This is a genomic window from Roseivirga sp. BDSF3-8 (assembly GCF_041449215.1).
In the GTDB taxonomy this organism is placed as follows: domain Bacteria; phylum Bacteroidota; class Bacteroidia; order Cytophagales; family Cyclobacteriaceae; genus JBGNFV01.
This window is the reverse complement of sequence record NZ_JBGNFV010000001.1, coordinates 2115111-2172781: the sequence shown is the minus strand read 5'-3', so window position 1 is coordinate 2172781 and position 57671 is coordinate 2115111. Positions and strand designations below refer to the sequence as shown.

General features: G+C 45.9%; 45 protein-coding genes and 1 tRNA gene (1 of these 46 only partly in view). 28 read left to right on the top strand and 18 right to left on the bottom strand.

The features are described 5' to 3' along the window. Positions 1 to 1582: the 5' portion of an excinuclease ABC subunit UvrB gene (uvrB, locus tag AB9P05_RS08825; RefSeq protein WP_371908460.1), read on the bottom strand. The gene continues 443 nt to the left of window position 1, outside the view; 1582 of the gene's 2025 nt are visible here — the first part of the coding sequence; it begins with the start codon at positions 1580 to 1582; its stop codon lies beyond the left edge, outside the window. A gap of 339 nt (positions 1583 to 1921) precedes the next feature. Between uvrB and AB9P05_RS08820 the strand changes: the two genes are divergently transcribed. Together AB9P05_RS08820 and AB9P05_RS08815 are read left to right on the top strand one after the other, a co-directional pair. Then, positions 1922 to 2323, top strand: coding sequence for a hypothetical protein (locus tag AB9P05_RS08820; RefSeq protein WP_371908459.1), 402 nt, complete (start codon positions 1922 to 1924; stop codon positions 2321 to 2323). An 84-nt stretch (positions 2324 to 2407) separates the two neighbouring features. Further along, positions 2408 to 3547: a monodechloroaminopyrrolnitrin synthase PrnB family protein gene (locus tag AB9P05_RS08815; protein ID WP_371908458.1), complete on the top strand. Its 1140-nt coding sequence runs from the start codon at positions 2408 to 2410 to the stop codon at positions 3545 to 3547. On the opposite strand, the gene AB9P05_RS08810 is transcribed toward AB9P05_RS08815, so the two are convergent. The 8 genes from AB9P05_RS08810 to AB9P05_RS08775 form a co-directional block, all read right to left on the bottom strand. Further along, positions 3544 to 4308: a shikimate dehydrogenase gene (locus tag AB9P05_RS08810; RefSeq protein ID WP_371908457.1), complete on the bottom strand. Its 765-nt coding sequence runs from the start codon at positions 4306 to 4308 to the stop codon at positions 3544 to 3546. The genes AB9P05_RS08815 and AB9P05_RS08810 overlap by 4 nt on opposite strands. A gap of 3 nt (positions 4309 to 4311) precedes the next feature. After that, entirely contained in the window at positions 4312 to 5250 is a 939-nt protein-coding gene (locus AB9P05_RS08805) for a DUF368 domain-containing protein (RefSeq protein WP_371908456.1), read from the bottom strand. Positions 5251 to 5262: 12 nt separating this feature from the next. After that, positions 5263 to 6045 carry a phosphosulfolactate synthase gene (locus AB9P05_RS08800; RefSeq protein WP_371908455.1) on the bottom strand — a complete coding sequence of 261 codons (783 nt, stop codon included), beginning with the start codon at positions 6043 to 6045 and terminating at the stop codon, positions 5263 to 5265. Next, positions 6045 to 7451: a tetratricopeptide repeat protein gene (locus tag AB9P05_RS08795; protein ID WP_371908454.1), complete on the bottom strand. Its 1407-nt coding sequence runs from the start codon at positions 7449 to 7451 to the stop codon at positions 6045 to 6047. Before AB9P05_RS08795 ends, AB9P05_RS08800 begins: the two co-directional genes overlap by 1 nt. A gap of 160 nt (positions 7452 to 7611) precedes the next feature. Continuing rightward, a complete protein-coding gene (locus AB9P05_RS08790; RefSeq protein ID WP_371908453.1) occupies positions 7612 to 8334 on the bottom strand; it encodes a tyrosine-protein phosphatase in 723 nt (240 codons plus the stop codon). Between the two features lie 21 nt (positions 8335 to 8355). Beyond that, a complete protein-coding gene (locus AB9P05_RS08785) occupies positions 8356 to 10764 on the bottom strand; it encodes a GumC family protein (protein ID WP_371908452.1) in 2409 nt (802 codons plus the stop codon). Between the two features lie 9 nt (positions 10765 to 10773). Further along, positions 10774 to 11544, bottom strand: a complete 771-nt coding sequence (locus AB9P05_RS08780; RefSeq protein ID WP_371908451.1) for a polysaccharide biosynthesis/export family protein — start codon at positions 11542 to 11544, stop codon at positions 10774 to 10776. 83 nt (positions 11545 to 11627) lie between these two features. Next, positions 11628 to 12764 carry a glycosyltransferase family 4 protein gene (locus AB9P05_RS08775; protein WP_371908450.1) on the bottom strand — a complete coding sequence of 379 codons (1137 nt, stop codon included), beginning with the start codon at positions 12762 to 12764 and terminating at the stop codon, positions 11628 to 11630. A 319-nt stretch (positions 12765 to 13083) separates the two neighbouring features. Between AB9P05_RS08775 and hflX the strand changes: the two genes are divergently transcribed. Further along, positions 13084 to 14319, top strand: coding sequence for a GTPase HflX (hflX, locus tag AB9P05_RS08770; protein WP_371908449.1), 1236 nt, complete (start codon positions 13084 to 13086; stop codon positions 14317 to 14319). 63 nt (positions 14320 to 14382) lie between these two features. Next, positions 14383 to 14457: transfer RNA gene (locus tag AB9P05_RS08765), tRNA-Arg, on the top strand. Between the two features lie 40 nt (positions 14458 to 14497). On the opposite strand, the gene AB9P05_RS08760 is transcribed toward AB9P05_RS08765, so the two are convergent. Next, positions 14498 to 15604, bottom strand: coding sequence for an alanine racemase (locus AB9P05_RS08760; protein ID WP_371908448.1), 1107 nt, complete (start codon positions 15602 to 15604; stop codon positions 14498 to 14500). 209 nt (positions 15605 to 15813) lie between these two features. Between AB9P05_RS08760 and AB9P05_RS08755 the strand changes: the two genes are divergently transcribed. The 3 genes from AB9P05_RS08755 (at position 15814) to AB9P05_RS08745 (ending at position 19119) form a co-directional block, all read left to right on the top strand. Continuing rightward, positions 15814 to 17346, top strand: a complete 1533-nt coding sequence (locus tag AB9P05_RS08755) for a hypothetical protein (protein ID WP_371908447.1) — start codon at positions 15814 to 15816, stop codon at positions 17344 to 17346. A 49-nt stretch (positions 17347 to 17395) separates the two neighbouring features. Beyond that, on the top strand, positions 17396 to 18058 hold the full coding sequence (locus tag AB9P05_RS08750; protein ID WP_371908446.1) for a hypothetical protein: 663 nt from the start codon (positions 17396 to 17398) through the stop codon (positions 18056 to 18058). 218 nt (positions 18059 to 18276) lie between these two features. Then, positions 18277 to 19119, top strand: coding sequence for a mechanosensitive ion channel family protein (locus tag AB9P05_RS08745; protein WP_371908445.1), 843 nt, complete (start codon positions 18277 to 18279; stop codon positions 19117 to 19119). Positions 19120 to 19174: 55 nt separating this feature from the next. Here the strand turns inward: AB9P05_RS08745 and AB9P05_RS08740 are convergent, their stop codons facing one another. From AB9P05_RS08740 to AB9P05_RS08730, 3 genes are read right to left on the bottom strand one after another with little or no spacing between them, the layout of a single operon-like run. Then, the gene (locus AB9P05_RS08740; protein WP_371908444.1) at positions 19175 to 19903 is read right to left on the bottom strand and encodes a DUF547 domain-containing protein; all 729 of its coding nucleotides are present in this window, start codon (positions 19901 to 19903) and stop codon (positions 19175 to 19177) included. Between the two features lie 40 nt (positions 19904 to 19943). Further along, a complete protein-coding gene (locus AB9P05_RS08735; RefSeq protein WP_371908443.1) occupies positions 19944 to 21251 on the bottom strand; it encodes a cation:proton antiporter in 1308 nt (435 codons plus the stop codon). Next, positions 21252 to 22094, bottom strand: a complete 843-nt coding sequence (locus AB9P05_RS08730) for a universal stress protein (protein WP_371908442.1) — start codon at positions 22092 to 22094, stop codon at positions 21252 to 21254. A 235-nt stretch (positions 22095 to 22329) separates the two neighbouring features. Here AB9P05_RS08730 and AB9P05_RS08725 point away from each other — a divergent pair, with 235 nt between their 5' ends. Further along, the gene (locus AB9P05_RS08725; RefSeq protein WP_371908441.1) at positions 22330 to 23808 is read left to right on the top strand and encodes a glycine--tRNA ligase; all 1479 of its coding nucleotides are present in this window, start codon (positions 22330 to 22332) and stop codon (positions 23806 to 23808) included. Between the two features lie 125 nt (positions 23809 to 23933). On the opposite strand, the gene aspS is transcribed toward AB9P05_RS08725, so the two are convergent. After that, on the bottom strand, positions 23934 to 25700 hold the full coding sequence (aspS, locus tag AB9P05_RS08720; protein WP_371908440.1) for an aspartate--tRNA ligase: 1767 nt from the start codon (positions 25698 to 25700) through the stop codon (positions 23934 to 23936). Between the two features lie 128 nt (positions 25701 to 25828). Between aspS and AB9P05_RS08715 the strand changes: the two genes are divergently transcribed. Genes AB9P05_RS08715 through AB9P05_RS08705 form a run of 3 tightly spaced genes read left to right on the top strand, consistent with a single transcriptional unit; the run spans position 25829 to position 27537 of the window. Beyond that, positions 25829 to 26398 (top strand): hypothetical protein, encoded by a 570-nt coding sequence (locus tag AB9P05_RS08715; protein WP_371908439.1) that lies wholly within the window; start codon positions 25829 to 25831, stop codon positions 26396 to 26398. A 56-nt stretch (positions 26399 to 26454) separates the two neighbouring features. Then, the gene (locus AB9P05_RS08710; protein ID WP_371908438.1) at positions 26455 to 26871 is read left to right on the top strand and encodes a nucleoside deaminase; all 417 of its coding nucleotides are present in this window, start codon (positions 26455 to 26457) and stop codon (positions 26869 to 26871) included. A gap of 51 nt (positions 26872 to 26922) precedes the next feature. Beyond that, on the top strand, positions 26923 to 27537 hold the full coding sequence (locus AB9P05_RS08705) for a superoxide dismutase (protein ID WP_371908437.1): 615 nt from the start codon (positions 26923 to 26925) through the stop codon (positions 27535 to 27537). A gap of 50 nt (positions 27538 to 27587) precedes the next feature. On the opposite strand, the gene AB9P05_RS08700 is transcribed toward AB9P05_RS08705, so the two are convergent. Next, positions 27588 to 28259 carry a TVP38/TMEM64 family protein gene (locus AB9P05_RS08700; RefSeq protein WP_371908436.1) on the bottom strand — a complete coding sequence of 224 codons (672 nt, stop codon included), beginning with the start codon at positions 28257 to 28259 and terminating at the stop codon, positions 27588 to 27590. A gap of 527 nt (positions 28260 to 28786) precedes the next feature. Between AB9P05_RS08700 and AB9P05_RS08695 the strand changes: the two genes are divergently transcribed. The 6 genes from AB9P05_RS08695 (at position 28787) to AB9P05_RS08670 (ending at position 36197) form a co-directional block, all read left to right on the top strand. Continuing rightward, positions 28787 to 28975 carry a bacteriocin gene (locus AB9P05_RS08695; RefSeq protein WP_371908435.1) on the top strand — a complete coding sequence of 63 codons (189 nt, stop codon included), beginning with the start codon at positions 28787 to 28789 and terminating at the stop codon, positions 28973 to 28975. A gap of 405 nt (positions 28976 to 29380) precedes the next feature. Next, positions 29381 to 34105, top strand: a complete 4725-nt coding sequence (locus AB9P05_RS08690; RefSeq protein WP_371908434.1) for a hypothetical protein — start codon at positions 29381 to 29383, stop codon at positions 34103 to 34105. Next, on the top strand, positions 34105 to 34515 hold the full coding sequence (locus tag AB9P05_RS08685; protein ID WP_371908433.1) for a hypothetical protein: 411 nt from the start codon (positions 34105 to 34107) through the stop codon (positions 34513 to 34515). The genes AB9P05_RS08690 and AB9P05_RS08685 overlap by 1 nt, the downstream gene beginning before the upstream one ends. A gap of 60 nt (positions 34516 to 34575) precedes the next feature. Continuing rightward, complete coding sequence (locus AB9P05_RS08680; protein ID WP_371908432.1) at positions 34576 to 34749, top strand: hypothetical protein; 174 nt, start codon at positions 34576 to 34578, stop codon at positions 34747 to 34749. Positions 34750 to 34761: 12 nt separating this feature from the next. Then, entirely contained in the window at positions 34762 to 35184 is a 423-nt protein-coding gene (locus AB9P05_RS08675; protein ID WP_371908431.1) for a hypothetical protein, read from the top strand. Then, entirely contained in the window at positions 35181 to 36197 is a 1017-nt protein-coding gene (locus tag AB9P05_RS08670; protein WP_371908430.1) for a PQQ-binding-like beta-propeller repeat protein, read from the top strand. The genes AB9P05_RS08675 and AB9P05_RS08670 overlap by 4 nt, the downstream gene beginning before the upstream one ends. Positions 36198 to 36215: 18 nt before the next feature. On the opposite strand, the gene AB9P05_RS08665 is transcribed toward AB9P05_RS08670, so the two are convergent. Next, positions 36216 to 36401 carry a transposase domain-containing protein gene (locus tag AB9P05_RS08665; protein ID WP_371908429.1) on the bottom strand — a complete coding sequence of 62 codons (186 nt, stop codon included), beginning with the start codon at positions 36399 to 36401 and terminating at the stop codon, positions 36216 to 36218. A 36-nt stretch (positions 36402 to 36437) separates the two neighbouring features. On the opposite strand from AB9P05_RS08665, the gene AB9P05_RS08660 reads away from it, so the two are divergent. From AB9P05_RS08660 to AB9P05_RS08650, 3 genes are all read left to right on the top strand, one after another. Next, a complete protein-coding gene (locus AB9P05_RS08660; protein WP_371908428.1) occupies positions 36438 to 38507 on the top strand; it encodes a hypothetical protein in 2070 nt (689 codons plus the stop codon). A gap of 2 nt (positions 38508 to 38509) precedes the next feature. After that, a complete protein-coding gene (locus tag AB9P05_RS08655) occupies positions 38510 to 39259 on the top strand; it encodes a hypothetical protein (RefSeq protein WP_371908427.1) in 750 nt (249 codons plus the stop codon). Between the two features lie 174 nt (positions 39260 to 39433). Further along, entirely contained in the window at positions 39434 to 39703 is a 270-nt protein-coding gene (locus tag AB9P05_RS08650) for a hypothetical protein (protein WP_371908426.1), read from the top strand. Between the two features lie 86 nt (positions 39704 to 39789). Here the strand turns inward: AB9P05_RS08650 and AB9P05_RS08645 are convergent, their stop codons facing one another. Continuing rightward, a complete protein-coding gene (locus AB9P05_RS08645; protein ID WP_371908425.1) occupies positions 39790 to 39933 on the bottom strand; it encodes a hypothetical protein in 144 nt (47 codons plus the stop codon). A 511-nt stretch (positions 39934 to 40444) separates the two neighbouring features. Between AB9P05_RS08645 and AB9P05_RS08640 the strand changes: the two genes are divergently transcribed. Further along, complete coding sequence (locus tag AB9P05_RS08640; RefSeq protein WP_371908424.1) at positions 40445 to 41761, top strand: ATP-binding protein; 1317 nt, start codon at positions 40445 to 40447, stop codon at positions 41759 to 41761. A 2-nt stretch (positions 41762 to 41763) separates the two neighbouring features. On the opposite strand, the gene mazG is transcribed toward AB9P05_RS08640, so the two are convergent. Continuing rightward, positions 41764 to 42579, bottom strand: a complete 816-nt coding sequence (gene mazG / locus AB9P05_RS08635) for a nucleoside triphosphate pyrophosphohydrolase (protein WP_371908423.1) — start codon at positions 42577 to 42579, stop codon at positions 41764 to 41766. A gap of 86 nt (positions 42580 to 42665) precedes the next feature. On the opposite strand from mazG, the gene AB9P05_RS08630 reads away from it, so the two are divergent. The 7 genes from AB9P05_RS08630 to AB9P05_RS08600 all read left to right on the top strand — a co-directional run bounded on the left by AB9P05_RS08630 (position 42666) and on the right by AB9P05_RS08600 (position 57526). Further along, on the top strand, positions 42666 to 42908 hold the full coding sequence (locus AB9P05_RS08630) for a hypothetical protein (protein ID WP_371908422.1): 243 nt from the start codon (positions 42666 to 42668) through the stop codon (positions 42906 to 42908). A gap of 67 nt (positions 42909 to 42975) precedes the next feature. Then, on the top strand, positions 42976 to 44367 hold the full coding sequence (gene glmM, locus AB9P05_RS08625; protein WP_371908421.1) for a phosphoglucosamine mutase: 1392 nt from the start codon (positions 42976 to 42978) through the stop codon (positions 44365 to 44367). A gap of 11 nt (positions 44368 to 44378) precedes the next feature. Further along, a complete protein-coding gene (locus tag AB9P05_RS08620) occupies positions 44379 to 45524 on the top strand; it encodes a cysteine desulfurase family protein (RefSeq protein ID WP_371908420.1) in 1146 nt (381 codons plus the stop codon). Between the two features lie 105 nt (positions 45525 to 45629). Next, the gene (gene polA / locus AB9P05_RS08615; RefSeq protein WP_371908419.1) at positions 45630 to 48464 is read left to right on the top strand and encodes a DNA polymerase I; all 2835 of its coding nucleotides are present in this window, start codon (positions 45630 to 45632) and stop codon (positions 48462 to 48464) included. Between the two features lie 462 nt (positions 48465 to 48926). Further along, positions 48927 to 53717, top strand: coding sequence for a hypothetical protein (locus AB9P05_RS08610; protein WP_371908418.1), 4791 nt, complete (start codon positions 48927 to 48929; stop codon positions 53715 to 53717). Between the two features lie 170 nt (positions 53718 to 53887). Further along, positions 53888 to 55276, top strand: a complete 1389-nt coding sequence (locus AB9P05_RS08605; RefSeq protein ID WP_371908417.1) for a dipeptidase — start codon at positions 53888 to 53890, stop codon at positions 55274 to 55276. A 123-nt stretch (positions 55277 to 55399) separates the two neighbouring features. Then, entirely contained in the window at positions 55400 to 57526 is a 2127-nt protein-coding gene (locus AB9P05_RS08600; protein ID WP_371908416.1) for a protein-disulfide reductase DsbD family protein, read from the top strand. The last annotated feature ends 145 nt before the right edge of the window (positions 57527 to 57671 follow it).

Genomic DNA, 57671 nt, shown 5'->3' with positions numbered 1-57671 from the left:
TGAGAAACCCTTCCTTGTCCGCATCCAAAATAGCCACCAGTGACACCTCCGGCAGGTCGAGTCCCTCCCGCAGCAGGTTTACGCCTACAAGTACATCAAACTCACCCAAACGAAGCTGTCGCAGTATCTCTACCCGCTCCAGGGAGTCTACCTCAGAGTGAATATATCGCGCTTTGACACCTGCTCTCTCAAGAAATTTATTAAGCTCTTCAGCCATTCTCTTGGTAAGCGTAGTAACCAGTACACGCTCTTCCTTTTTAATCCGTTCGTCAATTTCCTCCAGCAAATCGTCAATCTGATTAAGGCAGGGGCGCACATCTATCTCTGGATCAAGGAGGCCTGTGGGACGAATGATTTGTTCTACTACCACCCCCTCCGACCTCCTGAGCTCATATTCCGCAGGTGTGGCACTGACAAATATGATCTGGTTGATCATATCCTCAAATTCGTTAAAAGTTAGCGGGCGGTTATCTAATGCACTGGGAAGCCTAAAGCCAAAATCCACAAGGCTCGTTTTTCGGGCACGATCACCACCCCACATAGCCCTGACCTGAGGCACAGTCACATGACTTTCATCTATCACCAGAAGGTAATCATCAGGAAAATAATCAAGCAGGCAGAAAGGCCGCTGCCCAGGCCGCCGCCGGTCAAAATATCGGGAGTAGTTTTCCACGCCCGAACAATACCCCAACTCACGGATCATTTCCAAATCAAATTCAGTACGCTCCTTGAGCCTCTTTGCTTCAAGGTATCTTTGCTCAGTTTCAAAGGAAGTAACTTGGGAAACCAAGTCGTCCTGAATTTCTTTGATGGCTACCTGCATAACATCGCGTCCTGTAACAAAGAGGTTAGCGGGATAGATGGTCACCATCCGTTCATCAGAAATCTTCTTGCCCGTTTGAGGATCTACCCGTTGGATAGCTTCTATCTCGTCACCCCAAAAGATAAACCGATAAGCAAAGTCTGCATAGGCCAGGAAAACATCTACTGTATCCCCCTTAACTCGGAATGTTCCTCGTTTAAACTCTGCTTCCGTCCGGCTGTAGAGAATATCTACAAGGGCAAATAAAAATTGATTTCTGGGAAGCCTGTCACCTTCCTGAAGTTTAATTACATTCTTCCCGAACTCCTCGGGGTTACCTATACCATAAATACATGACACTGAGGCAACTACCACAATATCACGCCGACCAGTTAATAACGAAGAAGTAGCACTTAAGCGTAATTTCTCTATTTCTTCATTGATGCTAAGGTCCTTCTCTATATAAAGATTAGTACTGGATATGTAAGCTTCAGGCTGGTAGTAATCGTAGTACGAAATGAAATATTCTACCGCGTTTTCAGGGAAAAACTGCTTTAGTTCGCCATAAAGCTGTGCAGCCAGTGTTTTATTATGGCTGAGCACCAAAGTTGGTCTTTTTGTCTCAGCTATTACATTAGCCACTGTAAAGGTTTTACCCGACCCGGTTACCCCTAAAAGTACCTGCGACTCTTCACCGTCATCCAGTCCCTGGACAAGCTGACGTATTGCCTCAGGTTGGTCCCCAGTGGGTTCATATTCAGAATTTAGAATAAAATCCATTATTGTAATATCATGGTATGGTGGGCATTTAGCGGAATCAACTAACGTAAAATATCCTGGAATGTTCCTTTAGGATATAGCAAAAATTGTTTTTTTTCATACCAAAACTTACATTGGGGATAAAATAATTAAATTATCCCTGTCTAAGCATTTTGGACTTTTGTCGATAGATATTACCTGTTCAATCTTTGGTTACCCTCATTAAGGCTGGAAAACGGCAGATTAGAGGACATTATCATCTAAATATTGCGGATCAAAAGGATCGTAGCAACAGGTATTGTTTAAGTAAAAATAAATTTTGTCATATCTTAGCAATGATTACGAGATGATTTCTAGCGAATGCGGCCATTAGTTCAAGTATTTAAAGAGTCATTTGTTGAAATTCTTTACGAAGAAGATCATAATATAATTGTGGCTAATTGGATGGGCTACCTCAAGCAGGAAGACATCAGATTAGGATGCATGGCTTTAAATGATTTTATCAGAAAAAGCCGCATAAAAAAGCACCTTAGCAATCAGTCACAACTAAAAGTATTGTCCCGTGATGTACAAAATTACATCATTGATACGTGGTACCCGGAGGCGGAAAAGCTTGGATTGCAGAAAATTGCCATTTTTGCATCCGCAGACATCTTCGCCAGAGATAGCGTAGACCACGTAAACCTAAATATAGGCAGGGGCAACCTGGAAATACGCACCAAACACTCTATGCAGCAATGCATGGACTGGCTTATAAACTAATTCTGCTTACATACTAATAAACTAACCGAAGACCTAACTTAACCAATAACAAAAACACTTTAATAACACCTAAAAAAAACTAAGATGACACCCACCAATCTGGAAAAGGCATTTCCCGACACGAAATCCTTTTTAGATACCATTCATCAGGACGAACAGATCATCGGCCAAACAGACGTACTCGGAGCTGACGAATGGATTAAAAAAATACCTGTTTTTAATAACGAAGGAAATGTTGAAGGGCTAATTAACATCCTTAAGGATGCTCTTCCCACTCCTGAAACTGCAGAAAAATACACATATCACGAAGCTGCAGCAGCCATGCGTGATCTGGGTATACTCTTCGGTTCTATAAAAAGACACGGCGAGGAACCTGAAACACATGTTCCCAATCTGGCTGACACTATGATGGTGTTGTCCAAAACACTGGATCTCCCTCCAAGAGATACACTCATTAGCTACTCCGTATGGAACCCACAAGGCAGCCGCCTTCGGACCTATACTGGTACGGCTGACGAAATGAACCTGATTTATAGTGTTCAAATGAGCATGAACCCTTTGGTTAAAGCGATTCTTCTGCTTGACAAGCTTTACCACATGTCATTTGAAGACCCTGAATTTGCTCCCCTTTGCCGCGAGACTGCTGAAAATTTCCAGGCAATGGTTAAAGGAGTCGTTCATGCGAAAAGGCATGTAGCTCCTGAGGTATTTGCAGGAAGCCTCCGTTTCTATTTTGATCCTATTCAGCTAGATGGTAAGACTTACCTTGGCCCTGGCGCTGTAGAAATGCCCGTATTTGTGTTTGACCACATCCTTTGGAGCTCTGACTGTACAAATGAGGAGTATCTTGGATTTAAGGAAACGTATCACCCTTACGTTTTACCCAAAATGAGGCAGGTATACAATGCTTACAATAATAAGCCAAGTCTGCTAACCCGTTTTAGTCTCTTCCTGGAAAATAGCGATCAGAGCAACCCCGTCGTAAGGGAAAACATCAAGGCGATGGAGTTCCTGTGCACTCAGCTCAAAAGCTTCAGGATGCCTCACAAAAAGGTGGCTGAAAATGCTTATCACAAAACGCCAAAGGCTCAAAGGTCTAAAGGTAGTGGCGGATACGCTCCCACTATGCTTACGCATATAATTAATCTGAACCTTCGTCAGATTGAGAAATTCAAGAAATCAAGCAAAAAGTATACTGAGCAGAAAGCTGCTGTAATGGTTTAAATAGTACCATTCCAGATTTCCCATGACTTATCGGCCTGTAGATGTAACATCTGCAGGCCGTTTTTTATTTGCGCTCCTTGTTTCCTTCCTGCATTTAGAAAAGCCGTTTCAGCAGGATTATAAACCAGGTCATAAAGCCAGTGATTTGAGCTTACAGAGCCATATGGAATGTCAGGCTTTTGCTCAATGTCTGGAAAAGTACCCAGAGGAGTACAGTTTATAATAAGCGGGTACTCGTGAAGCAAGTCGGGACTTGCCTTTAAGCTGTTATAGCTCATTTCGTTCTCTTGCGGATGGCGACTTACATACTGCGGCACAATGTCCAAATCCTCCAAAGCTACCTTTATAGCCCTGGAGGCGCCACCTGTACCCAAGATTAATGCTTTATTCAGGCAGGTGATCTTATCACCTAGCCATTGCTTTAAGCTTTCCTGAAAGCCATAATAGTCAGTATTGAAGCCTTTTAGCCTACCCCCCCTTATTCGGATTGTATTAACAGCTCCTATTTCTTCGGCAGTACTATCCAGTTCATGTAAGAGAGGTATTATGGCTTGCTTGAGTGGGATAGTTACATTAAGGCCTATTAGCCGGGGCTCTTGACTTAATAATTTGCTCAGATCATTGACAGATTGAATTTCAAAATTCCGGTGGGAAAACCCCTCAATACCTTCCTTCTGAAATTTCTCTGTAAAATAACGGTTACTAAAAGAGTGGCCTAAAGGGAACCCAACGAGCCCTATAAGCTTATCAGAGGCAGACATAGGTTAGCTGTTTTTCTTCAGAAAATTAGCTGCAATTTCAATCAGCAGTACAAGAAGTATCCCCAACGCCATAAAGAGTATGGCCTGGAAAAGCATAGGGTCGGACCCTGTTACTTCAGCATATTGGTTAGGAAGTACATTTTCAGTGATCAGGGGCTGTACCTCCCCATGACGATCGGTATAGTACTTTACAACCGACTTCCATGGCCAGATTTTATTCAATGAACCAACCATAAAACCTGACAGAAGGGCGATAGCAATATTTTCATACCGGTCCAGAAGCCAACCTATGACCCGTGAAAAAACGAGTAACCCGGTAACACATCCACTTCCAAAAAGCACCAAAGTGCTTAATTTGAAATTGGACAGGGCGTCAAAAATATACTGATACTTACCTAGAATCAGTAAGATAAAGGAGCCGCTAATGCCAGGCAGGATCATAGCGCAAATAGCTAATGCCCCTGATAGGAAGATAAACCATGGTTCGGTAGGGGTCTCAGCCGGAGAGATGATCGTGATGTAATAGGCAATAGCTATACCTATGGCACCTGCGATAAACACCCCGAGGTACCAGCGTTTAATGCTTCGGGCTACATATATGGATGAAATAATAATAAGCCCGAAGAAAAAGGACCACAACTGTATTGGGTATGTCTCAAGTAAAAAAGTAATAACCTTAGCCAGTGATAGCAGGCTAAATAGTATTCCGGATAAAAGGACAATGAGAAAACTTCCGTTTATCTTATTCCAGAAATCTACAAACCTTCCTTTAAAGAGGAGTTTAAGGGCAGAGACATCCACCTCGCCAATACTATCCAGCAGCTCTTCATAGATACCTGTGATAAAGGCAATAGTACCCCCGGATACGCCGGGAACTGCATCAGCCCCGCCCATGGCTACGCCTTTAAAAAACAAAAGGACGTAATCCTTTACTCTTCTCATGCTGGAGGTATATTAAATCGTGCCGCCTGCTTTTTCTATGTCTAGAAAGTGATTGAAAGTATCACCCCTCAACCCAAGTCTGATAGTTTCCAGAGGAATGACTTCGTGCGGGGCAATATTACCAAGATTCACGTTAGCACCTAGTAGTTTAATAAACCAGACCTGCTGGGCTTTTTGTGGAGCCTCCCATATTATCTTCTCAAAAGGGATCTTGGTGAGGATCTCTTCCACAAGACCGCTTCTTACCTCTCCACTAGAGCGGAACAGACCGACATTACCCCCTTCACGAGCCTCACCGATTACTTTCCACGCCCCGGCATCTAACTCAGCCTGCATCAGGGCAATCCATTTATAGGGAGGTATAATTTTTTCAGCATCTTTACTGCCTACTTCTGATAATACGGTCACCTGTTCAGATAGCTTCCGGATATATTCACACTTGATATCATGATCAAGTTCTATAGACCCATCACTAACCTCTGCGAAAGATAGGTCATACTTGTCGAGCACTCGCCGGTAGTCATCGAACTGTCCTCTAATCGCAAAAGCTTCAAACAGAGTACCCCCAAGATAGGTAGGTATCCCCGCAGCTTTATAGAGGTCTATTTTTTCCTTAAGGTTAGGTGTAACGTACGAAGTGGCCCAGCCGAGTTTAACAATATCCACATAGTCACCACATACGGAAATAAAATCTTCCACCTGGCGTAGGCTCAGACCTTTGTCCATAGCCATCGTGAACCCGGTTTGTCTGGGCTTAACGGTGCGCTCGGGCACACTCTTAAGGGTATAATTCATCAGGGTTTTTCTTTTCTGAACTGCTCAATAACCTTGAACAACGCTTTCTGTGTTTCCAGCTTAGGGAAAAACTCCAAAAGTAGCGTATGCATGTCGAAGTTCAAAATTAAGGCATTTTCAAGAAAATTGAATGCTTCTTTGTATTTACCATTAGCAATCAGGTAGGCAGTGACCCGATAGTATAGTTCAGCTTCTTCAGGAAGCTCTTCTATACCATTCATAACTATGTCAATGGCTTCATCATAGTTACCCTGATCGTATAGTATAAGTGACCAGTCCAGCCACATAGCCGCATGTTCCGGATTGAGAAGGCTGGCCTCGTAGTAAGCTTCAAGGCTGCTTACTACATTACCCACCTGGTATTCAGCATCGGCTACGGCGAGCCAGTATTCAAAGTTCTCTGCATCCAGCTTAAGGGCCTTATTTAAAAAATGTATACCCTCATATGCACGATCCTGCCTGATGAGGCAGCAACCAAGACCAAAGTAGGCCTGATCATAAAGCTGATCCAGCTTTACAGCTTTTTTATAGAAAGTGATAGCTTTCCCATAGTTGTCCAGCTTCTCATGAGCTGAACCGATGTAATTGTATATTTCTGCACTTGCTCCTTCTGCATCAAGTGTCTTCTCATAGCACCTCAGTGCGTCTGCATACTTGTCAAGGTTCATAAAGGAGTTACCCATATTAAACCATGCGGAAGCAAACTCGTCGTCTATTACTGTGGCATAATCATAGGCCTGAATAGCCTCTTCAAACTTCTCCAGCTTATTATAAATGATGCCCAGATTATACCAGGCACTGCTGGAGTAAGGATCAGCATCAATAAATTTCTTGTAAAAGGTGATACTACTTTCAAGCTCCCCAATCATATCGAGGCAATATGCCAGCTCGTAAAGAGCGTTTTCATGATTAAGGTTTATTTCAATAGACTCTCTGTAGCAATCAATCGCCTCTCCATACTTACCCATGCCCTGATAGGCAAGGCCCATGTGGTAATAAACTTCATCGCGATCTTCACATACATGAATGGCGCGATTGAACATTTCTATAGCATCATCATATTTTCCCATTAGGGAATACACTGAGCCGGAATAGAAAAGCACGTCAGGATCATTGGGCTGTAAATTTCCTGCCTCTTCCAGTAGTTCCAGCGATTCATCGAACCGCTGCATATTAGTAAGTATCTGGGCTTTTTCAAGTCTGAGTTCAGTAGAGAAGGGGTATTGCTCAAGGGCAATATCACAGGCTTTAAGGGCCTTTTTAAAGTTTCCTCTTTCGAGGTAGTGATCTATAATTTCTTCATACGCTTCAATATCAAAAAAGCAATAGCTTTTATTTCTCAGGTTTTCCTCGAATTGATTAATCAATTCTTTTCCCTCTTCGCGTCGTTTAAAACTATCTCCCATCCAACTTTTATTTATATCAGCCGGCATCCGTTATGCTCAATTTAACAATTTCACGGATAGATTTATCCCGGCTGTAAGATATTTTGTACCTGTGAGTAAAAGGCAACAGGCTTTCCTTTCTAACGCAGAATGCCATAGAAAGCATTCATGTGCATACGGATTAAATTAGTTCTGTGTTCAAAAGGGGGTTATCTAATGCTTTATCAAATAATTTAGAGTTGATGACCTTCCCGATATTGTCAAGGTGCCTGTCATGGTGACAGTCACTACCCAGGAAGTTAGCCATTTTGTTTTCAATAATCCACGCAGCGATGTTCGAGGCAGGTTTGGCGTAATATCCATTTAAAGAATTAAGGTTTACCTGCAACAACAACCCTCGCTCTTTTAGGCGGCTCAGCTCTTCTTTCTTATTATGAAAATACAGGTACCTCTCAGGGTGGGCCAATACAGGCTTGTACCCTTGCGACTGCAACTCGAATATGGCATGCTCCAGAAATACAGGCTCATTAATAAATGACGTTTCAATGAGCACATAATCATCACCAAAGCTTAGTATCTTTTCACTTTTGTTCGCAAGTTTTTCCATGAAAAACTCATCAAGGTAATACTCAGCCGCAGCTTCAATCCTAATAGGGATACTCTCTTTTTTCACCGCTTCCTGTACTTTTCTCACACCCTCTAAAATAATTTCGGGGGTATTACGATAGGTATCGTGGATAATATGAGGCGTGGTAATGACCTTTTGGTAGCCAAATTCTTCCATACGCCTGAGCATATGAATAGTCTGCTCCATGGTCTCAGAGCCATCATCTATACCGGGAATAAAATGCGAGTGGATATCAACCCGAAAGGGAACAGTTTTTCTCTTCGGGGTAGATTTCATTCCAAAAAGCTTTTTCAGCACCTAGTTTCTGCTAAAAATTTTCTTAAAAAAGGATTTCTTCTCTACCTGGTCTGGCTCTTCGTAATATCCCATTCCGTACCCGTAGCCATAGCCATAACCATATTCGGCATAGGAGCTGGTAGCATTTAGTATCAGGCACAATTTATTGAGCCTGTTTACCTTTACCAAACGATTGACGGATTTAAGAAAAGCTTTTTTAGAATACTCTGCCCGTACGATGTACAATGGCAAATCAGCTTTTTTCATAGCCAGCATCCCATCAGTAACTAATCCTACTGGTGGCGTATCGAGTATGACTACATCATACAGTTGTTTGGCATGCTCTAGCACCTCTTCCATCTCAGTACTCATAATTAGCTCTGAAGGATTGGGAGGGTTGGGGCCTGCGCTAATTATATCGAGGTTTTCCAGCGATGTACGCTGGATACATTCCTCCAATGTACTTCTTCCGATAAGCAGGGTACTTACACCTTTGCTTCCATTAGTTTTTTCGAAGGCCTTATGAACTTTTGGCCTTCGCATGTCCAGGTCCATAATAAGCACTTTTGAGCCGGACATAGCGATAATACCTCCCAGATTAGAGGCCACAAAAGTCTTTCCCTCGCCACTTATGGTAGAGGTAACTGATATTACTTTCGTTTTCTTTTTGGCTGTAAGGAACTCAAGATTAGTACGAATAGCCCTTAAGGCTTCGCTCACTCCGGACTTGGGATGCTTATCAACAATCATCCGGGTTTCTGAGATATTATCCAGGTGATATACAGGCACAGTACCGAGTACGGGAATGGAAGTCACTGCCTCCAGCTCGGACTGGCTGCTGATCTTATTGTGTAAGGCATACCTACCCCCAACGAAGAGGAGGCTAAATATGAAGCCGGCTACAAGTCCTGCACCCATGACAAGGCCCTTTTGAGGGTAAATAGGAGAAGGTGCAACTGAGGCGCTCGAAAGAATGACAAAATCGGTGGTGGTGCCTGCTTCAGCAATCTGAAACTCAGCCTTTTTTTCCATAAGCATGAGGTACCGCTCTTCATCAAGATCATACTTGCGCTTAATCTTTGTGTACTCCATGCTTTTGCCGGGTAATGTCGTAAAGTCATCTTCCATTTCAAGGCGACGGTTATTTACTTCGCCAAGACGAGTAAAGATGTTCTCCCGGATACTATTGAGCCTGTCCAGTATGGAAGACTTGAGTAGCTCCAACTCCTGGTTTTTCTTTTTAACGGTAAATGTATTTGGGTTGTAGCTGGTTAGTAATAGCTCTTTTTCCTGAACCAGTTCGCTGAACTCCTGAACCAGCGTGGTAAGGTCTTGTGGCAGATAGTCATTATCCGCCAATAATTCATTAACAGCTGCGTCATCTACAGATATCTCGTCGTACACCTGGTTTATAAACCGAAGTCTCTTTTGATATGAGAACCGCATGCTGTCCAGTTGCTCCATCATACCAATGACCCGGCCGATATCTCCTTTTAGATCAGTAGTTTTGTACTCGATAGTGAAGTTCTCAAAATAGTCTTCGTACTGACCTAGCTTTTCTTCCGTAAGACTTAATTGCTCATTAAGGAAGTCTATCTTCTGCTTATTGGCTTTGTTTTTTTCTTCACGGGTGTAAAGCAGGTACAGGGTATCTATAGCATTTACAAGATCCTTTGCCTTAAAGGGGTTATGGTCTCGAAAGCTAATACGAATGGTGTTAGCCTTAATATTGTAGGGAACTACCTCCAGGCCATTATCAAGGTAGTTAATCAGGGACGGCTCACTGTTTATTACAAAGTAATATTCACGGTCGGGTAATGATGGAGAATAGTGCTCGGTCCCATATATTTTTATACTGAAGCCCTCGCCGGTAATCTCCTCTCCGAAGCTATGTATGCTGCTGTACTTTTGCCCATTATGCGTATAACTGAACCGAAAGGTATTAGGCCTTAAAAGCTCTACGTCAAAAGGCTTATCGTAATACGAGCGGTCGGTAAGCTCATATACCACTGTAAAGGGACTGTTTTTGTACCTCTCATCATTTAAGAAATTACCATAGGCATGGTAGGTTGTTTCAAGGTTCAGCTCATCAATTATTTTCTTAAAAAACAGTCTTGATCTGATGAGCTCTATTTCACCGCTGATGTTGGTGATTTTATTTTCCTCTACCTCATCGAGATTATTCAGACCCAAAATGCTGGCCTCACTTTTAATGTTAAGCTTCAGGTCAGAGCTGGATTCATACAAGGGCTTCGTATACCTTACAGTTAAGTAAGCTGAAAGTGTAGTAATGGTCACTATCAGAATAATCCATGGCAGACTTTTCCTAATTACCAGCAACAGTTTTCCGAAATCGATTTTCTCAATCAGGCTCTCGGAATCCTCATTGGCTACGCTCCTTACACCTATGTCGTATTTATTCTCTTCCAAAGTCAGGTACTAGTTGTTTCGCAAAAGCACAACCGTGAGGCTGAGTACACTGGTAATTATTGATAGCAGTGGAGCCACGTCGCGAATAGATTCACCAGGACGAGCCATTTGCTCTACGTAAATTATATCTCCAGGCATAACACTAAGAGAGGCAGATTTCATTCCCTCGATGGTGGATAAATCGATAACCTGCACAATCGGATCATCCAGGTCACCTCTGATCAACCGTATATTATGTGCTTTATTATACATCGGTATCCCTCCGGCCATAGCCAGCACCTCTATGACACTGGTATTTTGGTTCACCACCGGAATGACCTGCCCTCCAGATCCGCCTAATACAATAACACGCTTATTTACGTAATTAGAAATGACGAAGGGTTCAACAAAATATTCGCTGTATGCTACCTTAAGCAGACTATCAGCCTGGAAGAGAGTGTAGCCCCCAACCTCGAGTTCGCCCACAACCGGCAACCGCACCATGCCATTCTCCTGTACCGTATATTCAAGAAGCCGGTGCTCACCGTTCTCACCTGTTTCGTACAGTTCAAAATTAGGGTCAATAATTCGCTCTCCGCTATTAGTAAATACTTCAACTGTGAGCCTGTCATAAGGCCTTATGCGGTAGGTACGTTCAGCTTCGGCTACAGCCATGCCTACCTTTCCTGAAGGAAAATCCTCGGCCGTACGAAACATTATGTGTTGCTTATAGGCGCTACATGACAGGAGGTTAAATGCCAATAAAAGCAGCCCTGATATGCGTATTATCCGTTTGTTCAAAATCAGCAGTTAAATGTGCACGGGCAAATATACGGATTCTTTTACGGCTTTAATGAAACAGGTTTCCCAGCAGTAAAAAAGCCTTAATACTCTGAAACAGCCAGGTTACCAGCCACTAAGGCCTGCTTTTCCACAGCTGCCAGGTATTTTTCTATTACGATTCTCTCGTCGAATCTTTCTTCGACAATTCTGCGTCCGTTTTCACCCATTTCAGAGATTTGCTCTGTTTCGGCCTTAAGCATCATTTCCATTTTACTGGCAAGGTCATGGGCATCTTTCGCTTTGCACAGAAAGCCATTCACGTTATCTGTCACTACGTTGGTGCATCCCGGCACATCAGTAGCGACAATGGGCTTACAAAGGCTCGCGGCTTCAAGCAGCGTGCGGGGAGTACCTTCACGGTAACTGGGCAGAACAACACAGTCGGACTTATTGATATTCTCTCGAACATCTTTACTTGTGCCCAGATATTCGATATCGCCTTCCGCTATCCATTGGTCTATTTGTTCAGTTGAAATACCCCGCTTATGCTTGGGGTCTTTGGCACCAAGCAACTGAAACCTTGCCTTTAACCCTTTGGCCCTGAGTTTCTTAGCTGCCTCCACGTACTCAAGAACGCCTTTATCATATATAAGCCGGCTGATCATTAGAAAGGTAAAAGGCTTATGGAGCTCAAACTTGGAGGGGATAAAGTGATCAAGGGCAATCCCAGATCCTGGCAGCAAGCCGGTTATCTGCTTTTTCACAAGCCGCTTTTCCAGAAATAGATTCAGGTCGTGCTTATTTTGAAAAAACACCAGTTTTGGCAGGCGAAAAACAGCCCGGTAAAGCCCAATGGCTATACGATTAACAAGATTATCTTTGAGAAAAACGGTCCCGAGGCCGCTGACATTATTGATGGACGGAATACCTAAAGTGGCTGCGGCAACTGTTCCGTAAATGTTAGGCTTAATGGTAAAGTGAAGAACTACATCAGGGGCTGTTCTCTTGTATATCCTTCTGAGTTCAAGTAACAGGCCAAAGTCTTTTAGAGGGCTAGCTCCACGGCTATCCATTGTTACCTTCTCATATTGGCAACCAGCCTCTACCAATAGGGGGGAAAATTCATCTTCAGGGGCCACCGTTACTACCTCGTGTCCTTCCTTTAAAAGTGCTTTAACCAATCCCATCCTGAAGTTGTAAATATTCCAGGAGGTATTGAGAACAATTGCTATCTTCATCCGGCCATTCCTTATAAAACCAATCTGTAGTCGAGTTAACTTACTAACTCAACCACCCATTAGGTTTTTCTGGAAATAAAATTATACAAAATTTTACTTTTTTTATACTTAACCCTCTTTCTTAATAATTAGTTAGCATAGTTGACCTATGCATTTTGACTGATTTTTTCTGCAATGCTACAACTTTTATCAGACACTACATGGCTATAGATTGCTAAATCCATTGCAGATTAGGCTTGTATATTAAGTATGGGAAATTTTCTTCTGTTAATTTTGTTGTATTCAGGCATGACTATAGGAGTAGACTAATTAAAACTGCATGATAGATACCCTTTCGGTAAACGGAGATAACAGCATACCTGAAACTGCCGTTCTGGTGGCTCTCGTAACTCGGGAACAAACTCAGGAACAGGTAGATGAATACCTTGAAGAACTGGCTTTTTTAGCTACAACACTGGGTACTGAGACTAAAAAAATGTATACCCAAAAGCTGGAGAAGCCTGACATACGTACGTTCGTAGGTAAAGGAAAGCTGGAGGAAATAATGGAGTACGTGAAGGCAATGGATATAGGCATGGTCATTTTTGACGATGACCTTACCCCTTCTCAGCTTCGAAATCTTGAAAAAGCGCTTAAGGTCCGTATATATGACCGAAGTTTATTAATCCTGGATATATTCCTGAAAAGGGCTCAGACCGCACAGGCAAAAACCCAGGTAGAACTGGCAAGGTACCAGTACCTAATGCCTAGACTTACAAGATTATGGACTCACCTGGAGCGCCAGCGCGGTGGTACGGGCACGCGTGGTGGTGCGGGTGAGAAGGAGATTGAAACTGACCGCCGTATTATCCGTAATCAGATAAATGTACTGAAGAAGAAGCTTGAGAAAATTGAAAAGCAAGGTGAAATTCAGCGAAAGAACCGCTCGAACGTAGTAAGGGCAGCACTTGTAGGGTATACCAACGTAGGCAAATCAACGCTGATGAGGCGTCTGACCAAGGCCGATGTACTAGCAGAGGATAAGCTATTTGCTACTGTTGATTCTACTGTGCGCAAGGTGGTGATAGATCAGATTCCTTTTCTGCTATCTGACACGGTAGGGTTTATCCGTAAGCTACCTACTCACCTCATCGAATCCTTTAAATCCACCCTCGAAGAAATTCGCGAAGCTGACATTCTCCTTCATGTTATAGACGTATCCCACCCTAACTTTGAGGAACATATGCAGGTGGTAAAAGAAACCCTCTCTGATATCGGGGCCACTGATAAGCCTACCCTCCTGGTATTTAACAAAATAGACCAGTATCGTGCAAATGCGGAAGTCGCTGAAGATCAGGTGAACGGGCAAGAGATGGAGGATATTTTTGAGCAGGAAGAACCAATTACAATTGATCACCTTAAAGAGACTTTTATGGCTCGTGGTGAGGAGGAGGTTGTCTTCATATCTGCGCAAAACAAAGAAAATATGGATGAGCTGAAAACCAAATTAGGCGAGATGGTTGCACAAAAGCATTACACTATTTTCCCCAATTACCTGAAGCACGATGTTTACTAAGTAGCTTCCCTGCTTTGGCAATTGGATTGAAAGCCATAATTTTCTAATTTTGGGCCGCTATCCGGTCCCGTAGTTCAATGGATAGAATAGAAGTTTCCTAAACTTTAGATGCAGGTTCGATTCCTGCCGGGACTACCACATAGGACAAGGCTGATTTTTCGGCCTTGTCCTTTTTGTTTCAGGGCTGAAAGAGGTCCAGCCTGTCCCCGACCATGGTGTAGCAATCAGATATACAATCCACCGCCAGACAAGAGTGTATAGGCAAAACACCAAGCAAATCGCCAGGCTGGTAAGTCTCCACCCAACTCTGAGGTACTTTTACTACGCCGTGTTCCTGACTTAACTTTCGCACATAGGAACCTTCCGGTGGGGCAGACCATCCCGACTCGGTCAACTCTACAGGCAGACCAAATATTTTTTTGCCGTTCCTTTCCACCACATCCTTTGAAAAATGTACTCCTCCGCCGTATACCACTATTTCAGAGCGTTCCGGGTGAAGAGAAACTATAGGGCAGGCCATGCAGACAGCGATCTGATCCCAGGTACAGGCACCTATGTACATCTGCATTACATCATAATAGATGAGGTTACCAGGCCTAAGCTCAGCCGCCGGCGCAAAATTATCCATAAGGCTTGCACTTGGCGTATCACCATATGAGATCACCATGTGAGGAAAACGGCTTCGGTATCTTTGCTCCAGACTACCCAGAGCATCGAGGGCTTCTCTGTGGATTACTTCTACATTCGATTTTCCTTCTACATCATAGGTATGGCCTGCATGCACCAGAAATCCGGCGAAACGTACTTTATCCCCTCTCTCTATTGCCATGAGGGTAGCCTCCACGTCTTCTTGCTGAGTGTAATCAATCCCGGTTCTGTGATAGCCGGTATCTATCTTGATGTATATGTCTACCTCATTGGTCAGGTGCTCCGATAGATAATTTACAGTAAAAGGCGACTCCACTAAAAGTCCTAGCCGCGTCACCTTTTTGGCCAGTCTAATGATCCTCTCTATTTCCCTGATATTTACAGGAAAGGCTATGAGAATATCCTGCCAGCTCCCCGAAAAATAATCAGCCATATCCACACTGCTTACGGCAATCTTATCAATGTCGTAAGCTCTATGCCATTCACCCACCGCTATTGATTGGTGGGTTTTAAAATGAGGACGGTAGGAAAGCCCTGCCTTTGCAGCTTTCATAGACATCTTTTCAAGGTTCGCCAGGGCCTTGTTTTTATCGACCAACAAAGTGGGCTTTTGAATTTGAGGGAAAGTAGATCGCATAATTCACAATAAAGAACAGTAATCTGAAAATAGAAAGACAGAGTGGACCTTTCCGAATAATTACACAACAGGCAGTGAGTATAAAATGTATTATTTGGGAGCCGCTTGATTTTCACATTCATAGTAAAATACTTACACTACATCAGTATACAACCTTCATCGTATTATATTGAGTCCAGGAAAAAGCTATTAGGAAAAGAACTCCTCCTATGAATTTTAATTCTACCACGCGCTCCCGGCAGCAGGGGCAATCCCGGGCTCTGGCTCATTCACATCACGCACCAAGCAGAGCTTTGGCAAACCAGGACCAGAGGTCACCCCTTCAGCTTCAGGAAAACGAATCGGTACCTAGCACAGACCGCGAAATAAGTGTCGCTGATGTTCAGTATGAATTATTAGCGCATGGATTGGGCTACATGGACGAATTCACAGATCAGCAAAAGGTGCTACTTGCTAACTGGGGATTTAAAACTAATACGGCCACCGGGTGGTCAATGGTCGTAAAAGACGAGGAATCCGGCTTTTTTGCAGGCTTATTATTACCCAATCAGTATAGCAACTCCCCGGCTCCTTCACCGGTACTTGTGTTCAGAGGTACCCAGGAAATGGCAGACTGGACCAAATCTAACACGGACCCCTATGCTGTGGGTTATACCTCATTGATTTGCCAGTATGGCGCCATTCAAAGCATGATTGACCTGGCGGGAGGCCATGTGGTTATGACTGGTCATAGCCTTGGAGGTTCTCTGGCAAAACAAGCCGCCCTTGCTTTTCCCGGATCAGCATCTTCTGTATACACTTACCAGGCACCCGGGGTCAGTTCTGAGCAAAATGGGATGAACGCGGGTGCGCCTGTAGTCAATCACATTGCAGAGGGGGACATTGTACACCGTGCTGGTGGTGGCAGGCTACAGGGGCAGACACACCTTCACCACCCATCAGAATACCGGTGGGTAGGCGGGGGTAATTTTACGCCTCCTACCAGGATCAATGCGGACAGGGGAGTGATGAGTCATAGCGATTATTTACTTAGCGGTGAAGCGTTTGCAGAACAACAACAGACCATTACCCCGGAGGGGTGGGATTGGACTCAAGTACTGAGAACTGCCGCTGATAACGAAGAAAAATCTCCGGTGATGACTAATCAGGATATGGAATCATTTGATCAGTCTCCTATTGCTACTTCGTGGCATGAAACAGGCAGAAGAGGCCTGGGCAACTTTTTCCGCTTCCATGCCTCCATTATAAATGACGCGTCCGACAGTAACCTTCGATCCATACCATTTTCACACAGGCTAACCTTAATGAGGGGCGTGACAAGTAGTAGTGGAGCCATCCAGAATGCCCCTACTGCTATGGCAGTCTACAAACTCATAAGTACTGCTACCAGCACGGAAGTGAAGTCACTTGTAAACTCAGTAGGGTTTGACAGGTTATTGCAGATATCACTGGTAAACCCCAGGCTTAGAACTCCTATGAGGTCTTTTCTGCAAAACAGCTATTATCCTTCTCTTTCTGTGGAAGAGGCTGTAATGCTTATGTCATCCCGAATGAGTCACCAGGTACTAAACTCAGAATTCAGGCAGGAGATGATAAGAGACATTTTGTTTACGCATAGCAACCCCGGGGCTATCATCAGCCGGCTGGGCAGTGGAAATTACAATAGCGGGTTAAATCGTATATTACGATCTGTAGACTTTACAGAAGATCGTGAGATAAGAAGGCGGTTTGGAAATGAATAGGTTAAGCATACTGGGTGTTTTCTTTATTTTTCCCATAGCATGCAATTTTATGAATAAGCACACTGAAGAGGCCGTAGTCAGGCAAACGGCGAGGGAGTACCTGCAATCCACCCATGAAGAGGAGTTTAGAATAATACGATCAAAGTGGCGGTGTAACGAGGGTAATGACTGCCCCGATGTTCACGATGTCTATGCCGTGGCTACCGATGAGGCAGAAGTCCAGGTAGTGCTTACCCTTGATTTCAGGCAGGATCCTCCCAAAGTAACCAGAGATAGCTACCATCAGGAGCAGGCCAGCCTCAGGGTCACGCGGAGCCTGGAGCAATTGATTGGTTCACCAGATTATTTACTAAAAGCATATGCTCAGAACCCGGCCATTGCTCTTCCCCAAAAGCCCCTGATGGTAAAACTGTACGTTCTGGACAGGAATAAAACCAGTAAGGAAGAGGTATTGGAGGCACTGAAAGAGTTAATTATGTATGCCTCTAAAAATAAATTTGAGCTGCTGGATGTGGAAATAGCGTTTTTTGACGGCCTTCCAGATAAGGTAACTAAAGAGGACTTTAACCTCGGAAGCTTTACCGGGGAAAAAACTGCTTTTGAAAAAGAATATAGGTTCAGCACCTGGCGGTTTGAAACAGGGGGAAAAGAACTGCAAGAACCGGATTCATTATTGAATGACCCTATGAAAAACATCAAAACCCTCAATTAAGGCCGGACAATCTAACCGGCTAAAATGCTTTAGCCTGCCTACCAGCGCTTTCATTAAATTAAGGAATAGAGATTTTTATATCGTCCCTACGTTTTTCTACCTCCATAGCTCGCAGCCAAATTTGGCGGATTTGGAAATAATCGGTTATTTAGTTCTTAAAGAGAATCTAAACCTGAACTCCTTCAGGATCCACAATAACCTTATTTACTATTTCGGAGATGAATTTCGATTTTAAAGAAAACGATTGGATGGAACGTATCAGCGAACTAGCAGCGCTGTATGTTCCCAAGGTGATTTTGGCCATCATTGTGCTGATTGTTGGCCTGGCCGTCATCAAAAAATTAATAAGGCTTCTAAGAATTCAGCTCGAAAAGCGAAGTGCAGATCCCTCTCTGATTCCTTTTCTAAGCGGTATTGCGAATGCACTTCTGGTTATTGTACTCATTCTGAGTATAGCTGAAATGGTAGGGGTCGAGACCACCTCCTTTATTGCTGTTCTGGGTGCCGCATCCCTGGCTATTGGACTAGCCCTACAGGGTAGTCTCTCAAACTTTGCCGGTGGGGTACTTATACTACTGATGAAACCCTTTAAAGTAGGGGATGTCATAGAAGCACAAGGAGTCATTGCTTCAGTTTCTGAAATCAAAATTTTTCACACTGTACTCAAGTCCTATGACGGCAAAACTATCATCCTGCCTAACGGACCTCTGTACAATGATAAGATCATTAACTACTCTACGGAACCTGAAAGGCTGGTAGAGTGGGTATTTGGCATTGGCTATGATGATGACATCGATAAAGCCCGTAGCATAATCTACGAGGTGATATTCACCGATCCCCGCGTACTCAATAAAGATGATGCCTATATTAAATTAGCTGAGCTGGCTGACAGTTCGGTCAACTTCAAAGTACGTGCCCGTGTGATACAGGCAGACTTCTGGGGAGTATACCTGGATATGATCGAAAGAATCAAGAAAGCATTTGATCGTGAAGGCATAAGCATCCCTTATCCTCAGATGGATGCTCACATATTTAACGAAACGAAGAATCAGGGGGGCTGATTCTTCTCTTAAAAACATTCAAGCTGCCTGTATGCCTGCCCGCAACAGGCAGTTTTTATTTCTGCTCATTCAAAGACCAGTTGTAGTCCAGATACGCCACCTCTGCATCTTCATCTGCCTCTTCAGGCATCACCTGATGGATGTATCCGGCGACACCCTCCGGCTTAAAGTCCTTTTTGTACCAGTCAAAAATCTTTGATATGTAAAGGGTCCCTCCTTCCAGCCTGTTTTTGCTATCATTAGATAAAAATACCTGTGCCTGATCTTGCAGTTGCTCCTCCAGTTCATCTGCTGTATAAGCTTCTCTTCTTAAAGGCGGGCAGGACATGGCTGCACAAACCAATGCAAAATGAATGCGTGGCTCATCAAACTCCTTCCGGATGATCCCATGTTCGATATTATTCAGGTCTAGCTCTTCGCTACCTATCCTAATGAATTTAATATCCCAGGGAGAGTTGATATAGGGAATATTTGGCCCCTTAGTGATGTCCTTGATACTCTTCACAGGATAATTTCTAAGTATCAACTGCAGAGTATAGGCATTATACGCATTAAGCCAATAAGCCAGCTTTTCTTCCCGCGACCAGTCCGGAGAGGGTGGTGCGGATTCCAGTTGCAGGAGGTAGTCATTAAGCCTGATGCTATCAGACAACAAGCCCTGATAGTTCACTAACCCCTCCCCATCTACATACTCACGTAATAACTGAGTGAACTGACCGTGACCTGGTGCCACTGTGTTGTTTCCCTCCGGGTTGGCGGAACTACAGCTAAATACGAGCAGCATAATGGCTGCAGCGATTAAGCCTTTAACGGAGAGGCCGCTTTTAAGTGTTTTTAATTTCCGGTTCGGGAATAACCGATACGGTTTCTGAGGCTTTTTTGAGTTGCTCATTGTCTATCTGTCTAAGGCTGTAACGCATAAGGGGCCCTGATACAATAATGGTGACTACCACCATCACGAGGATAGCTACAAATATCTCTTCCGAGATTAGGCCCGCATTAAGAGCGATGGCTCCCAGGATAACCTCAAGAGCCCCGTGGGTGTTCATCCCAAAGCCTACCGCCCAGGACTGATGCTTACCTAAGCCTCCTATACGCGCTCCGGTAAAGGCTCCGCTCACCTTCCCTATAAATGCCAGAACAAGAAACACCAGGATCAGTGGCAAATTAAAGCTTTCGACAAAATTGACATGTAAGCCAAGCGACACAAAGAACAGTGGCGCAAAAATGTTATTGATGAAGTGATGTACGATTTCCTTGGCCCGCTCTGTAAGGTGCTCTGAGTCTCCTAGCGCAACCCCTATGATAAATGCGCCAAAAATAGCATGTATGCCGATAAACTCAGTGAATGCGGCCGCCACAAAGCACAAAGCAAGCGACAAACTTAACAAGCCGCCAGGCCAGGCCAGCCGGCTATTAATCCAGGGTAGTGATCTATTAATAAGCCACTTACCAAGTGTAAGCATGCCAATAGTGAAACCTACTGTAAGTCCGATCGTTTGCCCGAGCCCCATTTTCTCCTGTCCGGGACCGCCCATAAGGCTCAAAATCACCGAGAATATCAGCCAGCCCAACAGGTCTATTATCATAGCCGAGGCTATGATTAGCATGCCCATATTCGACTTGAAGACATCAAGATCCATGAGTATACGGGCAATAACAGGGAGGGCCGTAATGGCAATGGTAGTACCGATGAAAAGGCTGAAGACTATACGGTTACTCTCGTTATCCAGTAAAAAGAAGGAAGGAAAGGCATAGGTAACCGCAAAGCCGATGATAAAAGGAATTACCAGGGCAAAAAAGCTTGTATACAGGGCCTGTTTACCCTGCTGCCACACAATTTGCAGGTCCACCTCCAGGCCTGCGATAAATAGCAGGAGAACAACAGCTACCTGAATAAACCCATCAAGTACCTGTGCAGAGGCACCGGTAATGGGAAACAGCACCTGAAAAGTTTCCGGAAAAACGCTGCCCAGCAAAGTTGGACCTAACAGAATACCGGCCATTATCTCACCCACCACAGCAGGTTGCTTAAGCTTTCTGGATACTTCAGCCAGAAAACGACCGGCCGCCAGCATAACGGCCAGTTGCAACATTAGGTTAATAACCTCGCTATGAGTGAGTTTCTCCATTTATCGTCTTGGTTTATTAATAATCAATACGTTGCATGGCATATCAGCAAAAACATATTCGAGATCATGAGGAAACACGCGGTCCATGAGCCCCAGTCTGTTGGCAGGTGCCCCGGCAATAAGCAAGTCAGCATCCGCCTTCAGAGCAAACTTTGCCAACTCATACCCTGACTTACCTGCCGTCACCTTCACATTTATTTTCAAGTCTTCTGTATCTATTCCCTTAAGTATTTCATCTACCTTCTTTATTTCGTCCTGAACCATTCCTTTTTTTGTTTCGCTATACTCTTCTTCAGAAGCCTCCGCCGCCATCGCCATCGCCAGTCCATACATCTTGATAGCCCGAATGATATGCAACTGGCGGGAGTTATCTAATTTTCCCAGCTCACAGCCTACCTTTATGGCCTCCCGGCTATATGGACTTCCCTCACCATTTATCACTACCCTACGGAAGTTTTTCGGCTTCTGTGAGGGCTGTATAAGCATTAGTACCGAGCATTCCGACCGGCGAAGGATTCGGCGGGCGATGGAGCCCAGGTAGTATTTTACAAAATTCTCTTTACGGAGCGCACCGGCTACCAATAAGTCTACCTGTTGCTTCTGGCAAATACTCAGGATCTTTCTTGCCGGGTCACCCTGCTCCCAAATTACCTGTAGCCGGTCTTCCGGAATCTGAGCCTTTTTCCAAAGCGACTCCAATAGCTTTTCCTCATCCGCAGACCTGTCACCGATGTGAATAAGCAGTAAATCAGCATCGAATAGGGCCCGTAACCTCGCGGCTTCTGCCAGCAGGGCCTGTACTCTTGGAGAAAACGCAATGGCTACAGCTAGCTTTCGGTACATTTCTTACAAAGGGTCATGTTATTTACGGTATAGCGCTCAGGAGATCTATGAAATAGCTGGCTCATTCTCCGCCTGGTAAAAGGTCACTATCTCTTAAAAATATAGGAAAAATACATATGGCAGAGGAAGGTTTTCAAGAATTTATCAACTAATACCTGGCAGAACGGGCAAATTTCATTTGATACCCACATTAATCTGTTCAGCCTGCCCCTTTTTCTTTATATTTGCCGCCATTATGGCAAAGCAAGAAGAACAGCAGGAAAATGTCCTTTTCCGAAATATAATATCCCATGCGAAAGAGTATGGCTTCGTATACCAGAGTAGTGAGATATATGACGGGCTACAGGCCGTCTATGACTATGGCCCCTACGGAGCAGAACTCAAGAAAAACCTGAAAGACCTCTGGTGGCAGAGTATGACTCGCCTTAACCAGGAGGTAGTGGGGCTGGACTCTGCCATATTTATGCACCCCCATACCTGGAAGGCCTCCGGCCATATTGATAGCTTCAACGATCCTATGATCGACAATAAGGATAGTAAGAAGCGTTACCGCGCGGATGTGCTTGTGGAAGACAAAGCCGCTGAATATGAGAAAAACGGAGAGGCCGAAAAGGGGAAAGCCCTCGTAGAGGAGCTTGCCAGGCTTCTTGAAGCCGAGGACCTTGAAGGCGTGCGTGAACTCATCGTCCGTGAAAATATCGTGTGTCCCGTATCCGGTACGGCTGAGTGGACAGAGGTACGTCAGTTTAACCTCATGTTCTCTACAAAGGTGGGCTCTGTGGCAGAAGACGCTGACACTATCTACCTGCGTCCGGAAACAGCCCAGGGTATTTTTGTAAACTTCCTGAATGTGCAGAAAACGGCCCGGATGAAAGTACCCTTCGGTATTGCCCAGATTGGCAAAGCCTTTAGAAATGAGATCGTGGCCCGGCAGTTTATCTTCCGTATGAGGGAGTTTGAGCAAATGGAAATGCAGTACTTTGTTCGCCCCGGTGAAGAAATGAAATGGTACGAACACTGGCGGGATGCACGGCTTCGCTGGCACAAGGCCCTTGGTATCCCTGAGGAAAAGCTACGCCTGCATGACCACGAAAAGCTGGCTCACTATGCCAACGCAGCCCTGGATATAGAATTTGAATTTCCCTTTGGTTTCAAAGAGGTAGAAGGAATTCATAGCCGTACAGACTTTGACCTTGGTAACCACCAGGAGGTTAGCAGAAAGAAGATACAGTATTTCGACCCCGAGATAAATAAGAACTACACCCCTTATGTGGTAGAAACTTCGATAGGTGCAGACCGGACCTTCCTCATGCTCCTGTGTAATGCCTACACCGAAGAGGAAGTAGGCGAAGGAGATAAGAAAAAAATGCGTACTTATCTCAAATTTCATCCGGCTCTTGCGCCAGTAAAAGCAGCCATTCTTCCCCTGACCAAAAAGGATGGCCTGCCTGATAAGGCCAGAGAAATATTTGATAAGCTCAAATATGACTTCAACATCATTTATGAGGAGCAGCAAAGTATCGGGAAGCGCTACACACGCCAGGACCTGATAGGTACACCGTTCTGTATCGCAGTTGACTATGATACGCTGGAGGATGATACGGTAACCATTCGTCACCGGGACACAACTGAACAGGAGCGGGTCCATATTAACGAATTACATAACAGGCTGGCAGAAGCCACCAGCATAAGAAATATACTGGAAAGCTTATAATCAACCCCTATGATCAATGAAGTAGAAAGCAGTATGCTTTTTGGCTAGCTGTTTTTTTTAGGAAATGAAAAAGGCTGCCGGTAATTCCGGCAGCCTTTTCTGTTTGTACGCCAGGTACGTATATTTTATGATTTATCCTCTTTGCGGATGTCTACTTTGATATGAAGATCCGTAAGTTGCTCAGGTTCTATCTTAGAAGGAGAATCCAGCATGACGTCACGGCCGGAAGTATTTTTAGGGAAAGGAATGAAATCCCTGATACTCTCCACCCCTGAGAATACGGCACAAAGCCTGTCCAGGCCGAAGGCAATCCCCCCGTGAGGCGGAGCTCCGTATTCGAAAGCATCCATAAGGAAACCAAACTGCTCCTTAGCCTCTTCATCACTAAAGCCCAGGTGCTTGAACATAAGCTGTTGCATAGCACGGTCATGGATACGAATAGACCCGCCGCCTACTTCCACACCATTTAGCACCATGTCGTAAGCATTTGCCCGTACTTCTCCAGGGGCATCAGTAAGCTTATCCAGGTCTTCTTTATAGGGTGAGGTAAAGGGGTGGTGCATAGCGTGGTAACGGCCACTTTCCTCATCGTACTCCAGCAGAGGGAAATCCACTACCCACAGCGGCTTGAATACCTTAGGGTCGCGCAGCCCGAGCTCTGTACCCATCTTCAGGCGTAGCTCGCCCATTTGCTTGCGCGTCTTGTCTTTTTCACCACTCAGTACCAGCAGCAGGTCACCCGGCTTGGCGTGAAGTTCATCAGCCCATTGCTTCAGGTCTTCCTGGCCAAAGAATTTATCCACAGAAGACTTATAGCTTCCATCCTCATTACATTTTACATAAACCAAGCCTTTGGCCCCTATCTGAGGGCGCTTTACCCAGTTAGTAAGCCCATCTAACTGCTTTCTGGTATAGTCAGCACAGCCTTCTGCATTAATTCCTACTACCAGTTCAGCCTCATCAAATACGTTAAAGCCCTTATTTTGAGCCACGCGGTTAAGCTCGGACATTTCCATCCCAAACCGGATATCGGGCTTATCAATGCCATATTTTGACATCGCCTCGCTGTATGGCATACGCGGGAACTCTCCCACTTCCTGGCCAAGAACCGTGCGGAAAAGGTGCCGTACAAGTCCTTCAAAAGTATTCAGTACGTCTTCCCTATCTACGAAGGACATTTCGCAGTCAATCTGAGTAAATTCAGGCTGGCGGTCAGCCCTCAGATCCTCATCACGAAAACACTTAACAATCTGATAGTAGCGGTCATACCCAGCCACCATCAGCAATTGCTTGAACGTTTGAGGGCTTTGAGGCAGTGCATAAAACTCACCCGGGTTCATACGGCTTGGCACCAGAAAGTCACGGGCACCCTCCGGAGTGGATTTCAATAATACAGGGGTTTCTATTTCCAAAAAGCTCTGTGCATTCAGAAACTGTCTGGTTTCAAAAGCCATTTTATGCTTTAGCTCCAGATTTCGCCTTACCGGACCTCTGCGCAGATCCAGGTAACGGTATTTCATACGGAGATCTTCACCGCCATCTGTTTCCTCTTCTATAAGGAAAGGGGGAACTTTCGCCTTATTTAAGACCTCTACCGCTGTGGTATCAATTTCTATATCTCCTGTGGGAAGCTTATCATTTTTTGCCTCCCGCTCTTTCACCTTGCCTGTGGCTTTTACCACAAATTCTCTTCCCAGGCCTCTTACCGTATCAATAAGGGCCGGATCGGCCGTACCTTCTTCCAGGATTAACTGAGTGATTCCGTAGCGGTCTCGCAGGTCCACCCACAGTATTCCTCCTCGGTCACGAACCCTCTGTACCCACCCCGCCAGGGTGACTTCCTTACCGGCATCGGCAAGCCTCAATTCTCCGCAATTGTGCGTTCTGAGCATGGTTAGAAATAATTTATAATTTTACCTTTTCAAAGGTAGCAATGTTTTTCTTATTAGGCAGACAATACCGGGAATGCCTCCGGCAGGATTTTTGTTTTTCCAGGAGTTCTATAGCCAACAGTAATAAAATGATATATCGAATTGCTCTTACGTACCTTTTTTGCCTGACAGGTGTGGCAGGGTTTGCACAGAAATTCACCCCCGTAGAGGTCGAAGATCAACGTATAACCCTGTATATGCCCGAAAGCATGAATCCCGCTACTGCCGAAGACCTCAGGCAAAAGTACGTTTCATCTCACCCTCCTCTTATCCTGTATACATCACAGGACAGGCAGGCGGACCTGGGTGTAAACACAGCCCCCACCCCATGGGCCGCGGGCGACCTCGATTTGCTTAAAGACATCTATAAATCTAACCTGCAGAATCTATATGATGATGTAACCTTTATGAAGGACACCATCGTCAATCGTGACGGCAGGGACTATATCATATTAGAGTTTGTAGGCACCCTGAATCCTGAAGAAAACACCCTCACTCAGCAATCAGTACTTAAGAAGTATCAATACCTGATGTACACTATCCGGGACTACCAGGTACTCATGTTCTTTTTTATTGCCCCGGAATCTCAGGCTGAAATATGGGGAGATAGGGTGGAAGCCTCTATGGAGAAAGTCAAAATCAGGGACAAGAAGAAATAACTCCTGTATACAAAATCAGTTTAACAGATAATACATTGCTGACAGACGAGCATTTTATGCGCGAAGCCCTCAAGCAAGCGGGGTACGCTTATGAAGAAGGGGAAATTCCGGTAGGAGCCGTAGTAGTTTGCCGGAACAAGATTATCGCTAAAGCGTATAACCAGACAGAGAGGCTAAATGACGCTACGGCGCATGCTGAAATGATTGCGACTACGTCTGCCTCACACGCACTCAACTCGCGTTACCTCAAAGAGTGCACGCTATACGTGACCCTTGAGCCATGTGTTATGTGTGCCGGAGCCTGTCACTGGGCCCAATACCAACGAGTGGTTTACGGGGCCAGTGATATCCAGAGAGGTTTCGAAAGATTACATGATCCTGTCCTTCATCCGAAGACAGAAATTCATCATGGCGTGTTAGCCAATGAATGTAAAAGCCTGATCGACGATTTCTTCAGGCAGCTAAGAAAATAGCTATATTTGATCGTCACATTAAATTGTCAAACCAAATAAATTTTTTTTACTATGGCATTTGAACTTCCAGACCTGCCCTATCCTAAAGATAGCCTTGAACCTCATATTGACGCACAAACCATGGAAATTCACCATGGAAAACACCACGCCGGCTACGTAAGCAAACTTAATAATGCTATCGAAGGCACTGACCTTGCTGGTAAATCTATCGAAGAAATCATCAGCAATGCGGGAAAGCATGGTGGCGCGGTACGGAATAATGGCGGAGGCCACTACAACCACTCGCTTTTCTGGAGCATCATGAGCCCTGCAAGTGGCAACCATGAGCCTTCAGGTGATGTGGCAGAGGCTATTAAGGCTAAATGGGGTACGTTCGATAAATTTAAAGAAGAGTTTGCCAATGCGGCAGCTACCCGCTTCGGGTCTGGCTGGGCCTGGCTTTGTGTAGATGATAAAGGGGAACTGTTTATCACCTCTACTCCTAACCAGGACAACCCCCTGATGGATGTAGCTGATGAAAGAGGCACTCCTATTCTCGGACTTGATGTATGGGAACATGCTTATTACCTGAAGTATCAGAATAAGCGCCCTGAATACATCAATCACTGGTTTATGGTAGTAAACTGGGAAGAGGTTAACAAACGCTACTCAAGCGCTAAAGGCTAAGGCATTAACTTATAGATTCAGGAGGCTGTATTAATTTACAGCCTCTTTTTTTATGCCATTTGCTTAAATCGCTTTTTCAAAATTACCCCAAGGATAATAAATGTCAGGACTGCGGCCATAAACCCGACCCACTGTTCAGTGGTAATACTCGCTTCCTGCCCTGATGCCGCCAGGTGGCCTAACCAAACGATGATGGCTGTAACAGGTATAAGTCCTATGGCTGATCCTATGACGTAGTCTCTGAAAGAGATAGATGTAAGCCCGTAGGCGTAGTTCATCACATTGTAGGGAAATACAGAGATCACACGAAAAATCAATACTGACCACATGTGGTATTTTTCCACATAAAACTCCAGTTTTTTGACCATTCCCAGCCCGCCAAACCGGCTGATAAAGTCTCCCCGGAACAGGAACCTGCTGCATAAAAATGAAGCACAAAGGCCTATTGTCATCCCCAGCCAGGCCAGAGGCAGTCCGTAAGCCACGCCATACAGGTAGCCACTAAGCAGTGTGAAAAAGAACGTTGGCAGGCCTGCGACATTAAAGACTATATATAAAAATATGATAATGAGGGGGGTGTAGTAGCCAAAACTACGCAGCCTTTCCTTGACTGTAATAATGTTCTCTTCAGAGAAATACTGGTTGAGATCATACTGAAAGAAAATCAGTATGGCCAGGACTACCAGCAACACAAAGACTAATTGTATTAAACGCTTAGACATATAAACAAGGACCGGGATTTACGTAAGGTGAGCAAATTAACACACTAACAGGAACATACTTATGTAAGTTTTTTCTCATTTTATCATTTTTAGTAATTCCTTAAATCCAATTATTATTCTGCCATACTAAGTTGGAGCAGACGTTTAATGAATTTTACCACCCCAAATGTGAACTTTTTTATTAAAAACGCGCCTTTTATAGTGGATTATTCGCTTTTAGTGTGGGCTACAGAAGTAAGTATACGTGATAACACACTAATTAATAGGCTGTTATATCGTGTAAGTCAATGGTTTAAATAAAGAATTTAATGACATTACGGTGTAAAAATAATCACATACCACCATCCGAATAATTCAATTAAAACCTGTAATGTATCTTCGAATTATGCACTTTTAGTGAGAGATATTTTAGTTTTCTTGTTAAACATAGGGTATAGTCGAAAAAATTGATTAAAATTAGACCGTGATATAGAGGGGAAGCTGAAAACCTTTAAAGAGTAGGCGTTCATTGATCAAATTGTGTTATAATGTCAGTTAAAAAAACCAGTTTCAGTAAGAAGTCCTTTGCCACACTCAACCTAAAAGAAATGGCGACCATTTCTGGTGGTGGAGATCCATTCGACCCCAATTTCTCAGATAAGCGTCGTATTGAGAAACCAAAGGAAATAACAGAAGAAAGTGTTTATATGTCAATTTCTTCTTTCCTTGTAGGATAACAATTGATTCAACTTCTTATGATGAGGGCCCTACGGGCCCTTTTTTGTTGCCATAATTATACGTATGACCGCAAAATAACACCAATATCCAGTCATTATCAACAGGCAGCTATCCCTATGGGAGAATATGCGTGCGCGCATCTGGAGAATCCGCCAGCAACCTACTCTACCCCACTCGTCTTTATTACTATCACGCTCCCCCCGCCTTCTGAATAAGTACAAACGCTTTATAGATCCCTGCAGGGAATATCTCCCACCACCCCTCATTTATTCCTGTTCCTTTCCCTCCTCATCCCCATCCAGGTAAGTAACCCACTCATATTGTCGTGCATTAGTGTACTGATGTCTCCTATTTGCGTACTGTTTTTTTGTGCAAAATTATCCGGTGACAGTACCATGAGAGCTATGATGAAAGGGAGGTCGTTTCTACGGCTTTGGGTGAAGGTATGGGTGTGTATGCTCTGCCTGCTGGGGGTATTTGGGCAAGCCGCTGCCCAGTCCGCCGTACAGGCCAGCCTGCAAATCTTTCCGCCCAACAGCGTCTACCTGAGCCACTACGGCCAGCCCGGCAGCCTGCAGGTACAGCTCCTGCTGCGTGACCTCAGCGAGCCCAGCTACCCCGTGCAGCTCCGCTGGACCATCGAAGGCCCCGGCATACGGCTCAGCACCCGACAGGGCTACCAGGGCAATGTCATCACCCTGCAGGGTGGCATGCCCCGCCTGCTCTCCGCCCCCGAGCTCGCTGGTGGCCTCTCTGCCGACGCCCTCGACTTCAGCGGCTACGACCGCAGTCGCTTCCTCCAAAGCGGCGGCCAGCTCCCCGAAGGCTTCTACCGCTTAACCGTACAAGCCTACGACTTCCGCCGGCCCGACGTCCCCCTTTCTGCTCCTGCTACTGCCACCGCCTGGCTCGTCCTGGCCGATCCGCCCCTGCTCAACCTACCCGCCTGCCACAGCCAGGTCACCTGGCAGCCCGGCCAGCCTTTGCTTTTCCAGTGGACCCCTATGCACCGGGGCTCAGGCCTTAGCGGGATCGCCTATGAGTTCACCCTGGTAGAAGTGCGCGGCGGCCTGCAGGCCGACGAAGCCATGCGTACCCTGCCACCCCTCTACCAGACCGTCATCCGCCAGACCAGCCTCCCCTACGGCCTCGAGCTACCGCCCCTGCAGGAAGGCCTTACTTACGCCTGGCGCGTGCGGGCGCAGGTAAATGAAAGCGGCCCTCAGCTTACCGGTTCCCCCGAAGAGACCTTCAAAAATCAGGGCTTCAGCCGGGTATGCGCCTTCGTGCCCGGCACCCCCGTGGCCGACCTGCCTCCCCTAAGCGACCTTACTGCCGAGGCCCTCAGCCACGTCCACGCCAGGTTCTCCTTTGCCGGATACAGCAGAGACAACCGCCGCCGCCAGGCTACCACCTACCGGCTGCAGTACCGCCCCACCCACCAGCCCGACTGGCCCTGGCGCAGCGTTGATATCACCGACACCGTCTACATCGCCCGGGATCTGGCTCCCGGCACCCCCTACGAAGTAAAGGCCGGCGTGGTGCGCAACGGTATCGCCAGCCAATGGAGCCCGGTCACCGCCTTTACCACCCAGGCCCCGCCTGAGCAGGCCTGCTATGATGATGAAGGCCCCCTGCCCGAAATCACCAACCGGGAGCCCCTGCCCAATGCCCTGGTCGGTGACCAGATCGCCGTGGGCAAGTTCACCATGCGCCTGCAGGAGGTCCGCGGTGGTGATGGTGTGTTCAGCGGAAGAGGCACCATCTACGTCCCCTGGATGGGCCTTACCCTTCCCGTACAGTTTGACCGCATCGCCATCAACACCGACTACCGGATGACCGACGGGCTCGTCCATGCCCTCAGCAAGCCCCTCGATGAGTGGCGGGAAGGCATAGAAGATTTCTGGGAAGACCGGCAACAACTGGCCGATACCACCATCACCGTCTCCGGCTACCTTGAAGCCGTCACCATCAAGAAACAGGAAGGCCAGGAGGACGCAGAGGAAGAAATTACAGAAGGCCCCCGCACCTACGTGGTCACCCTCGCCAGTGGGGAGACCCTCGAGATCCAGCAGCCCCCCGGCCAGAGCGTAGCCGTGACTGACAGCCAGGGCCGCACCATCGTCATCGATGAGGAAGGCCGTGTAGGCCCCATCCTCGAGCCGGAGGCAGACACGCCTGTACTCGCCACTGGCTACCGCATCAGCCAGCCCGTATACTTCACCGCCTACGAAGGCCAGCGCTACGGCTTCGATACCCAATTGCACGAAGCTTACACGGAGCACTATGAAAGCCTGGCAGTAGAGGCAGGCGAAGCCGGAGAAAACAGCGAATACCCCATCGCCTGGAAAGCCCTGGCCACCGGTCAGACCGACAGGGTCACTCTGCAGGGCGATACCACCGGCCTGAAGCTCTACACAGAAACAGGCCAGCCCGTACCCATCCTCGAAAAGACCGATGATGAGCACTACACCCTGCTACTCACCGGCCAGGGCGATAAAGAAGAAGGCTACCTGCAGGCCATACGCACCAATGCTGAAGACAGCACTGAGAGCCTCAGTGGGAAACTCAATACGGTAAGCTACGCCCCCGAGCACTTCACCCTGAAGGTAGTGCCCGTCAACGGGGCCGGCTACATGAAGCCCGGCCGTGGGACAGACATCTTAAAAGCCCTGAAAGCCACCTATGGCCCCGCCGTAGTCAACTGGACCGTCACTTACGAGAAAGCCTTTACCGCCGACTACGACACCGATGGAGACGGCGCCCTGGACGACGGGAATACCGGCATGCTCTCCAACTACACCCCTGAGATGAGAAAGCTCATCAGGCGCTATGAGCAGGCGCATAAGACAGCAGAAGGCACCTACTACCTCTTCCTGGTCCACACCCCCAAAAGCGCCATAGACGAAGACGGAACGCACAACGCCAGGGCCGGCTTTATGCCCTACAAGCGCCAGTTCGGCTTCATCTTCACCTCCCGCATCGGTAACCCCGACCACTTCGACAAGACCATCGCCCACGAGCTCGGCCACGGCGCCTTCCGGCTCCCGCACACCTTCGTGGAGGCTCCCGCCCTGGAGGAGTGGGCCACCAAAAACCTGATGGACTACACCTTTTTCGGTACCGAGCTGCACAAACACCAGTGGGACCTCATCCACAACCCCCGACCCGTATGGGGGCTACTGACCGGGGATGAGGAGGTGGCGATGAGTGACTATGCCCGTATCAACGCCCTGCTTGACTTTATCAGAGAGAATAAAGGAAACGCCACCCCTTATAAAAAGCTTGATTTTTATACCGGTCACTCGTGGAGCGATGTCGTACAACTTGCCGACTACGAGGGAGAACAGCTCCGCCTATACGTCGAGCTGTCCGATAATGGCGTGCTTGACCTGGCCCATCCGGATGACATTTACCTCAAAACAGGCCTTTCCGTTTACCCCGAACGCCAGACCCACACCGGCTTTTACCTCGACATACCCTATGCGGATAAAGAAGGCACCGCCATTCGCCTGTGGGCTTACACTTTTGAAGATTTTGAAAAGCTACTTCACAGGATAGGGTTTCACATTCCCTCTATCGCTCATCCATATTATCTGGACATCTACAAGCAAGCAATAACCAATGCGGATGGCGACTGTGACAAGCTTGATGTCATCTACGAAACCATTCCCCCTTTCGTCGCCTCCGAATTACCGGATGAAAGCCTGTATCAGGCATTAATCTCTTTATCAGGCTGCATAATGGACGATGGCCTCTATGTAAACGGCACCAATGAAGAGATAGCCGTCATTAACATCCTTAAGGCCTATAGTGACAAGCAGGCGTTATACCAGACCCTGCATGACCACCCCGGCCTGGTCCATGACCTTTATGCCGGCCTGGATGGCGAAGACCTCAGCACCTTCGTCAACATCCTTTGGGAGTTGTCCAATCGCTTTGGCCCTGGGCAGACTGAGCACTTTATCCGCTTAGGTGAAGTGCCTGCGGAGGTTTATGAAGTAAACCCTGCCCACAGAGGCCTCGCCTATGTACTGGTAGAAGGCAGCCGGTTTAACAGCCGGAACCACCTGGGCCTGTACGCCTGCCTGGGCAGGCGTAACTTCGGTACCAGCGTCCAATGCTCGAAAGAGCAGCCCGGCATAACCGATGTAAACCCCCTCGACCTGGTGAAGCTGCATACCGGCAGCCAGGAAGAGGTACTACTGGTCCCCGCCCTGTTCGTGTACTACCATGGCACCCAAAGCAACCGGGAGCACCTGATGGACGTGATCAGCACCGGCTCTAACCTGTTAGGCCTTGGCGCCGCTTCTAAAATACTGCTCACCCGCGGAGCGCCGGCTCTCTTACGCATGCTCGCCGTCATGGAGATAGGAAAGCTGGCCCTGGACGAAGCGATGGAGCGGTCTGATGTCCGGCAGGCCATTCGAGATGAAGGGGGTGAGTGGTTTGTGGATAATTACTACTGGATCAGTATCACTGTAGACCTGACCGTTTTCAGTGCGGATGTGCTGACTGATTTAGTGACGAATGGCCGTAAGGCCAGCAAGGCCCTGCGCGCGCAGGGAGAGACCGAAGCTGCGGACAAGCTGGATGACATCATCGAACAGGCTGAAGAGGCGAAGAGAGTGAGGGGGAATGAGATTTCGTTCATCGATCAAGCCGTATCTGAAAAAATTGATATTATAGTAGAATTAAGAAAAATAAATAAAAATGAACGCCTTAAGCAATTAGGCACTGATCCTGATAGAAACATTTATTCTCACGCAGAGGCAGAAGCTGCTTATAAGATTGAAGAAGAATGGGGCTATTTTGAACGCTTCCAAGCCAAGCCAGGATCTGGGCGTAAAGGAGATTGGATTGGATTGAGTGGAAAAGGTAAAGACAAAACTTTTGACGAGTTTGGCGGTAGCATTCCAGATAACCCCTATGCTGTAGGTGAAATAACTAGGAAAGCCAAAAGTAAAAGATTGTTTTTTGAGTCATTGGATGAACATTTTGCTAAAAGTGATTATGTTGTTTTAAACTTAACCAACCTGAAGAGGCATAATCTTAACTTGTTCAATGAAACAATGGAATATATAAGAACCAATTTTGAAATCAACAAGCTTATTGATATTACTAAATAATGAGCATAGAGCGCGTAAACTATTTAGATGAGTCATTTTGTGAGAACTCTGTAATTATTAGCAGAGTTCAGTGTTTTTTATACCTTTTTATGTTAAAGAAAGGTCATCCTATTTGGATGAGTCCTATAATAGAGGACATTAAAGGCAATAGTCAATTACCAGTACCAAAATTTTTCTTTGATGAAGAAATGATCGAGCCATTCCCAAGCAGGAAAAAGTATTTGATAGAAACTTTAAATAAAGCTTTGAAAGAAATGGAATCTAAGTCAATAGTGCAATTTTTTTCTTATATAAAAGAAGCTTCGATTGATACATTTTTTGAAATTAGAGATGATGAACTGCCAAAACAGGAAGTATACCATTATTATAAGGATACCTTAAAAAAGGTAATATATCAACTCGATAATTAAAAAATTTTAACAGATTCAGATAAGTTAAAAGGTGTGTTTGATGATGACTTTTTAAAGGCTATGTCAGACGCACAAAAGACTGCTGGTAATGGTTCAGTTCCTGCAATGAGGATCCTATTTGATAATATTGAAAGTGCTTTCAAAACCCTTGATCTTACCAAGGTAGAGGGCCTCGACTTGTTGAAGAATGAACTAAAGCGAACAGATTATGGAAAGATGATAGCATCCAACTGAACGCTGGAATATATGGGTAAGAATGCTGATTCATTCAAGCAGTTTGATAAGATCGTTTTTGAATCGGTGGAAAAAATTGATGATGTTACAGGTTCAGTAATAAGGAGGATAGATGTCAAAACCACAAAGGGAGTAAAGGACTTCTTCTTTGAGTTTAAAACTGTACAACCGCCATTACCACCAAAGGGATTTGCTGATCAATTTGTAAAGGACTTAAAGTTGACAGATGTAACCTCTCTTGATCAACTCAAATGGGTTTTTGATGGGAAGAAGGTTAGCAGTCTGACCAAATCTGATTTTATGGAAGTTTTGGAGAATGCAAATATTTCTGACGAGGAAGCTAGGAAGCTGGTTAAAAACATAGATAACCCCACAGCAGATGATCTTTTGGACTTGATTGAAGCAAATTTTGACGAAATTTTTCAGGTAAAATGAGTTGGTACAAATCGATGGAAATTAAAGGAGTGCAGTCGCCTCTAACACTCGTTGATGATAGGTTGTTTTTTTTTGACAAGGAGAATAATCTTATCTCTTACGATGTGAAAAGATTGTCTGAGGTGCAGAAGAAACACTTTGAAAAGAGTTTTATCCTTAACGTAAAGGCTGAAGCTATTTTTGTCTATCTGGATGATTCAATCAATAACCTAGACCCAATAAAATTGGATTTAGATCAAGTCTGGAAGGCTAAATTCGGTCGGCCGGCCATATTGGATAAGAATCATATCTACGAGCAGGTGTATGAACGGAAAAATAAAATAGTACAGTTAGGAGTGTATGACAGATATGATGGTAAAGAACTCTGGAAGGAAGATTTCCACGGTCACAGATTCGCCAGAAATATTAAAGGAAGGTTGTTTATAACAGATATTAACTTTACTTACTTAATTTGTTTGAATCCAGAAACCGGAAAAGAATCGTGGACTTATTCTTTTCCAGAAGGCGAAAAGGTAACAGGAAATATTTTCTTGTATGAGGGTGTATTGGTGATTCCATCAATGGCAGGGCAAGCACCAGATAATAAGGATTATTTATGCGGTATAAATGTTGAATCTGGTGAATTGCTGTGGAAAAGAAATGGAAGTTTTCAGTACTATCAGTTAGTGGAAAGTTCAGGTCTTTTATATGGTTTTGCGCATGGACTTTATGAAGTTACTGATATAAAGTCGGGAGAAAAATTGGTTCATAAAAAGCTAATAGATGACCTCTGGGTGTCCCAACATATGAATTCTATCGGAGATGGCGGTTTATATTTTGTTGGCGGTACTCATACCAATATGGGCATGTTCATTAGCAAATTCGGTAAAATCAATATCGAAAAGCACGAGATAGAATTTATTCAGGAATTAGATGTTGTAGAGGGTGTAAAAGCTGATCTACCGATATATCATAAAGGAAAGCTCTATATTAAGGATAGCTTTAATGCTCTTCATGTTTATGAGCGAGAGTAAAAATAAAAAGCTTTAAATTTATACTCTTTGCCTTATTAAATTTCTTTTCGTATCCCTTCGGCCCTGAGCGTATTGCATCCTAATGTTTAATAGGTAGTAATTCATGCGGTTGACTTTGTAATCTGGTGGTTTTCTGAGGGTCTCAGTGAGCCATTCCAGCGGGTTAATGTCATTGAGCTTGCATGTGCCGAACAGATTGTACATTATGGCCGCCTGTACCTCGAGCTGTCCGGTAATGGCGTGCTTGACCTGGCCTATCCGGATGATATTTACCTCAAAACAGGCCTTTCCGTTGACCCCGAACGCCATACCCACACCGGCTTTTACCTCGACATACCCTATGCGGATAAAGAAGGCACCGCCATTCGCCTGTGGGCTTACACTTTTGAAGATTTTGAAAAGCTGCTCCACAGGATAGGGTTTCACATTCCCTCTATCGCTCATCCATATTACCTGGACATCTACAAGCAAGCAATAACCAATGCGGATGGCGACTGTGACAAGCTTGATGTCATCTACGAAACCATTCCCCCTTTCGTCGCCTCCGAATTACCGGATGAAAGCCTTTACCAGGCATTAATCTCTTTATCAGGCTGTATAATGGACGACGGCCTCTATGTAAACGGCACCAATGAAGAGATAGCCGTCATAAACATTCTTAAGGCCTATAGTGACAAGCAGTCCCTCTACCAGACCCTGTATGACCACCCCGGCCTGGTCCATGATCTTTATGCCGGCCTGGATGGGGAAGACCTCAGCACCTTCGTCAACATCCTTTGGGAGCTAACCAATCGCTTTGGCCCTGGGCAGACTGAGCACTTTATCCGCTTAGGCGAAGTGCCTGCGGAGATATATGAAGTAAACCCTGCCCACAGAGGCCTCGCCTATGTATTGGTAGAAGGCAGCCGGTTTAACAGCAAGGACCACCTCGGCCTGTACGCCTGCCTGGGCAGGCGTAACTTCGGCACCAGCGTCCAATGCTCGAAAGAGCAGCCCGGCATCGCCGATGTAAACCCCCTCGACCTGGTGAAACTGCATACCGGTAGCCAGGAAGAAGTACTACTGGTTCCCGCCCTGTTCGTCTACTACCATGGCACCCAAAGCAACCGGGAGCACCTGATGGACGTGATCAGCACCGGCTCTAACCTGTTGGGCCTTGGCGCTGCTTCTAAAATACTGCTCACCCGCGGGGCGCCGGCCCTTTTACGTATGCTCGCCGTCATAGAGATAGGAAAGCTGGCCCTGGACCAGGCCATGGAGCGGCCTGACATTCAGCAAGCCATTCGAGATGAAGGAGGCGAGTGGTTTGTCGATAATTACTACTGGATCAGTATCACCGTAGACCTGACCGTTTTCAGTGCGGATGTGCTGACTGATTTAGTGACGAATGGCCGTAAGGCCAGCAAGACCCTGCGCGCGCAGGGAGAGACCCAGGCCGCGGACAAGCTGGATGACATCATCGAACAGGCTGAAGAGGCGAAGAGAGTGAGGGGGGAATCCATGATTCCTGAGGCCCTTTTTGCCGGCTATCCGCACCTGAACGGCATTCGTAGCCAGGAACTGATAGCCAAAATCAAGGGTCTGAACCTTGATGGCACGACCTTGTCTAAACTGGACGAAACCCTTTCAGATGCCAGCCTTTTGGCTAAATTTGAAGCCGAACCGGGGTTGGTTGAGGCGTGGAAGCGGTTAGATGATTTAGGTACGGATGTCATTCCAGATGCCTTCCGAAAAGACCCGAATTTCCTGAGCAAATTTGATGATGTAGCCAAAAACAACAATCTCGGATTAGACGCAGATGGTATTGGTGACCTGTTAAGCTCTCCTAAACTCAAGGGTCAAGCTTGGGATAGCCCAGACGCTGTTTTAGATGCAGTGAAGCGAGGATCGGATGCCAATATTGATGGTTTAAGTATTAGCCACAAGAAGTTTCCAGAACCAGCAGAAGGTAACGAATCCTTCGTGCTGAAAAATGCTAAACAGTACCAAAAAGAAGCTAGTGGAGATGCTGCTTTAAGTTTTGATAAAGGCGGAAGAAGCTTTGATAATATTGATTCAGATGGAAACTTAATTGACAGGAAATACGGACATGGTAGTAGTGTTTTCAATGCTGATGGCACAGTGAAAAACAACACTAGAGCTCAGAGTATTTTAGATCAAGGTGACGCCCAAGTTCGTGCTGCAAATGGTGCACCTGTTAAATGGGAAGTGTCTACTGAATTAGGAGCTGATGGAATACAACAACTATTTGATGATGCAGGAATTGATATTGAGGTGATTCATGTTGTTCAACAAACGATTATAAATTAGATATGATAAGAGCAAAGTTAGTTCCACTGGTAACTTTAAAAAGAGAGAAGTTATCTATTGCTCAGATTGCAGAACAGATTATTAATTTTTATGTGAAATTGTCCTTATCCGATGCAGACTATAATCAAATAAGTGTTGTGTCAGAAAAGAAGCCTTTATATCAAAGTATTAATGTTAATGCTGATGATGCTAAACAACAGTTAGCAGAAGAAGTCCTACATAAAAACATTAAGGAAATCCAGAAAATGGATAAAGTAGAAAATCCAACTCTTGATTTTGTCATGAGTGAATCTATTATATCTATTGGCTTAGAAGTAAAAAGCCAAAATACTTCTTTGATGACCTTAAATTTCAGTTTCCAAAATTCAAACAGTTTCAGGTCGAAAATAGCTAGTATATCAGTAGATGAAGTATGTTTTGATGCTTTGGGAAAAGCCAAGTTCTTTTTGGACACAGCTAAAGCATCTTTTTCAGTTGATTATTCAGTGATTAAAATTTCTGACAGAGACCTCAATAAGGTTGCAAGAGGTTACAAAGCTCCGTTAGGCTGGGTCACCTATTTTTCAAATGATTTTGAAATCCCCATCCCTGATGATCTGGAAGGCATTGAGTACGAACATACGGACAATGGGAAGTACTTAATCTTGACAAGGGAAAATCCTATTGCTCCTGAAACAATAGAAACCAATAAGGAAAAACTTATAAACTTAATGGGCGAAATAAAAGAGAGAGTGCCTGAATACAGTAGATAAAGATTTAGAAAGCCTGATCGGATAGATCGGGCTTTTTACATTATTGACTGAATTTTTCTTTTGGCGATAAAAGCATCGATCACAGAGAAGATATTTTGTCGATCATCTCCAATGAAAAGAGACTATTACATAAAGTGTGTCACTAAGTAGTACAGTAACTATCTTAAAGACACGATGAAGGATAAGAAAGAAGAATTCGATTACGAGTCATTCAAACAACAAGCTCGCGAGAAGCTGCTAGGCGGTGGCGATCTGTTGGGTAGTGACGGTGCCCTGACTCCCCTTCTCAAGGATTTTTTAGAAGAGAGCCTTTTGAGTGAGCTTGACGAGCACTTAGACCAGCAGGTCAAAGAAAGTAATCGCAAGAACGGCCGCGGTAAAAAGAAGGTGAAAACCAGCCTGGGCAAAATGGCCTGGAGGCCTTTACAACGATCAGCTGTGTAACCGACAAAATATCGCCTTTGCTTCAATAATGGCGTAGCCTTCCTTTAGAAGCAGTCTATTGCAAACCATCTCCATTTTTTGTACTTTTACAATACCATAAGAACCCCTCCTCCCCCCTCTTTCCAAAAGAATCCGCCTCCTTTCCCCTTCTCATCTTTCGCTTCTGGTTCGCTATTAATACGGTTCTGCTTCGCTTCTCCTTCGCTATGAGTCTTACTTGCCTTCGGCATACGTTTATCCCTCCTTCGACCCACTGCCTGCAAAGAGTCAATATTAAACTTTTCCAATATTCATTCTATTCGTATAAATATACTGGTACACTAAGCAGCGGCTTCCTGTTCAGAGGTAATGAAGATGACCCCCAGCCAGAGTCCATTCCCCATAGAGCCACTGCCCACCCCAAGCCAGGCATTGCACAAAAGTAGAATACCCTCGGGAGCCTGGTCGCCATCGACTCAGCCGGATAGGTCCATTTAATCCTCAGACATAGCTTCCGGGAGTGGCGTTGGACTGTTTGTATATATCTCAAATAGTAGGTTTTAACTATTACTCATCACCCAGTCCTAACCGCACCAACTCATTCCAGGAGTCAATTACTATATTAAACTCTCCCCCCGGTCCTGTTTTTATTTATATGCTTACTCAAAAGCCCCTACGTAATAAAAAAAAGCAGCTTGACCAGGTGCATCAAATCCTGCCATTGTATTTTCGCCCATTGTTAAAGCTAAACAAACCCACACCTTGTATCAGACGCTAGCATTAGAACTTGACTGGCTGGCCGAAGCCGTAAGGGCCCGTATAGATGCCTACCTTACGAATCAGGAAGCAGAACTGCCTGAAGCCCCCGTAATGCCAGAAAATGGTAGTGCCTATGAAAACATAGTCAAAACCCTTAACCTGACGGAGGAGCAGCGGCTGGTACTTGCGCTTGCCCTAGCCCCACACCTGCAGCCTGAGGTCCTTGATATGCTCAGGCTTACCCCATCGGGCACGACCCGGCCTTACACGATATTCGGAGGACTGGTGGGTAAAAGCCACGGAGGTGTACTCCCTACTGGCGAAACAGCCCTCTTTCTTCTGGCAGGGGCTGATACTACCCGCCGTATCGCTTATCTGGACTTTTTTAATATCACTAACCCACTATTCAGTTCGGCGCTTATCCAGTTCACGGAAAGCGAGGCTGGCGAACCTGAGTTATCAGGGCAGCTTTTTATCTCAAACGAAGCCCTGCGTATGGTGCGTACGGGTGAGCCTATTCGCCCCAAGTACAGCAGCCGGTTCCCCGCGCAGGTCATTAACACTCCGCTGGAGTGGGAGGATCTTGTGCTTAGTTATGATACCTGGGAAAGCCTGGAAGAGTTAAAAGCATGGCTTGCACATGGCCAGGACCTCCTTAGCCTGCCTACCATCGGTAGAAAGATTCGCCGTGGATACCGCTGCCTCTTTTATGGCCCGCCCGGTACCGGTAAAACATTGACCGCAAGCCTCCTCGGAAAAGGCTTTGGGCTGGATGTATACCGTGTGGACCTCAGTATGGTCGTATCAAAGTACATCGGTGAAACTGAGAAAAACCTGAAAAACGTATTTGACCAGGCAGAAAACAAAAAGTGGGTACTCTTCTTTGACGAAGCCGACTCCCTATTTGGCAAACGCGTCAATACAAGCAGCGCCAATGACAGGTACGCCAACCAGGAAATAAGCTACCTGCTGCAGCGGATAGAAGACTACCCCGGGCTTATCATCCTCGCCAGTAACCTGAAAGGTAATATGGACGAGGCTTTTACCCGCCGTTTTCAAAGCGTGATATACTTTCCGGTTCCGGACGCCAGCCTCAGGCTTACGCTTTGGAAAAAGGCTTTCGGCGAAGATATGGCACTTGCAGAAGATGTAGACCTCAGGCAAATAGCCAAAACGCATGAATTGTCCGGAGGAGCTATCAGTAACGTAATCCGCTACTGTGCACTCATGAGCCTTTCCCGAAATGAAAGAGTAATATCTATGGAAGACCTGCAGGAAGGCATACGGCGCGAGCTTCAGAAAGAAGGCAAAACAGGGTAGACTTATAGCTTTTTAGCCTCATTCCAATATTTATCCATTTCTGGTAAAGTCATCTCACCAAGCTTTTTACCGTCTTGAGCGGAGGCCTTCTCCAGGTACTGAAAGCGCTTAATGAATTTTTTATTGGTGCGTTCAAGCGCCTCTTCGGGATTGATGTCCAGGAAGCGGGCATAATTTATCAGGCTAAACATAAGATCGCCGAACTCATCGCTGGCTTTCTGCTTATCAGCCACCTCACCGGAAGCTACGTCAAATTCCCCCCGAAACTCACCCATCTCTTCTTCCACCTTTTCCCACACCTGGTGAGGACTGTCCCAGTCAAACCCTACCCCGCGCGCTTTTTCCTGTATCCGCATGGCTTTGACCAAGGCCGGAAGTGACCTGGGTACACCCCCAAGTACGGACTTGTTCCCTTTTTCCTGTAGCTTGATCTTCTCCCAATTAGCTTTTACTGTTGCTTCATCGTTCGCTTCAGTATCGCTATATATATGCGGATGCCGCCTTATTAGCTTATCACATACCCCATTGAGCACATCAGCTATATCGAACGCCTTCTTTTCGCTACCAATTCTCGAATAGAACACCATGTGCAGCATGATATCACCTAACTCTGCGCGTATCTCGTCCAGATCACCCTCAAGGATAGCATCAGATAACTCAAAGGTTTCTTCAATGGTCAGGTGACGCAGGCTTTCCAGGGTTTGCTTTTTATCCCAGGGGCAATTCTCACGCAATTCGTCCATGATCGTGAGTAACCTGTCAAAGGCTTCGAGCTTGTCCTTTCTTTTAAGATCAGGTTTTGTTTCTGGTCTTTTCATGTGATGTGCTTTCCGGTTAGAAACTTTGCCCTGAATAAGTGCGTTAATCAGTCAGAACAAATAACTTTGCACAAAATTAAGAAGTTATGACAACTGTATTGCTGGGCATCGGCTTTTTAGCACTTTTCTTTATCCTTATGTCTGTTCGTCTTCTCTTTTTAAAGAACGGCGAGTTTAAAGGAACATGCGCCTCCCAGAGTCCTTTTCTCAATAAAGAAGGAGGCACCTGTGGATTTTGCGGCCGTGATATTGAAGCCGGAGAAGCCTGCGGTAAAGAGGAAGAAAACAATAAATCCGAAGTGGAGAAGGTCCTGGAAAAATTTAATTGACCCTCCTGTGGTGTCGCCATCACCATACTTTTCTTAGTTTTACCTTCACAAAAAAGTATTTCAATTCGTGGCTTTAATTAAATCTATTTCCGGTATCCGGGGTACCATCGGTGGACTGGAAGGTGATGCTCTCACCCCTATTGATATTGTAAAATTTACCTCAGCCTACGGCTACTGGCTGAAACAAAACAGTACCAGGGACAAGGTAATAATTGGCAGGGATGCCCGCCTCTCAGGCGAGATGCTCAGCCACTTGGTTACCGGTTCATTGCAGGGGTTAGGCTTTACAGTAATAGATTTAGATCTCTCCACTACCCCTACAGTGGAAATGGCCGTAACTATGGAACAGGCTGCCGGCGGAATTATCCTTACGGCAAGCCATAACCCTGCTCCCTGGAATGCCCTTAAGCTTCTGAATGAACGAGGCGAGTTCATTTCCGCAGAAGACGGCAAAAAAGTACTTGAAATTGCCGAAAGCGGCAAAATCCTCTTCGCTGATGTAAAAAAGCTTGGGGGGTACCGTCAGGATACTACCTATATAGATAAGCACATAGATCAAATCCTTGCTCTTGACCTTGTCGATGTGGAAGCTATACGTAAGCGTGGCTTCCGTATTGTAATAGACTGTGTCAACAGTTCCGGAGGGATAGCACTACCCAAGTTACTGGCTGCATTGGGAGTAGAGCATGTAAATGAGATGTATTGTGACGCCAACGGCCTTTTTCCTCACAACCCCGAGCCATTGCCTGAGCACTTAAATGCGATAAGCCACGAAGTAGAGCACGGGCAGTATGATCTGGGCATCGTGGTAGACCCTGATGTAGACCGTCTCGCCTTAATTTGTGAGGACGGGACGCCATTTGGAGAGGAATACACACTGGTAGCTGTCGCTGATTATGTTTTAAAGCACAGTAAAGGAAATACCGTAAGCAACCTGAGCTCTACACGCGCCCTGAGGGATGTAACCGAAAAACATGGTGGTACCTATAAAGCGTCTGCGGTAGGCGAGGTGAATGTAGTCACCATGATGAAAGAAACAGGAGCCGTCATCGGTGGCGAAGGTAACGGGGGTATTATCTATCCCGAACTTCATTATGGACGGGATGCCATGGTAGGTATAGCATTATTTCTTAGCCACCTGGCTCACTTTGGTAAGTCAACTAAGATGCTCAGGGCCAGCTACCCTAATTATTATATCTCTAAAAATAAGATTGAGCTTACGCCTAATATAGATGTAGACCAGATCCTGAGTGAAATTCAGGATAAGTATCACAATCAGCCAATCAATACCATCGACGGCGTAAAGGTGGAATTTGATAAAGAATGGGTACATTTGCGAAAGTCTAATACGGAGCCCATTATCCGTATTTATAGCGAAAGTGAATCGCAGGCAACCGCTGAACACCTGGCTAATAAGATTATCTCTGACATTAAGGAGATAATTTCTACTAACGCATAAGATTAAACAACATGAGGGTTTACCTGGACAATGCCGCTACCACCCCTTTGGATGAGGAAGTATTTGAGGCCATGAAGCCTTATATGCTTGAATACTACGGCAACCCGTCATCTATCCACACTCACGGTAACCAAGTCAAATCAGGCCTGGAAAAAGCCCGGAAAAAAGTAGCTGATCTGCTTAATGCAGCTCCTGCGGAGATTTTCTTTACCTCAGGAGGCACAGAAGCAGACAATACAGCCATTCGCTGTACTATTGACACATATGGCATCAAACATGCCATTACCTCCCGGATCGAGCATCATGCCGTGCTGCATACCCTGCAGGCAGTAGAGAAAGAAGGCAAGGTCAAATTGCATTACGTATCTCTTGATGAAAGAGGCCATATCGATATGGATAGCCTGCGTTCACTGCTGGAAAAAGCGGGGGAAAAGTGCTTCGTTTCATTGATGCATGGAAATAATGAGATCGGTAACCTGACTGATATTGCCTCCGTATCGGGGCTCTGCAAAGAATTTGGCGCTGTCTATCACTCAGACACTGTTCAAACTATGGGACATTACCGTCATGACCTGCAGGCACTCGATTGTTGTAGCATTGTTGGATCTGCGCACAAGTTTCATGGGCCCAAAGGAGTGGGCTTTTTGTATGTTAGCGCCAACCATAAAATACACCCTCTCATAACCGGAGGGGCCCAGGAGCGTAATATGCGCGGTGGAACAGAAAATGTATATGGCATCATCGGCCTCGCCAAGGCATTAGAAATAGCCTACCGGGATATGGATGACCACCAGGCACATATTCAGGGCCTCAAAGATTACATGATCGATCGCCTTAAAACCGAAATCCCTGAAGTCGGTTTTCATGGAGACAGCGCTAATGCTAGCCGGAGCCTTTACACTGTACTCAATGTGAGCGTGCCTAATGTGGAAGATAATGCTATGCTTCTCTTTAACCTCAACATACAGCAGATATCAGCCTCCGGGGGCAGTGCCTGTAGCAGCGGTTCCAGCATAGGCTCACATGTCTTGGCTGAAGTAGTAAAAAACAAAGAGAACCGCGGCGCCATCCGCTTTAGCTTCAGTAAACGAAATACTAAGGAAGAACTGGACTATGTAGTAAACAAACTGTCCGAAACAGTTAAAGTCTCCGTATAGCATGCTATTGCTTTAACAAAAAGATTTTAAGAGAAGCCAATAGCTTCTCTTTTTTTTGCCTTGCAGCAAAACACAGCCCTGTCAGATATTTTATATTTTTACCGTATGAGCAAGCCTGAAAATAAAATGTTTTTGCTGGACGCCATGGCCCTGATCTACCGCGCCCACTTTGCCTTCAGCAAAAATCCACGAATAAATTCTAAAGGGGTAAATACCGGTGCTGCCCTCGGTTTTACAAACACCCTTGTAGAAATACTTAATAAAGAAAAGCCTACCCACATAGCTGTAGCCTTTGATACCAGTGCTCCCACCTTCCGCCACGAGCGCTTTCCGGAGTACAAGGCCCAGCGTGAAGAGCAGCCCGAAGATATCAGAGTAGCCATCCCTGTGGTAAAAGACATCGTAAGGGCCTTCAATATCCCCGTAATCGAAAAGGACGGCTTTGAGGCAGACGACCTCATCGGCACCATAGCCCACAAAGCGGGTGATGCTGGTTTTGAGGTATTTATGATGACCCCTGACAAGGACTACGGCCAGCTTGTACGCGAACATGTTTACCTGTACAAACCCAGCTTCATGGGCAACGGGGTAGATGTACTCGGTATACCAGAAGTACTACAGAAATGGGATATTGAGCGGGTGGACCAGGTCGCCGATATGCTGGGATTGCAGGGAGATAGTGTGGATAATATCCCCGGTATACCAGGTATAGGGCCTAAGACTGCCGCCAAGCTCCTAAAGAAATATGGCACAGTAGAGGAGCTGGTCAAAAACTACCAGGACCTTAAGGGCAAGCAAAAAGAAAACGTAGAAAAATACGCTGATCAGGCCATCCTTTCTAAAGAGCTGGCCACCATTAACACAGAAGTTCCCGTCCATTTCGATCCTGACTCCTGCAAGTGCAGTGAGCCTGATGAGAAGGAAATTAACAGGCTGTTTGAAGAGTTAGAGTTCCGTACACTCGCCCGCCGCGTCCTTGGGCAAGAGATCCCGAAGTCCAAATCCACCCGAAAGGTGAAGAAAGACACAGCACAAATGGGGCTTTTTGGCAGCGAAGAAAAGGAAGAGGAAGAGGATAAACCAGCCTCCGAAGCAGCACCCGAAACGGCTGTGGCCATCAGTAGCCGGAACACTATCTATAATACGCCACACCATTACCACCTGGTAGAGGAAGAGGAAAAGCTTAAAGAACTGGCGGTATACCTGGGCAGGCAAAAAGAATTTTGCTTTGACACAGAGACTGACAGTCTTGATGCCCATGAAGCTGAGCTTGTAGGGCTGTCATTCAGTTATGTGGCCGGAGAGGCTTACTACGTACCTGTACCCGACGATCGTGACGGGTGCCTCTCTATAGTGGCTTTCTTCAGAGAAGTGCTGGAAAATCCTGACGTTATCAAAATAGGGCAAAACCTTAAGTATGATATGCTCGTGCTCAAGCGGTACGGTGTAGAGGTGAAAGGCACCTTATTCGACACCATGATAGCCCACTACCTGCTGGAGCCTGATATGCGCCATAATATGGATGTGCTTGCCGAGTCCATCCTCAACTACACCCCAGTTTCCATTGAAACCCTGATTGGGAAGAAAGGCAAAAAACAGGGAAGTATGCGCGACGCTGAGGTAGAAAAGGTAGCCGAATACGCAGGAGAAGACGCCGACATAACCCTCCAGCTTAAACTGTCTCTGGAAAAAGACATTAAAAAACACAATCTGGACGACCTGCTGCTGAAGGTCGAATCCCCACTAACCCGTGTCCTTGCAGATATGGAAGCAGAAGGCGTCAAAATTGACACCGAAACCCTTCAGTCCTATAGCAAGGCCCTCGAAAAGGAGAGTGTGGAGATCGAAAAGCGTATCTACGAGTTAGCTGGAGAGGAATTTAATATAGCCTCAACCAAGCAACTCGGTCCTATACTGTTTGAAAAGCTGCAGATAGATACTAAGCCTAAGAAAACAAAGACCGGCCTGTACGCTACCGGTGAAGAGGTTTTGGTAAAATATGCGAATGAGCACGAAATCGTAAGGCTTATTCAGGATTACCGCGAACTCAATAAACTCAAGTCTACCTATGTAGATGCCTTACCTCTACTCATATCCCCCCGTACAGGGCTCATTCATACTAACTATAACCAGGCTGTAGCGGCTACAGGCAGGCTTAGCTCCACTAACCCCAACCTGCAGAATATTCCTATCCGTACAGACCGCGGCCGGGAAATAAGGCGTGCGTTCGTACCCCGTAGTGAAGAATATACCCTAATGGCTGCAGACTATAGCCAGATTGAGTTACGCATCATGGCCGCCTTCTCGGAAGACGAGAGTATGATTGATGCGTTTAAAAACGGGCGTGATATCCATGCCACCACTGCCAGCAAGATATACAAAGTACCCCTGGAGGAAGTGGATAGTGATATGCGGCGCAAAGCAAAAACAGCCAATTTTGGCATAATCTACGGGATATCCGCCTTTGGCCTCTCTCAACGGCTCGATATACCAAGGGGTGAGGCCAGTGATATTATCAACGCTTACTTCGAAGAGTTTCCCGCAGTAAAAGAATACATGGACCGCGTGGTAAATGATGCCCGTAGCCAGGAGTATGTGGAAACCATACTCAATCGCAGACGCTACCTGAGAGACATCAACTCGAGAAATGCCACCATCAGAGGCTATGCTGAGCGAAACGCCATCAATGCCCCTATTCAGGGCAGCGCCGCTGATATCATCAAGATCGCCATGATCAACATCTATGATTGGATGAAAAAAGAGAAGCTGAAAAGCAAAATGATCATGCAGGTACATGATGAACTTGTTTTTGATGTTCATCTGGAAGAAAAGGAGCTCATGGAAAAACAAGTCGTAGAGCTCATGAAAAACGCTCATCCATTATCCGTACCCATGGAGATTGGTGTTGGCTTTGGCAGTAACTGGCTGGAGGCCCACTAATCACCTTCCTCACCCAACTATTAGAGGCTGTCTCAAAAGGCAGCCTCTTTCTTTTTGTTCAAAATATAATTTTTCATCCTTCGTAACTACCGCGAGGTGGTACCGGGTCGCGTCCGACCGGGTCACGTCCGACTTCGCCATGCAGAATGCAAATAGTAATTAACCAAATATTGGTTGGCATGAAATAAGGCCCCTCTACTTTTGAGACAGCCTCATTTTCTATTGCCTCAACTTTCCCCCAGGCCCGGCGGTAGAGAACCTAATTTTCCAAACTACCGTTCTTTTCGCATACCAAATGGCACACTGACAAGACGTGCTTTACCGTTAATTGATTGAATATCCACCCATACCTTACAAGATCGCCCATGGAGCCTCTCAATTTGGTATTTTTAAAGTTGGTGTACTGAAGCCGGGTCCAGGCCTACTGGGTATTGCGGCACAGGATATGAATAAACGAGGTGTATGAAATACTTTAAAGGACTTATTCTGTTCTTTTCATTTATGGTCTATGGAGCAATCGCCTGGGCGCAATCAGATCAGCCACAGGAAGGCGGATTTGGGGAGAAAGCCCTGGAAATGATGACCAGGACCAAACAGGAACAAGCCATTGAAATAGGCAACCTTTTCGCACAAAAGTGGCAAAGCGGAGCGTTTACCGCTTCCCAAAAGGAGCGAATAGAGAAGATAGCCACCAGGATGGAGGAAAAAAACCTGCGGCCAAGGCCAGTCTTTCAGGACTATTTTACCATGCTGGCCTATGCAGTAGATAGCAACGCCGTAAACGCTGCTGAGCTGTCCAACCTACTGAACGTAACCGAAAAGGTGCTGGATACCTATGAAAACAAAGAGATTACCTCTTTTTACAGGCAGCTAAGTACCCTGTTTCGCTACCAGGCTATGCACCATAATAACTACAATAGCCTGTATGCCCGGGGCGGCACATTTACTTTTGACTTTATAGAAAACACCGTACCAGAGCCCGCCCCTGCCCAAAAATCACCTTTGGAGGAAGAGGCCGGGCAGGAAGAACAGGAGGACGATGGATGGTTTAGTGACTGGGAAACGGAAGATTCTGGTTCTGAGGATGACTGGGGTACCTCCTGGGACGAGCAGGAAGAAGAAGAAGAAAGTGTAGAAGAGGACCCCATTACCACCGCTTATGCCCTTACTGAAATAATCATCCCTGAAATTCAAGGACCAGTCGTTAAGTTTACACGCACAAACTTAGGCTTTGTCACCCCATATGACAGCGTTACGCTTTATGAAACCTCCGGTAGCTGGATGCCTATTGACAATAAATTTGTTGGAGAGGGAGGTACTTTTTCCTGGGAAAATGCCGGACTGAGCGCCGATTCTGTTTTTGCAGAGATGGATCAGTTTGTCGTAAGCCCTAACAAAGTAGACTTTAGTGCCGATAAGGTAAAGCTCACCTATGTAGGCAGGCTGTCCTCACCCGTAGAGGGAGTTTTCGAATGGGACAGTAATCGCGCCTATGCCCCAGAAAATGCCACACATCCACGTTTCAAAAGCTATGATGGCAATATTCGTGTAGAAGGTATCGCAGGAGAAGACCTTGTCTATCGCGGAGGCTTCTCGATGTCCGGCCCTAAAATCTATAGCTCCAGCGTGCTGGAAAGCATGAGTAGTATCGAGCACAAAGATAAGTTCAGAGCCCTGGCAAGACGCTTCACACTTGGTGACTCCCTTATTACCGCTAATAAGGCCATAATCACCATATTTCACCAGGCAGACAGCCTGTACCACCCCGCCGTAAACTTTAGCTACTCCATTCCACAGAAGGAGCTTACTGTGCTTACCTCTGACGGCGGGTTTAAGAACACTCCATTCTTCGCCTCTTACTACAATATGGACATCTATGCTGATATGATCAGGTGGCAGACCGACCTGGATAGCCTGGATATATCCATATTGAATGCGAGGAATGAAATTCCCGCCATTTTCGAGTCGCAGGAATATTACAATGAGCAGCGATTTAACCGCCTGAGCGGGCTTTACGGATATCATCCGCTCCTTATGGCAGTAAGCTACGCACGTAAAAACCGTAGCTCTGAGTTCTATTCAGATGATATGGCTGAAGCCTTTAAGAAGGACCCTAAAACCCTTCGAAATGCAATGGTAGAGCTCATGCAGAACGGTTACATCGATTACCAGCCGCAAACGGGCTACGTTAAGATTCGCCGCAAAGGGTTTCACTATGTGATGAGTAAGGGTAAAAAGAAGGATTATGACAACATGATCATCCCCAGCCTTTCCCCCGGCGGGCCTAATGGAACACTCAACCTGAAAAGCCAGGAACTCACTGTCAGAGGTATAAAGGAGTTTTACCTCAGTGAAGAGCTGGATGTGAGTATAGAACCGAATGACAATCAAATCACCCTGCTGAATAACCGCGACTTTGTATTCGACGGAAAGCTAAATGCCGGTAACTTCGAATACATCGGTAAGGAGTTTCTCTTTGACTACGATAGCTTCCTTATTGCCTTGCCCCAGATAGACAGTATTAAACTTAATCTAGAAAGGGAGGAAAAGGATCGCTATAGTAAAAACATGAAGAACAGGATGAAAAACCAGCTTGTAGAAACAGCTGGTGTGCTATATATCAATAAGCCCAATAACAAATCCGCTCTCAAGCGCTATCCCGAGTTTCCTAAATTCAGTGCCGAAAAAGGTGCCACTGTATTCTTTTCAGGTAAAGAAATCCTGGGCGGAGCGTACGATGATAACCTTCAGTTTCAGATACCTCCCTTTGACCTTGATAGTATAAATGCACACGACAAAAAGGCCATTACCTTTGAAGGGGTCTTTTCATCCGGTGGTATATTTCCGGATTTCAGTGCTCAGCTATCCGTAAAGGAGGACAACAGCCTCGGTTTTGTACATGAGGTACCCCAGGAGGGATATCCTCTTTATGAAGGGGACGCAAGGCTATACGGTACCATTACCCTCGATAATAATGGACTTCGTGCAAATGAAAAGATAGATCACCTTACAGCCACTGCTTATTCCGACGAATTCATATTTTACAAAGACAGTGTAACGGCTGTAGGTTCAAAAGCTATCATTCGGCCCGGTTCGCTGGGAGGCGCCTCCTACCCTGCTGCCAGCGTACAGAAATATGAAATGAAGTGGCTGCCCCAGCAGGACAGCATGCATATCACAAACCTTGAGGAGGTTCCTTTTGAGCTTTATAAAAATACCGCCAACCTGTATGGTACAGCTACCCTTACCAGCACAGGCATGTTTGCCGATGGCAAACTACTTACCAGAGGATCAGAAGCCAGGTCCCGCAAGATGGTATTTGGTGAGAGCAGCTTCGGAGCCAGAAACGCCAACTTCGAGGTAAAGTCATCGGATCCCAAAAAGCCAACGATTACAGGACGGGATATCAGACTACAGTTCGACCTGGTGAATGACATCGCGACCATTAATCCTGAAGAGGAGGGCGTGGCCGCTATGGAATTTCCTTACGCCCGGTACAAAACATCCATACCTACGGCCACCTGGAAGCTGGACGAGAAGAAGGTCTATATGACCAAGCCAAAGGATGTATCCATAGAAAACTCATACTTCTACACCACACGTAAAGACCTCGATAGCCTTGCCTTCAATGCCAGCGGAGCGGTATATGACATCGAGACCCTCCAGCTGCACGTGAGCGGTATCCCTTTTATCAAAGTAGCAGATGCCAAGGTTACCCCTAATGAAGGGGAAATGACCATTTTGCAGAATGCGGAACTGGACAGGCTAAAAAAAGCCACCCTGGTAATAGACACGTTGGACGGCTATCATAACCTCTACGATGGAGATATCAAGATTCTTTCTCGTACGGCATTTGAAGGGAGTGCAATCTATCGCTATGTGAATGCAGACGCCGACACCTTCTCCATTCCTTTCGAAAGATTCGATCTGCAGGAAGTAAAGGATGGCCGCCGCACCAAACTCGCTACCGTATCCAGCGGCGATGTTTGGGAACGTAACGAGTTCATCATCTCTCCTGGTATGGTATTCCGTGGTACAGTAAAAATGATCGCGAATAAGCCCGCACTGGAACTGGACGGACATGTTAAGCTTAATCTCGATATTCCCGGTTATGATACCTGGATCGTATATAAGTCCGACGCTGAACAGCAGGAAATAAGATTTCGCTATGAGGAGGCTATTACCGAAAAGGGTGAGCCCATTAGTGCAGGTATTCACATTCAGGAAGGGACCAACCAGCTCTACAGTACATTCGTGACTGAGAAGCGTACCCCTTCCGATGAGGACTTCTTTATTCCCAGCGGTACACTATACTATGACCAGGAAAATGACCAGTATAAGGTAGAGGAGGAGAAAAAAGCCAGTGGAGAATCTTATAGCGGCAGTTACCTGGCCTATAATGTAGAGACCAGTGACATCCAGTTTGAAGGGCCATTTAACTTCATTAGCGGAGACCCTAATATTTCAGTTGTGAGTGCCGGTAAGGGTAGTGGTAACATGACCACCAGTGACCTGAGTTTTAATACCTTCAGCGTATTCGAGTGGGATATTTCTTCACAGATCACTGACATCATGGCCATGGACATGAAGGATGTGATTGACAGATTAGGCCTGCCCGAGGCTCACCAGGACCTTACAGGCCTCCTGTATAAAGTCAGTGAGATCATAGGCGAAAGAAGTGCCCGTGCCTATGAAGAGAAAAGCCTGGAGGAATACGTACCTCTTTTGAGCATGGGAGGTGAGTTACAAAAAACCATCTCATTAAGTACGCTGGACTTGAAGTGGAGTGAAGGTAATACCGCATGGTATAGTGAAGGTAAAATCGGTGTGTCAAACATCGGTAACCAGGACATAAACGCCATGACAGACGGCTTCGTGGAAATTCGCAAAACCATGGAGGGCGAACAGGTCAACATCTTCATGCAAATGAGTAATGTAAGCTGGTATTTCTTCCAGTACGAACAGGGGCGTTTACTCATGTACAGTTCCAATGACCAGTTTAATAACCTCGTAAATGAAAAGACCAATGTAGATAAAGCCAAGCTGGGAGAGTTCGTCTTCTTCCAGGGTGAAATGAGCGATGTACTCGGCTTCATTAACCGCTTTAGAAAAACATACTTTGGCATAGAAGAGCCATATAACCTCGACCTGCCCACCGATCCGGTGGTAGATCCGCTGGCCACACCTGACGATGGCTTTGGCCTGCCAGCTCCCGAAGAGGGTGAAGAGGAAGAGGAGGATGAAGGCTTCTGATTTATAAAGTAAAACCATGAAAAACCCGGCCTGCGCCGGGTTTTTGCATTTCAGAAAGGTGGTTTATGCTTGTAATTTTCCCAAAATTCGTCTAACTATTGTACCTTTGCCCCTTTTCAAGGGCAGAATGCCGAAAAAATAAACTCCTTAAGCTGATTGAAATAAGCAATATGAACCAAACGAAAGGTACAGATACCAAAAGCTACATCGAAAGTAACCGGCAGCGATTCATAGACGAACTGTTTGATCTGCTTCGGATCCCTTCGGTAAGTGCAGACAGTAAGTTTAAAGCCGACGTACGCCGGGCGGCCGAGTGGGTACGTGAGAAAATACTTGAAGCTGGTGCCGATTCAGCGGAGCTTCATGAAACGAAGGGCCACCCCATTGTATATGGCGAAAAGATCGTAGATCCTTCACTTCCTACTATCCTTATCTATGGCCACTACGATGTGCAGCCTGCTGATCCGTACGAGCTTTGGGACTCACCCCCTTTCGAGCCTGTCGTAAAAGACCAAAAAATATTTGCGAGAGGTGCAGCCGATGATAAAGGCCAGTTTTACATGCATATTAAAGCCCTGGAGGTACTTAATAATACCACAGGCCTCCCTTGCAACGTCAAAATGATGATTGAAGGTGAGGAAGAAGTAGGCTCAGAGAACCTCGATATCTTTGTAAAGAATAATAAAGAGCTGCTAAAAGCTGATGTGATCGTAGTATCTGACACCAGCATGATAAGCAATGAGCATCCCAGCGTTACGGTAGGCCTCAAGGGGCTGAGCTACCTGGAGGTAGAAGTAACCGGACCTAACCGCGACCTGCATAGTGGCACATACGGTGGTGCCGTGGCAAACCCTATCAATACGCTATGCCGCATGATCGCCAGCCTGCAGGATGAAAATAACCGGATTACTATCCCAGGCTTCTACGATAAGGTAGCCGAGCTGACTCTTGAGGAAAGGAAAGAACTGGCAAAAGCCCCGTTTGATGAAGAGGCATATAAAAAAGAACTCGGTGTGGATGGCCTTGCTGGTGAGAAGGGCTATACCATACTCGAGCAGCTGGGCATCCGGCCTACTCTTGATGTAAATGGGATATGGGGAGGATATACTGGTGAAGGAGCCAAAACAGTATTGCCCTCTAAAGCCTATGCTAAAATAAGCATGAGGTTAGTACCGGACCAGGACCACCACGAAATCACAGCGCTTTTTGAAAAGCACTTCATGTCTATTGCTCCTGAGGGGGTGAAAGTGAAGGTAAAACCTCACCATGGCGGCCAGCCTGCGGTGGTGCCTACCGACTCACCAGGCTTTGAAGCTGCCAGCCGCGCCTTTGAGGAAGCATGGAACAAGCGCCCTGTACCTACCCGTGACGGAGGAAGTATCCCTATCGTAGCACTTTTCCAAAAGGAACTGGGCCTTGATAGCATACTCCTTGGGTTTGGCCTTAACAGTGATGCCATTCACTCGCCTAATGAAAGCTACGGCATATTCAACTTTATCAAAGGAATAGAAACCATTAGCTTATTCCATAAGCACTTTGGTGAAGTTCATGGAAAGTAATCCATCATTAACTTATTACGAAAAGCGGGGTATTTACTCCGCTTTTCGTCTTTTGGCCTCCTAAGGAACTTTGATTGCAGGCAACCGTATTGAATAAGGAAATAAACATTCACTAATCGCCCGATGAGGTATCTCCTTTTACTCCTAACTCTATTACTGACATTAGGAACGATCACCCCTTCTGCTGCCCAGATCCTGGATCCGGTTCAGTGGCAAACCACAGTGGAAGAAGGTAGTTCACCTGATGAACGGATCATCGTATTCAAAGCAACCATCGATCCCGATTGGTACCTTTACAGCAGTGACTTTGACCCCGATCTGGGCCCCCAGGTTACCACCTTTATCTATGAAGATGAAGAAGGGTACCAGCTTTCCGGCGAAGTAATTCCCGTAGACCCTAAAGAGAAGTTTGATGAAATATTTGAAGGGAATGTCACCTACTTTAAGCAAACAGGGGTTTTTCGTCAGCCTGTAAAGCTTACAGGAAAAGATGATCCTGTAGCCACGGGAATAATCGAATATCAAACCTGTAGTGATATTACAGGACAGTGTATTCCTAAAGAATATGAGTTCAGTGTAGCCCTAACCGGCGAAAACACCTTACTGGCAGGAACCACTAATCCTGAAAAGGGCAACGCACAAACAAGCTCTGAGTCTTCCGGCAGCGTGTTTAGCGCTATGAACAACGACAGTACCACCCCGGCAAATGACACCGAAAACCCTGAAAAAAGTGTCATAGCCACCGGACAGCCGGAAAAAAACGAGGCTGAAAAAAAAGAAAGCCTATGGAGCTTTCTTCTCATCGCCTTCCTTGCCGGAATGGCTGTACTCATTACCCCCTGTGTTTTTCCCATCCTCCCTATGACCCTGAGTATGTTTTCAGGTGATAAGAAGGGTGGTCATACAAAGGCACTTTTTTATGGGCTTAGTATAGTAGTCATTTATACAGTAGCCGGTACACTTGTGGCAGGCCTGCTGGGAGCGGATGCTAATAATGAAATAAGCACCCACTGGCTGCCCAACACTATTTTCTTCCTGACCTTTCTCATATTTGCCCTCAGCTTTTTCGGACTTTTTGAGATCACCTTACCCAGCGGCCTGGTTAATAAAATAGATGATCAGGCGGATAAAGGAGGTCTGATCGGGGTATTCTTCATGGCCCTTACCCTGGTGGTGGTAAGCTTTAGCTGCACAGGTCCCATAGTAGGTAGTCTTTTGGTAGCCTCTGCCAGCGGAGACATACTACAGCCTGTAGCCGGCATGTTCAGCTTTGGCCTGGGCATGGCTTTGCCCCTTACTGTTCTGGCCTTTTCACCAGGAGTGGTGGATAAGTTTATCCGCGGCCAGTCGGGCTCTTGGCTCAACGCCGTCAAAGTCGTATTTGGCTTCCTGGAGCTAGCCCTGGCATTCAAGTTTCTCAGTATGATAGACCTGGTTTATCACTGGGGCATATTGGACAGAGATGTATTTCTTGTCATCTGGATAGTAATATTCAGCCTTATGGGCTTTTACCTGCTCGGTAAAATACGCCTGGCCTCCGACGGACCAAATGAAGGCATCGGGGTAGGCAGGTTATTGCTCTCCATTATTACCTTTGCTTTCGTTCTATACCTTATCCCCGGCCTGTTTGGAGCACCCCTTAAGGCTATCGCAGGTTACCTTCCGCCTATGTCGACCCAGGACTTCAATATTGTTCGCCTTATGCGTGAACAATCTGCAGTGGGCGAACAGGTTTCCGTAGTGGAAGAAGAAGCCTGTGAATCACCTAAGTACAACGACTTCCTGGAAATCCCTCAGGGACTCTTTGGGTACTTTGAATATGAGCAGGCACTGGCTTGTAGTAAAGCCACCGGCAAACCTGTCTTTCTGGATTTTACCGGTCATGGTTGTGCCAACTGCCGGGAAATGGAAGAAAGCGTATGGTCTGACCCTGAGGTACTCCAGAGCCTTCGGGAGGACTATATCGTCGTATCTCTCTATGTAGATGAACGCTACGAGTTACCCGAATCTGAGTGGTACGAATCAGCATACGATGGTAAGGTAAAAAAGACGATCGGCAAGCAGAATGCCGACTTCCAGATCACACGATTTGGTAATAACGCTCAGCCTTTTTACGTGCTGGTGGATAGCCAGGGACAACCCCTCACCAATGAGCCGATGGGGTATAATAAAGATGTAGAGGCTTTTAAAGACTTTCTTGAAAGCGGACTGGAGGCCCATGAAAATAATAAAGTAGCCGCCGTGCAATAGTTTACCGTTATACTAGCGTTAGTACTAAAGAAATCACCCTTTAGTTTCTGAAAACCCACTTTCCTGTAAAAAGGAAAGTGGGTTTTTTTATACATCAGTAATCAGTCAGCATGGGATATGTGCATAAATCAGGCAAAAATCGTAC

What these genes read in the sequence shown, in the direction of transcription:
- AB9P05_RS08800 (WP_371908455.1), bottom strand. Translation starts at nt 6,045, where the DNA reads ATGAATTATACCCTTAAGAGTGTGCCCGAGCGCACCGTTAAGCCCAGA.
- AB9P05_RS08815 (WP_371908458.1), top strand. Translation starts at nt 2,408, where the DNA reads ATGACACCCACCAATCTGGAAAAGGCATTTCCCGACACGAAATCCTTT.
- AB9P05_RS08600 (WP_371908416.1), top strand. Translation starts at nt 55,400, where the DNA reads ATGAGGTATCTCCTTTTACTCCTAACTCTATTACTGACATTAGGAACG.
- AB9P05_RS08675 (WP_371908431.1), top strand. Translation starts at nt 34,762, where the DNA reads ATGGGTAAGAATGCTGATTCATTCAAGCAGTTTGATAAGATCGTTTTT.
- AB9P05_RS08820 (WP_371908459.1), top strand. Translation starts at nt 1,922, where the DNA reads ATGCGGCCATTAGTTCAAGTATTTAAAGAGTCATTTGTTGAAATTCTT.
- AB9P05_RS08745 (WP_371908445.1), top strand. Translation starts at nt 18,277, where the DNA reads ATGAATTTCGATTTTAAAGAAAACGATTGGATGGAACGTATCAGCGAA.
- polA (WP_371908419.1), top strand. Translation starts at nt 45,630, where the DNA reads ATGAGCAAGCCTGAAAATAAAATGTTTTTGCTGGACGCCATGGCCCTG.
- AB9P05_RS08655 (WP_371908427.1), top strand. Translation starts at nt 38,510, where the DNA reads ATGATAAGAGCAAAGTTAGTTCCACTGGTAACTTTAAAAAGAGAGAAG.
- AB9P05_RS08715 (WP_371908439.1), top strand. Translation starts at nt 25,829, where the DNA reads ATGATATATCGAATTGCTCTTACGTACCTTTTTTGCCTGACAGGTGTG.
- AB9P05_RS08755 (WP_371908447.1), top strand. Translation starts at nt 15,814, where the DNA reads ATGAATTTTAATTCTACCACGCGCTCCCGGCAGCAGGGGCAATCCCGG.
- AB9P05_RS08620 (WP_371908420.1), top strand. Translation starts at nt 44,379, where the DNA reads ATGAGGGTTTACCTGGACAATGCCGCTACCACCCCTTTGGATGAGGAA.
- AB9P05_RS08795 (WP_371908454.1), bottom strand. Translation starts at nt 7,451, where the DNA reads ATGGGAGATAGTTTTAAACGACGCGAAGAGGGAAAAGAATTGATTAAT.
- AB9P05_RS08695 (WP_371908435.1), top strand. Translation starts at nt 28,787, where the DNA reads ATGTCAGTTAAAAAAACCAGTTTCAGTAAGAAGTCCTTTGCCACACTC.
- AB9P05_RS08725 (WP_371908441.1), top strand. Translation starts at nt 22,330, where the DNA reads ATGGCAAAGCAAGAAGAACAGCAGGAAAATGTCCTTTTCCGAAATATA.
- AB9P05_RS08630 (WP_371908422.1), top strand. Translation starts at nt 42,666, where the DNA reads ATGACAACTGTATTGCTGGGCATCGGCTTTTTAGCACTTTTCTTTATC.
- AB9P05_RS08650 (WP_371908426.1), top strand. Translation starts at nt 39,434, where the DNA reads ATGAAGGATAAGAAAGAAGAATTCGATTACGAGTCATTCAAACAACAA.
- AB9P05_RS08700 (WP_371908436.1), bottom strand. Translation starts at nt 28,259, where the DNA reads ATGTCTAAGCGTTTAATACAATTAGTCTTTGTGTTGCTGGTAGTCCTG.
- AB9P05_RS08670 (WP_371908430.1), top strand. Translation starts at nt 35,181, where the DNA reads ATGAGTTGGTACAAATCGATGGAAATTAAAGGAGTGCAGTCGCCTCTA.
- AB9P05_RS08775 (WP_371908450.1), bottom strand. Translation starts at nt 12,764, where the DNA reads ATGAAGATAGCAATTGTTCTCAATACCTCCTGGAATATTTACAACTTC.
- AB9P05_RS08760 (WP_371908448.1), bottom strand. Translation starts at nt 15,604, where the DNA reads ATGCGATCTACTTTCCCTCAAATTCAAAAGCCCACTTTGTTGGTCGAT.
- AB9P05_RS08645 (WP_371908425.1), bottom strand. Translation starts at nt 39,933, where the DNA reads ATGCCGAAGGCAAGTAAGACTCATAGCGAAGGAGAAGCGAAGCAGAAC.
- AB9P05_RS08735 (WP_371908443.1), bottom strand. Translation starts at nt 21,251, where the DNA reads ATGGAGAAACTCACTCATAGCGAGGTTATTAACCTAATGTTGCAACTG.
- AB9P05_RS08710 (WP_371908438.1), top strand. Translation starts at nt 26,455, where the DNA reads ATGCGCGAAGCCCTCAAGCAAGCGGGGTACGCTTATGAAGAAGGGGAA.
- AB9P05_RS08750 (WP_371908446.1), top strand. Translation starts at nt 17,396, where the DNA reads ATGAATAAGCACACTGAAGAGGCCGTAGTCAGGCAAACGGCGAGGGAG.
- AB9P05_RS08730 (WP_371908442.1), bottom strand. Translation starts at nt 22,094, where the DNA reads ATGTACCGAAAGCTAGCTGTAGCCATTGCGTTTTCTCCAAGAGTACAG.
- AB9P05_RS08665 (WP_371908429.1), bottom strand. Translation starts at nt 36,401, where the DNA reads ATGTACAATCTGTTCGGCACATGCAAGCTCAATGACATTAACCCGCTG.
- AB9P05_RS08805 (WP_371908456.1), bottom strand. Translation starts at nt 5,250, where the DNA reads ATGAGAAGAGTAAAGGATTACGTCCTTTTGTTTTTTAAAGGCGTAGCC.
- AB9P05_RS08605 (WP_371908417.1), top strand. Translation starts at nt 53,888, where the DNA reads ATGAACCAAACGAAAGGTACAGATACCAAAAGCTACATCGAAAGTAAC.
- mazG (WP_371908423.1), bottom strand. Translation starts at nt 42,579, where the DNA reads ATGAAAAGACCAGAAACAAAACCTGATCTTAAAAGAAAGGACAAGCTC.
- AB9P05_RS08680 (WP_371908432.1), top strand. Translation starts at nt 34,576, where the DNA reads ATGTCAGACGCACAAAAGACTGCTGGTAATGGTTCAGTTCCTGCAATG.
- hflX (WP_371908449.1), top strand. Translation starts at nt 13,084, where the DNA reads ATGATAGATACCCTTTCGGTAAACGGAGATAACAGCATACCTGAAACT.
- AB9P05_RS08740 (WP_371908444.1), bottom strand. Translation starts at nt 19,903, where the DNA reads ATGCTGCTCGTATTTAGCTGTAGTTCCGCCAACCCGGAGGGAAACAAC.
- AB9P05_RS08790 (WP_371908453.1), bottom strand. Translation starts at nt 8,334, where the DNA reads ATGAAATCTACCCCGAAGAGAAAAACTGTTCCCTTTCGGGTTGATATC.
- AB9P05_RS08610 (WP_371908418.1), top strand. Translation starts at nt 48,927, where the DNA reads ATGAAATACTTTAAAGGACTTATTCTGTTCTTTTCATTTATGGTCTAT.
- AB9P05_RS08685 (WP_371908433.1), top strand. Translation starts at nt 34,105, where the DNA reads ATGAGCATAGAGCGCGTAAACTATTTAGATGAGTCATTTTGTGAGAAC.
- AB9P05_RS08810 (WP_371908457.1), bottom strand. Translation starts at nt 4,308, where the DNA reads ATGTCTGCCTCTGATAAGCTTATAGGGCTCGTTGGGTTCCCTTTAGGC.
- AB9P05_RS08690 (WP_371908434.1), top strand. Translation starts at nt 29,381, where the DNA reads ATGATGAAAGGGAGGTCGTTTCTACGGCTTTGGGTGAAGGTATGGGTG.
- aspS (WP_371908440.1), bottom strand. Translation starts at nt 25,700, where the DNA reads ATGCTCAGAACGCACAATTGCGGAGAATTGAGGCTTGCCGATGCCGGT.
- AB9P05_RS08705 (WP_371908437.1), top strand. Translation starts at nt 26,923, where the DNA reads ATGGCATTTGAACTTCCAGACCTGCCCTATCCTAAAGATAGCCTTGAA.